Annotated in this window: 65 protein-coding genes, 3 tRNA genes and 3 pseudogenes (2 of these 71 running past the window's edge); 28 read left to right on the top strand and 43 right to left on the bottom strand. The window is 40.3% G+C overall.

Going from position 1 to position 56,616, the window contains the following annotated elements:
- The 3 genes from argJ to CL181_RS19225 form a co-directional block, all read left to right on the top strand.
- A protein-coding gene (gene argJ, locus CL181_RS19235; protein ID WP_097301034.1) for a bifunctional ornithine acetyltransferase/N-acetylglutamate synthase crosses the window boundary here: on the top strand, positions 1–909 show its 3' portion. It extends 267 nt beyond the left edge of the window; 909 of the gene's 1,176 nt are visible here — the last part of the coding sequence; its start codon lies off the left edge, out of view; the stop codon is at positions 907–909.
- A 5-nt stretch (positions 910–914) separates the two neighbouring features.
- Complete coding sequence (locus tag CL181_RS19230) at positions 915–2,036, top strand: hypothetical protein (RefSeq protein ID WP_097300936.1); 1,122 nt, start codon at positions 915–917, stop codon at positions 2,034–2,036.
- A 111-nt stretch (positions 2,037–2,147) separates the two neighbouring features.
- Complete coding sequence (locus CL181_RS19225; RefSeq protein WP_176505342.1) at positions 2,148–2,489, top strand: transposase; 342 nt, start codon at positions 2,148–2,150, stop codon at positions 2,487–2,489.
- 179 nt (positions 2,490–2,668) lie between these two features.
- Here the strand turns inward: CL181_RS19225 and CL181_RS19220 are convergent, their stop codons facing one another.
- Positions 2,669–3,391 (bottom strand): hypothetical protein, encoded by a 723-nt coding sequence (locus CL181_RS19220; protein ID WP_097300934.1) that lies wholly within the window; start codon positions 3,389–3,391, stop codon positions 2,669–2,671.
- A gap of 137 nt (positions 3,392–3,528) precedes the next feature.
- A tRNA-Ile gene (locus CL181_RS19215) sits at positions 3,529–3,602 on the bottom strand.
- Positions 3,603–3,729: 127 nt separating this feature from the next.
- Between CL181_RS19215 and CL181_RS19210 the strand changes: the two genes are divergently transcribed.
- Positions 3,730–3,801: transfer RNA gene (locus tag CL181_RS19210), tRNA-Ala, on the top strand.
- Positions 3,802–3,837: 36 nt separating this feature from the next.
- Here the strand turns inward: CL181_RS19210 and CL181_RS19205 are convergent.
- Entirely contained in the window at positions 3,838–4,638 is an 801-nt protein-coding gene (locus CL181_RS19205; RefSeq protein WP_097300933.1) for a hypothetical protein, read from the bottom strand.
- A 209-nt stretch (positions 4,639–4,847) separates the two neighbouring features.
- Complete coding sequence (queC, locus tag CL181_RS19200) at positions 4,848–5,528, bottom strand: 7-cyano-7-deazaguanine synthase QueC (RefSeq protein WP_097300932.1); 681 nt, start codon at positions 5,526–5,528, stop codon at positions 4,848–4,850.
- Between the two features lie 53 nt (positions 5,529–5,581).
- On the opposite strand from queC, the gene CL181_RS19195 reads away from it, so the two are divergent.
- The 4 genes from CL181_RS19195 to CL181_RS19185 all read left to right on the top strand — a co-directional run bounded on the left by CL181_RS19195 (position 5,582) and on the right by CL181_RS19185 (position 7,381).
- The gene (locus CL181_RS19195; RefSeq protein WP_097300931.1) at positions 5,582–6,046 is read left to right on the top strand and encodes a cytidine/deoxycytidylate deaminase family protein; all 465 of its coding nucleotides are present in this window, start codon (positions 5,582–5,584) and stop codon (positions 6,044–6,046) included.
- 58 nt (positions 6,047–6,104) lie between these two features.
- Complete coding sequence (locus CL181_RS19190; RefSeq protein ID WP_394336516.1) at positions 6,105–6,602, top strand: CDP-2,3-bis-(O-geranylgeranyl)-sn-glycerol synthase; 498 nt, start codon at positions 6,105–6,107, stop codon at positions 6,600–6,602.
- Between the two features lie 139 nt (positions 6,603–6,741).
- Positions 6,742–6,861, top strand: coding sequence for a hypothetical protein (locus CL181_RS21615; RefSeq protein WP_369332924.1), 120 nt, complete (start codon positions 6,742–6,744; stop codon positions 6,859–6,861).
- Positions 6,851–7,381, top strand: a complete 531-nt coding sequence (locus tag CL181_RS19185; RefSeq protein WP_097300930.1) for a YkgJ family cysteine cluster protein — start codon at positions 6,851–6,853, stop codon at positions 7,379–7,381. The genes CL181_RS21615 and CL181_RS19185 overlap by 11 nt, the downstream gene beginning before the upstream one ends.
- Here the strand turns inward: CL181_RS19185 and CL181_RS19180 are convergent.
- Positions 7,378–7,767 (bottom strand): molybdopterin-dependent oxidoreductase, encoded by a 390-nt coding sequence (locus CL181_RS19180; protein ID WP_097300929.1) that lies wholly within the window; start codon positions 7,765–7,767, stop codon positions 7,378–7,380. The genes CL181_RS19185 and CL181_RS19180 overlap by 4 nt on opposite strands.
- 31 nt (positions 7,768–7,798) lie before the next feature.
- On the opposite strand from CL181_RS19180, the gene CL181_RS19175 reads away from it, so the two are divergent.
- Entirely contained in the window at positions 7,799–8,149 is a 351-nt protein-coding gene (locus CL181_RS19175; RefSeq protein WP_097300928.1) for a hypothetical protein, read from the top strand.
- Here CL181_RS19175 and CL181_RS19170 read toward each other — a convergent pair.
- On the bottom strand, positions 8,135–8,350 hold the full coding sequence (locus CL181_RS19170) for a hypothetical protein (RefSeq protein WP_097300927.1): 216 nt from the start codon (positions 8,348–8,350) through the stop codon (positions 8,135–8,137). The two genes, CL181_RS19175 and CL181_RS19170, sit on opposite strands and share 15 nt — an antisense overlap.
- 134 nt (positions 8,351–8,484) lie before the next feature.
- Positions 8,485–9,042 carry a sulfite oxidase-like oxidoreductase gene (locus CL181_RS19165; protein WP_097300926.1) on the bottom strand — a complete coding sequence of 186 codons (558 nt, stop codon included), beginning with the start codon at positions 9,040–9,042 and terminating at the stop codon, positions 8,485–8,487.
- Between the two features lie 259 nt (positions 9,043–9,301).
- Between CL181_RS19165 and rqcH the strand changes: the two genes are divergently transcribed.
- Entirely contained in the window at positions 9,302–11,263 is a 1,962-nt protein-coding gene (gene rqcH, locus CL181_RS19160) for a ribosome rescue protein RqcH (protein WP_097300925.1), read from the top strand.
- A 68-nt stretch (positions 11,264–11,331) separates the two neighbouring features.
- On the opposite strand, the gene CL181_RS19155 is transcribed toward rqcH, so the two are convergent.
- The 7 genes from CL181_RS19155 to CL181_RS20720 all read right to left on the bottom strand — a co-directional run bounded on the left by CL181_RS19155 (position 11,332) and on the right by CL181_RS20720 (position 17,410).
- The gene (locus CL181_RS19155) at positions 11,332–12,189 is read right to left on the bottom strand and encodes a 3-oxoacyl-ACP reductase family protein (protein WP_097300924.1); all 858 of its coding nucleotides are present in this window, start codon (positions 12,187–12,189) and stop codon (positions 11,332–11,334) included.
- A gap of 4 nt (positions 12,190–12,193) precedes the next feature.
- Positions 12,194–13,372: an acetyl-CoA C-acetyltransferase gene (locus CL181_RS19150; protein ID WP_097300923.1), complete on the bottom strand. Its 1,179-nt coding sequence runs from the start codon at positions 13,370–13,372 to the stop codon at positions 12,194–12,196.
- Positions 13,373–13,386: 14 nt separating this feature from the next.
- Positions 13,387–14,127, bottom strand: coding sequence for a 3-oxoacyl-ACP reductase FabG (gene fabG / locus CL181_RS19145; RefSeq protein WP_097300922.1), 741 nt, complete (start codon positions 14,125–14,127; stop codon positions 13,387–13,389).
- Entirely contained in the window at positions 14,124–15,293 is a 1,170-nt protein-coding gene (gene phaC, locus CL181_RS19140; RefSeq protein WP_217993223.1) for a class III poly(R)-hydroxyalkanoic acid synthase subunit PhaC, read from the bottom strand. The genes fabG and phaC overlap by 4 nt, the downstream gene beginning before the upstream one ends.
- A gap of 7 nt (positions 15,294–15,300) precedes the next feature.
- Entirely contained in the window at positions 15,301–15,774 is a 474-nt protein-coding gene (locus tag CL181_RS19135) for a poly(R)-hydroxyalkanoic acid synthase subunit PhaE (RefSeq protein WP_097300921.1), read from the bottom strand.
- A 2-nt stretch (positions 15,775–15,776) separates the two neighbouring features.
- Positions 15,777–16,859 carry a hypothetical protein gene (locus CL181_RS19130; protein ID WP_097300920.1) on the bottom strand — a complete coding sequence of 361 codons (1,083 nt, stop codon included), beginning with the start codon at positions 16,857–16,859 and terminating at the stop codon, positions 15,777–15,779.
- 398 nt (positions 16,860–17,257) lie between these two features.
- Complete coding sequence (locus tag CL181_RS20720; RefSeq protein ID WP_176505341.1) at positions 17,258–17,410, bottom strand: hypothetical protein; 153 nt, start codon at positions 17,408–17,410, stop codon at positions 17,258–17,260.
- 242 nt (positions 17,411–17,652) lie between these two features.
- Here CL181_RS20720 and hisD point away from each other — a divergent pair, with 242 nt between their 5' ends.
- Positions 17,653–18,912, top strand: a complete 1,260-nt coding sequence (gene hisD, locus CL181_RS19125; protein ID WP_097300919.1) for a histidinol dehydrogenase — start codon at positions 17,653–17,655, stop codon at positions 18,910–18,912.
- Positions 18,913–18,972: 60 nt separating this feature from the next.
- Here the strand turns inward: hisD and CL181_RS19120 are convergent, their stop codons facing one another.
- The 4 genes from CL181_RS19120 to mntA form a co-directional block, all read right to left on the bottom strand.
- Entirely contained in the window at positions 18,973–19,449 is a 477-nt protein-coding gene (locus CL181_RS19120; RefSeq protein WP_097300918.1) for a flavodoxin domain-containing protein, read from the bottom strand.
- Between the two features lie 63 nt (positions 19,450–19,512).
- Positions 19,513–21,963: a DUF5814 domain-containing protein gene (locus CL181_RS19115; protein WP_097300917.1), complete on the bottom strand. Its 2,451-nt coding sequence runs from the start codon at positions 21,961–21,963 to the stop codon at positions 19,513–19,515.
- 48 nt (positions 21,964–22,011) lie between these two features.
- A complete protein-coding gene (gene hepT / locus CL181_RS19110; protein WP_097300916.1) occupies positions 22,012–22,296 on the bottom strand; it encodes a type VII toxin-antitoxin system HepT family RNase toxin in 285 nt (94 codons plus the stop codon).
- Complete coding sequence (gene mntA, locus CL181_RS19105; protein ID WP_097300915.1) at positions 22,293–22,709, bottom strand: type VII toxin-antitoxin system MntA family adenylyltransferase antitoxin; 417 nt, start codon at positions 22,707–22,709, stop codon at positions 22,293–22,295. The genes hepT and mntA overlap by 4 nt, the downstream gene beginning before the upstream one ends.
- Positions 22,710–23,039: 330 nt before the next feature.
- Between mntA and CL181_RS19100 the strand changes: the two genes are divergently transcribed.
- Positions 23,040–23,330, top strand: a complete 291-nt coding sequence (locus CL181_RS19100) for a hypothetical protein (protein WP_097300914.1) — start codon at positions 23,040–23,042, stop codon at positions 23,328–23,330.
- 1 nt (position 23,331) lies between these two features.
- On the top strand, positions 23,332–23,517 hold the full coding sequence (locus CL181_RS19095; protein WP_097300913.1) for a hypothetical protein: 186 nt from the start codon (positions 23,332–23,334) through the stop codon (positions 23,515–23,517).
- Positions 23,518–23,529: 12 nt separating this feature from the next.
- Here CL181_RS19095 and CL181_RS20715 read toward each other — a convergent pair whose 3' ends face one another.
- From CL181_RS20715 to CL181_RS19050, 9 genes and pseudogenes are all read right to left on the bottom strand, one after another.
- Positions 23,530–23,706, bottom strand: coding sequence for a hypothetical protein (locus CL181_RS20715; protein ID WP_176505340.1), 177 nt, complete (start codon positions 23,704–23,706; stop codon positions 23,530–23,532).
- Between the two features lie 6 nt (positions 23,707–23,712).
- Positions 23,713–25,110 carry a hypothetical protein gene (locus CL181_RS19085; RefSeq protein ID WP_097300911.1) on the bottom strand — a complete coding sequence of 466 codons (1,398 nt, stop codon included), beginning with the start codon at positions 25,108–25,110 and terminating at the stop codon, positions 23,713–23,715.
- Positions 25,107–26,480 (bottom strand): McrB family protein, encoded by a 1,374-nt coding sequence (locus CL181_RS19080; RefSeq protein WP_097300910.1) that lies wholly within the window; start codon positions 26,478–26,480, stop codon positions 25,107–25,109. The genes CL181_RS19085 and CL181_RS19080 overlap by 4 nt, the downstream gene beginning before the upstream one ends.
- Positions 26,481–27,011: 531 nt before the next feature.
- Complete coding sequence (locus CL181_RS19075) at positions 27,012–27,638, bottom strand: hypothetical protein (protein WP_097300909.1); 627 nt, start codon at positions 27,636–27,638, stop codon at positions 27,012–27,014.
- A gap of 24 nt (positions 27,639–27,662) precedes the next feature.
- Positions 27,663–27,893 (bottom strand): annotated as a pseudogene (locus CL181_RS20710) (hypothetical protein); the annotation flags it as partial.
- Between the two features lie 6 nt (positions 27,894–27,899).
- Entirely contained in the window at positions 27,900–28,307 is a 408-nt protein-coding gene (locus CL181_RS19070) for a type II toxin-antitoxin system VapC family toxin (protein WP_097300908.1), read from the bottom strand.
- Entirely contained in the window at positions 28,304–28,540 is a 237-nt protein-coding gene (locus tag CL181_RS19065) for a hypothetical protein (protein WP_097300907.1), read from the bottom strand. Before CL181_RS19065 ends, CL181_RS19070 begins: the two co-directional genes overlap by 4 nt.
- A 106-nt stretch (positions 28,541–28,646) precedes the next feature.
- Positions 28,647–33,509, bottom strand: a pseudogene (gene polC, locus CL181_RS21335) (DNA polymerase II large subunit); the annotation flags it as partial.
- A gap of 157 nt (positions 33,510–33,666) precedes the next feature.
- Positions 33,667–35,256, bottom strand: a complete 1,590-nt coding sequence (locus tag CL181_RS19050; RefSeq protein ID WP_097300906.1) for a bifunctional N(6)-L-threonylcarbamoyladenine synthase/serine/threonine protein kinase — start codon at positions 35,254–35,256, stop codon at positions 33,667–33,669.
- A 145-nt stretch (positions 35,257–35,401) separates the two neighbouring features.
- Here CL181_RS19050 and eif1A point away from each other — a divergent pair, with 145 nt between their 5' ends.
- From eif1A to CL181_RS19010, 8 genes are all read left to right on the top strand, one after another.
- The gene (gene eif1A / locus CL181_RS19045; protein ID WP_097300905.1) at positions 35,402–35,716 is read left to right on the top strand and encodes a translation initiation factor eIF-1A; all 315 of its coding nucleotides are present in this window, start codon (positions 35,402–35,404) and stop codon (positions 35,714–35,716) included.
- A gap of 9 nt (positions 35,717–35,725) precedes the next feature.
- Positions 35,726–36,538 (top strand): serine protein kinase RIO, encoded by an 813-nt coding sequence (locus tag CL181_RS19040; protein WP_097300904.1) that lies wholly within the window; start codon positions 35,726–35,728, stop codon positions 36,536–36,538.
- Positions 36,522–37,058 carry a pre-rRNA-processing protein PNO1 gene (locus tag CL181_RS19035; RefSeq protein WP_097300903.1) on the top strand — a complete coding sequence of 179 codons (537 nt, stop codon included), beginning with the start codon at positions 36,522–36,524 and terminating at the stop codon, positions 37,056–37,058. The genes CL181_RS19040 and CL181_RS19035 overlap by 17 nt, the downstream gene beginning before the upstream one ends.
- A gap of 78 nt (positions 37,059–37,136) precedes the next feature.
- Positions 37,137–37,511, top strand: coding sequence for an ArsR family transcriptional regulator (locus CL181_RS19030; protein ID WP_097300902.1), 375 nt, complete (start codon positions 37,137–37,139; stop codon positions 37,509–37,511).
- A 138-nt stretch (positions 37,512–37,649) separates the two neighbouring features.
- Positions 37,650–38,249 carry an amino acid kinase gene (locus CL181_RS19025; RefSeq protein WP_097300901.1) on the top strand — a complete coding sequence of 200 codons (600 nt, stop codon included), beginning with the start codon at positions 37,650–37,652 and terminating at the stop codon, positions 38,247–38,249.
- A gap of 50 nt (positions 38,250–38,299) precedes the next feature.
- Positions 38,300–38,473, top strand: coding sequence for an HVO_2753 family zinc finger protein (locus CL181_RS19020; RefSeq protein ID WP_097300900.1), 174 nt, complete (start codon positions 38,300–38,302; stop codon positions 38,471–38,473).
- Between the two features lie 5 nt (positions 38,474–38,478).
- Positions 38,479–38,745, top strand: a complete 267-nt coding sequence (locus tag CL181_RS19015) for an elongation factor 1-beta (RefSeq protein WP_097300899.1) — start codon at positions 38,479–38,481, stop codon at positions 38,743–38,745.
- A gap of 30 nt (positions 38,746–38,775) precedes the next feature.
- A tRNA-Ala gene (locus CL181_RS19010) sits at positions 38,776–38,847 on the top strand.
- Between the two features lie 29 nt (positions 38,848–38,876).
- Here CL181_RS19010 and CL181_RS19005 read toward each other — a convergent pair.
- From CL181_RS19005 to CL181_RS18960, 10 genes and pseudogenes are all read right to left on the bottom strand, one after another.
- Positions 38,877–39,092 carry a hypothetical protein gene (locus CL181_RS19005; RefSeq protein ID WP_097300898.1) on the bottom strand — a complete coding sequence of 72 codons (216 nt, stop codon included), beginning with the start codon at positions 39,090–39,092 and terminating at the stop codon, positions 38,877–38,879.
- 337 nt (positions 39,093–39,429) lie between these two features.
- On the bottom strand, positions 39,430–39,636 hold the full coding sequence (locus tag CL181_RS19000; RefSeq protein WP_097300897.1) for a DUF2283 domain-containing protein: 207 nt from the start codon (positions 39,634–39,636) through the stop codon (positions 39,430–39,432).
- Positions 39,617–39,844, bottom strand: coding sequence for a DUF4258 domain-containing protein (locus tag CL181_RS18995; RefSeq protein WP_217993222.1), 228 nt, complete (start codon positions 39,842–39,844; stop codon positions 39,617–39,619). Before CL181_RS18995 ends, CL181_RS19000 begins: the two co-directional genes overlap by 20 nt.
- A 93-nt stretch (positions 39,845–39,937) precedes the next feature.
- Entirely contained in the window at positions 39,938–40,153 is a 216-nt protein-coding gene (locus CL181_RS18990) for a type II toxin-antitoxin system PemK/MazF family toxin (RefSeq protein ID WP_097300895.1), read from the bottom strand.
- A complete protein-coding gene (locus tag CL181_RS18985; protein ID WP_255251642.1) occupies positions 40,138–40,341 on the bottom strand; it encodes a hypothetical protein in 204 nt (67 codons plus the stop codon). Before CL181_RS18985 ends, CL181_RS18990 begins: the two co-directional genes overlap by 16 nt.
- A gap of 440 nt (positions 40,342–40,781) precedes the next feature.
- The gene (locus tag CL181_RS18980; protein ID WP_097300894.1) at positions 40,782–41,198 is read right to left on the bottom strand and encodes a PIN domain-containing protein; all 417 of its coding nucleotides are present in this window, start codon (positions 41,196–41,198) and stop codon (positions 40,782–40,784) included.
- Positions 41,158–41,484 carry a hypothetical protein gene (locus CL181_RS18975; protein WP_097300893.1) on the bottom strand — a complete coding sequence of 109 codons (327 nt, stop codon included), beginning with the start codon at positions 41,482–41,484 and terminating at the stop codon, positions 41,158–41,160. Before CL181_RS18975 ends, CL181_RS18980 begins: the two co-directional genes overlap by 41 nt.
- Positions 41,475–41,963: a DNA methyltransferase gene (locus CL181_RS18970; protein WP_176505337.1), complete on the bottom strand. Its 489-nt coding sequence runs from the start codon at positions 41,961–41,963 to the stop codon at positions 41,475–41,477. The genes CL181_RS18975 and CL181_RS18970 overlap by 10 nt, the downstream gene beginning before the upstream one ends.
- 38 nt (positions 41,964–42,001) lie before the next feature.
- A pseudogene (locus CL181_RS18965) lies at positions 42,002–42,778 on the bottom strand (nucleotidyl transferase AbiEii/AbiGii toxin family protein); the annotation flags it as partial.
- A gap of 147 nt (positions 42,779–42,925) precedes the next feature.
- Positions 42,926–43,564, bottom strand: coding sequence for a hypothetical protein (locus CL181_RS18960; protein ID WP_097300890.1), 639 nt, complete (start codon positions 43,562–43,564; stop codon positions 42,926–42,928).
- Between the two features lie 502 nt (positions 43,565–44,066).
- Between CL181_RS18960 and CL181_RS18955 the strand changes: the two genes are divergently transcribed.
- The 7 genes from CL181_RS18955 (at position 44,067) to CL181_RS18925 (ending at position 50,599) form a co-directional block, all read left to right on the top strand.
- A complete protein-coding gene (locus tag CL181_RS18955; RefSeq protein WP_097300889.1) occupies positions 44,067–46,391 on the top strand; it encodes a DGQHR domain-containing protein in 2,325 nt (774 codons plus the stop codon).
- Position 46,392: 1 nt separating this feature from the next.
- Entirely contained in the window at positions 46,393–47,244 is an 852-nt protein-coding gene (locus tag CL181_RS18950; protein ID WP_097300888.1) for a Dam family site-specific DNA-(adenine-N6)-methyltransferase, read from the top strand.
- A gap of 326 nt (positions 47,245–47,570) precedes the next feature.
- On the top strand, positions 47,571–47,795 hold the full coding sequence (locus CL181_RS18945; protein ID WP_097300887.1) for a hypothetical protein: 225 nt from the start codon (positions 47,571–47,573) through the stop codon (positions 47,793–47,795).
- Positions 47,796–48,320: a PIN domain-containing protein gene (locus CL181_RS18940; protein WP_097300886.1), complete on the top strand. Its 525-nt coding sequence runs from the start codon at positions 47,796–47,798 to the stop codon at positions 48,318–48,320.
- A gap of 758 nt (positions 48,321–49,078) precedes the next feature.
- Positions 49,079–49,591, top strand: a complete 513-nt coding sequence (locus CL181_RS20970; RefSeq protein WP_097300885.1) for a hypothetical protein — start codon at positions 49,079–49,081, stop codon at positions 49,589–49,591.
- Between the two features lie 430 nt (positions 49,592–50,021).
- Positions 50,022–50,252: a DUF433 domain-containing protein gene (locus tag CL181_RS18930; RefSeq protein ID WP_217993221.1), complete on the top strand. Its 231-nt coding sequence runs from the start codon at positions 50,022–50,024 to the stop codon at positions 50,250–50,252.
- A complete protein-coding gene (locus CL181_RS18925) occupies positions 50,249–50,599 on the top strand; it encodes a DUF5615 family PIN-like protein (RefSeq protein WP_096205860.1) in 351 nt (116 codons plus the stop codon). The genes CL181_RS18930 and CL181_RS18925 overlap by 4 nt, the downstream gene beginning before the upstream one ends.
- Positions 50,600–51,234: 635 nt before the next feature.
- Here CL181_RS18925 and CL181_RS18920 read toward each other — a convergent pair.
- The 6 genes from CL181_RS18920 to CL181_RS18895 form a co-directional block, all read right to left on the bottom strand.
- Positions 51,235–51,597 carry a PIN domain-containing protein gene (locus CL181_RS18920; protein ID WP_097300882.1) on the bottom strand — a complete coding sequence of 121 codons (363 nt, stop codon included), beginning with the start codon at positions 51,595–51,597 and terminating at the stop codon, positions 51,235–51,237.
- Positions 51,594–51,809, bottom strand: a complete 216-nt coding sequence (locus CL181_RS18915) for a hypothetical protein (RefSeq protein WP_097300881.1) — start codon at positions 51,807–51,809, stop codon at positions 51,594–51,596. Before CL181_RS18915 ends, CL181_RS18920 begins: the two co-directional genes overlap by 4 nt.
- A 368-nt stretch (positions 51,810–52,177) precedes the next feature.
- Positions 52,178–52,417: an SHOCT domain-containing protein gene (locus CL181_RS18910; RefSeq protein WP_255251641.1), complete on the bottom strand. Its 240-nt coding sequence runs from the start codon at positions 52,415–52,417 to the stop codon at positions 52,178–52,180.
- A gap of 99 nt (positions 52,418–52,516) precedes the next feature.
- On the bottom strand, positions 52,517–53,365 hold the full coding sequence (locus tag CL181_RS18905) for a sulfide-dependent adenosine diphosphate thiazole synthase (protein WP_097300880.1): 849 nt from the start codon (positions 53,363–53,365) through the stop codon (positions 52,517–52,519).
- 63 nt (positions 53,366–53,428) lie between these two features.
- Positions 53,429–55,984 (bottom strand): valine--tRNA ligase, encoded by a 2,556-nt coding sequence (locus tag CL181_RS18900; RefSeq protein ID WP_097300879.1) that lies wholly within the window; start codon positions 55,982–55,984, stop codon positions 53,429–53,431.
- Positions 55,985–56,134: 150 nt separating this feature from the next.
- Positions 56,135–56,616, bottom strand: the 3' portion of a protein-coding gene (locus tag CL181_RS18895; protein ID WP_097300878.1) for a nucleotidyltransferase domain-containing protein. Its footprint extends 64 nt past the window's final position; only the last 482 of its 546 coding nucleotides appear in the window; the start codon falls outside the window, past its right edge; the stop codon is at positions 56,135–56,137.

The raw sequence follows: 56,616 nt of genomic DNA, 5'->3' as shown, positions 1-56,616 counted from the left end.
GCTGAGATACTTTCAAAAAAATTGAATTGCAAACCTTATGATATAGGAGTAGCCTCAACCGGCGTGATCGGGCGAAATCTTGACAGGGCATGGATCGGAGGGCATCTGGATGAGGTTTATAATCAGCTTTCAGATACTGAAGAATCAGCCAGAGCTGCCGCAAGAGCCATCATGACAACTGATCTTTCCATGAAAGAGATAGCCATAGAGCTAGATAATGGTGTGAGGATCGGGGGTATCGCGAAAGGTTCAGGGATGATCGAACCGAATATGGGTACGATGCTTGCTTTTATATTTACTGATGCCGCTTTATCTAAAGTTACTCTTGATGCCTGCCTTAGAAAGGCAGTTGATAAGAGTTTTAACATGCTGGTGGTTGATGGTGATACGAGCACAAATGATATGGCGCTGTTAACTGCAACGGGATTTAATGAATGCGAAGAAGATGTTTTCCAGGAAGGGCTTGACCATGTGTGTATCAGCCTTGCAAAAATGATAGCAAAAGACGGAGAGGGAGCAAGCAGGTTGATCGAGGTAAGAGTTACGGGAGCAAAAAGCGCAAAAGATGCACGTAAGGCCGCTAAGGCGATAGTGCGCTCACCGCTTGTGAAAACTGCGATATTCGGCAAAGATCCCAACTGGGGAAGGGTAGTCGCAGCCGCCGGATATTCAGGCGCCGATATCGACCAGGATAAGATATCGCTTAAGTTTTCTGATACTAAAAATGAGGTTGTGCTTGTTGATTCAGGAAAAATCGTAGAGGGAAAGCTCGATGAGCTAAAGGGAATTATGGAAAGCAAGGAAATCATCATTGAAGTGGATATTGGTATTGGGAATTTCGGCGCGATTGCCTGGGGCTGCGATCTGACCTATGATTATATAAAGATCAATGCGATGTATACGACTTAAACCATATGTTCAATGAAAACTGGGATTTCTTTATATCCATAGTAACTAAACAAGAGGATATAGATGAGATAGAAAGGAATGAATTGCTAAGAAATTGGGGATATCTTAGGAAATTTCTTGGAGAAGAATGGTTTAAAAAAGAAGAGAATAAGTCACATCCTTTAATGGATTATTTTTATAATAATGCCCCATGGTGTTTAAAATGGGTAGGAGAATTAGGTTTAGCTATTGAATCTCTGAATAAAAAAGAAAATTTTGATCAAATTAAAAAAAGGCTTTTTTTAAGTAATGATTTCGAAGAAACATATTCTGAACTTCGAATCGGATATTCGTTACTTAACTCAGGCTTTTCTTTTGAATTCTTGAAACCAAGTAAAATAAAGAAAAAGAAAACACCAGATATCGTGATAAATATGGATAACAGAGAAATTTTTTTGGAAATCACTACAAAAAATAATCCCGAAGATCCTTTAAAATCCTTACAAAATTTCCAGAAAATTAGCTGGTTTTTTTTATCAAAAGATTATACAATTACTAATAATTTATTATTCTATTTCGACATTCTTAGACCATTATCAACTCCTAGAACACACCAAATAATAAAAATATGTGGAGATTTATTGGAAAAAGCCAAAAAGAGTGGGTTTGAAGAGTATCATGAACCCAATATTATTGATATTTATATTTGTAAGAATGAAAATGTTGATAAAGTTCCTAAAGAAAAACGAGTAATGCAAGGCAGGACATCGGAATTTGATGAGTTTTCTAGAATCAAAGGTACAATTAAAAGCAAAGAAGCACAACTAATATCTGAAAATCCCAATGTATTACTGATATTTGATTCTTTTTTATGGCATTTAGATAATAAAGAACTTTTTTACGCAAATTTCATAAATAGCTTGGAGGAGACTGTAAATCAATTTACTAATATTAGTGCCGTGATAATCTATATTGAAAAATATTACCATCCAGATATTGAGTCGTCTGTAATAAAAGGAAGAAATTATTTGATAATACAGGAATACGATGCAAAGCTATTAAAATTAATAAATAAGTTGATAATATTAAATGAGTTTGCCAACCATCCTTTATTACCGCACGAAATAGAGAAATTGAAACAAATTTGAAAAATTTAGAATTTATATTAATGTTTACTCAAACTGTCTTTATCTGAAACCCTTCGAACATCTTTCTCATAACCACCAGGTTCTGGATCGAGCCAAAACCTGACGTGGCTATTGTCTTGCCGTCCATGTCTCAAAATAAATTACTGTCGCATCGCAGATTGGATAAATGAAGACAACTTTATCCGATTTACAAAATATCTTTTGAGATTGCATGGAAAAGTGGTGCTGATAGTAGATAGGGCAACACATCATGTAAAATCAAATAAGGTAAAGATGTTCGTTAAGAAATGTAAAGGCAACATCATCATATGGCCAATACCAAAGAGATTGCCTGAACTTAGTTCAATGGAGCAAGGCTGGAAGAGTTCCAGAGAAAACATCACCTACAGGCTCTTTGAGAACCAGAAAAAAATTAGGTTATGCAGTAAAGAAACACATAATAAAAGAATTTAAAATTAATTTTGCTAAATTTTGGAGCTAATTACTATAGCTTGGTATGGAAATATGCAATTTACTGTATCCAACATAGGATTGATCTGAGAACATTGCAATTGGGAGATAAAGACCAGGTAGCAGCGCTCAAGACAAAGGCGTGAGATGCTATCATAAAAAATGCTATAATATTTCCTTATTTACTTTAAATTATAAAAATATATTTTTTGTGTTCTGTTTCTATACAATTTTTCATCTATTTTTGTTTGATTGATGCAGAGTGTTTGTTTTGTCAGTAATTTATCTAATTCAACCAGTAGTGCTTCATATTGTTCATCATACGAATGATTTTTTGCTTGTTCATTGAGCTTATCTTCTGTTTCCTGGAGCTTTTTGGTTATATCAGTGTATACATCAATATTACATTCTAATGCATATATGTAGGCATATTCATCAGCATATTTTTCTCTGATTATGGAGGATTGGAAGCTGTCATTAAGGAATCCTACTTTTTTTGAATGGTCAACATGACCTATTTCATGATATAAAGTAAAATTAAATGAATAATAATCGTTAAATTCATCTAAATAGGCAAGATAAATATCAGCATGATCTAATTGATTTGAGAAAAAAGATCTATTAGAACATCCCACGCTTTCCATATAACCATTATTTTTTTGGGGACACATTGAATTCAAAATGTCTGATGGTACAACATTAATAGATTTAATGTATCTGGAAATGCTGAGATCAGTATTATTCAAGGCTGTGAATATCAAAGGAGCAGTATATTCATCGGCATTTATTGTAATTGAATGAATTTTTTCACCCTCATCTGGTGTTAGCGAAACACAACCTAAAGCACTGATAAATGATATAATGAGAATAAAAAAAATAATTTGATTATTAACTTCCCTATTCATAGTGTTACCATTGTGTTAAAAGATAATTAATCTTAATCGCTAATTCAAGTGCTATCAAACCCTGAGAAAACGCACAAAATCTGACTTTGAAGAATCCTGGGTATGGTACGGTTTTTGTTCCCTTTCTCTAAAAATGATGGGCCCGTTGCGATTTGAACGCAAGACCTCTCGGTTATCAGCCGAGCGCTCCACCTGGCTAAGCTACGGGCCCGAGACTACCGCCCATATTACGCCATCCAATTTAAACCTTATCTTTGTGAAACAAATATCGAGCCGCCAGAACTCAAAACTAATCGATACCTTTATCATTTATTAAGCACTATGCAACTCACCTTCTAGGGCCGGTAGCTCAGGGGTAGATCGCTCCCTTGGCATGGGAGAGGCCTCGGGTTCAATTCCCGACCGGTCCATATTTTGTAAAAAGGTAGTTATTCTACGCATGATTTTCATTCCCGGATGATATTGTCTGTCACCAATTCAAATGTTCCATTTACACCATTGACATCCACTGTGTATATTCCCGCTTTCAGTCCATAAACGTCAAGCGAAATCACTTCCTGGAAGGGTACAATAACCTCTGTGCAAAATGTATCCGCAGGTCGAACTGTTTTAATGCTGATTGAAAAAGTGTTATCCTTTTTTTCTTTCGTGATTTCGTCTATCTTTGTGCAGCCATCAGGCAGATAGCCTCTGGCATTGACTTTTATCTGAACAGGAAATGATTCAAGAACCATTATTTCAATACTCTCAACAGTGGCATTGCCATAATTAAATTTGCCAGTGTTATTATTCCCCTTGTTCGTAGAATCTGATTCATCGCCCGATAATAATGTTTCTGTTGTTTTTAATTGTCCGTTTTCCATCCAATCGAACTGGACCGATACGTTTACATCTGTTTTTGGTATGGTCTTCTCTCTTAAATATTCCGAATCAAATTCCATTACATTCCCTTTGTTCGCAAGTAAGTCCCCTCCGACCGGAACATTCTTCCTGACGATTTTATTGTGAGCAGCGTCTGCAAATATTATTGTGGCAGTCAAATTCTTAGCAATCAGACTCCCGTCATTCCAGAATGTCCCGTGTACCTTTATGCTTTCCATTTCTGCATTATTTTCTACTGTCTCCTTCGAAATACCGACTTCTCTAACAATATGTACATATTTACTTTTTTGCAGAGGAGCAAACCATACCAGTACAATTATTGCAAAGACTGCAAATGCGATGAAAAATATTGTTTTTTTCTTCATTTTTCTCCTCCATGGATTAATCTGACATAATTACTGTAATGCTGATTTTGAACATTATAAATAATTGGTTATGACCTTGAGTGTATATCGTTGGGAAGATGTTCATCGCTATTTTCCGTAAGAAGTTATTGGCTACAGAAATCCTTTAGAAGTTATGGCTACAAAAATATCAAATTTACCCCAGCAGGTCAGTGGACATTAACATTAGCCTATGCTCCTAATCTTTCAAGTAAAGGGTCTTTTGTACCGGAAATTTCAAAAGCACGTTTTCTCCTGAGACAGGATTCGCAAGTTCCGCATGGTTTTTCCGACCCATTGTAACATGACCATGACCATTCAAGAGGCGCTCCTATTTCAAGACCGCGCTTTACGATATCAGATTTATTCATGGATATTAAAGGGGCATAGACCGAAGTTTTGGTGAGGGTTCCCAATTCTAACATCTTATTGAAACGCTTAACAAATTCGATTGTATTATCCGGAAACGTTGCAGCTTCTTCGACATCAAAACCCGTGACAATTGTGTCATATTTAAAATTCTCGGCAAGTGCTGCTCCTATTGAAAGAAAAACAACATTGCGTGCCGGTACCCAGACATTTTCCGCTGATTTTTTCGTAATTTCCTTATCATCGAGTTCATGCTCTGATATTTCCGGCAAAGCGCTCCCTCCTGTCAGTGCGCCCCGGAACGTCCTGTACCATGGAAGTTCTATAACAATGTGCCCTGCTTTATATCGCTCACAAATCGTCTTTGCAAATGAGATCTCTCTCTCCCGTGCTTTCTGGCCATAATCAAAAGTCACACACAGGATTTCATCACTTATATCATATGCTTCTTTGAAGGCGACTGTGGAATCAAGACCAGATGAAAGTAAAACTATGGATTTCATATTGAACAATTGATTCTTTAAGCAGTAAATATTTATCGTTTGGTGGTTATTAATTGCCGATGCGACCCACACTGGATGAATATTTCATGGAAATAGCAACGATTGTTGCAAAACGCTCCACATGCCTCAGGAACCAGGTAGGGGCGGTAATAGTGAAAGATAAGAGGATACTTTCCACAGGTTATAATGGCGCACCAAGGAACCTTGAACACTGTCTTGATATAGGATGCATCAGACAGCAAAACAATATTGCGTCGGGGACGCGTCATGAACTGTGCCGCGCCGTCCATGCGGAACAGAATGCCATTATCCAGGCTGCGCTTCATGGTGTCAGCATAGAGAACGCTATTGTTTATTGTACTCACCAGCCATGCATCCTGTGTGCAAAGATGCTGATCAATTCAAGAATTGAAAAAGTGGTATTCGGGACCGTATATCCTGATAAGGAATCCCTGGTTTTTTTTGATAAAGCTGGTGTTAAGGTTGAGCAATTTACACCCATAACCCATGAGCAGTGAGGCTATGTTTGAAATTTTTGTAACTATTTTCGGGTTGATCCTGAAAGCTTCATGGTTGATGCTTCCTGCTTACATGGCAAATCCGACTGCTGTTGTTTTCGGAGGCGGGACACCCATTGATCTGGGGAAGAACTGGAAAGACGGCAGAAGAATATTCGGTGACGGCAAGACCTTTCGCGGCCTTATCGGGGGAACAATTTGCGGCGTTATCACAGGTCTTATCCAGATGCAGGTCACGCCACTGCACAATCTTGGGACGTTCACTTATATATCGATATTCACGCTTTCTTTTGGCGCTCTTCTTGGTGATATGACAAAAAGCTTTTTTAAAAGAAGGCTTGGGTATGAACGCGGCGCAAAATTTCCCATTGTTGACCAGCTTGATTTTGTGGCAGGCGCCTGGATATTAACATATGCCTTTGACCCGGTGTGGTTTTCAGATAACTTCCTTGCAGAGCCGTGGATAATGGTCACTGTTGTTTTTTTCACACCGCTTCTGCATCGGTTGACCAATATTATCGGATATTATGCCAGATTAAAAAAGGAGCCATGGTAATGACATCACTTACAGATTCCCTGAAAGAATGCGGGGCAATTAAATCCGGGGATTTTACCCTTTCCTCGGGAAAGAAGCCAAGGAATACGGGACAAAAGGGCAGATTGTAGGAGATTTTATAAAAAACAGCACTGCACTCATGGTCGAAGATGTTGCCACTACAGGAGGTTCTGTTTTGAAAGCGATCAAACTCCTAAAAGATGAAGGTGTTGAATTAATACCACTTGTGAGGATCGGCGAGTTGTTGCATGGAAACTGACATCAGTAAGATAAAGAAGATATCAAAACAAAAAGAAAAAGAGAACTGGGAATTCCGGTCGTTTTTGAAAAATTGCGATATAACGGATGAAAAAATAGATTCAATTGTTCATAGATTATATCGTGATATAGTCTCAGAAATAGATTGTCAAAAATGTGCCAATTGCTGTATAGAAATGGTACCAACCCTGGATAATGAAGATATTGATAAATTCTCAAAAGGTTCAGGGATTCCTGTTGCTGAATTGAAAAGCAAGTATCTTATAAAAAATCACGAATCAAACGATTATACTTTTGATAAGATGCCATGCCCTTTCCTCAAAAATAATTCGTGTTCATGCTATGCCTATCGGCCTAAAGATTGTGTGGCTTATCCTCATTTGCATAAGAATGATTTCACTTCAAGATTAATAAATGTAATTGTAAATTGTTCAATCTGCCCGATCGTATTCAATGTTTTTGAAGGTTTGAAATATAAGATTCTGGATTATGATCAGGAGGAAAAAGAAGATTTTTATTAATACGAATACCTTTCCTCTTTCCACGGGTCTGCGCTGTCGCTGTATCCCCTCTGTTCCCAGAAGCCCAGCTCCTTTTTTTCCGTAAATACAACTTTTCTCACCCATTTGGCGCTCTTGTAAGCGTATTTTTTCGGGACGACAAGCCGGAGCGGCCCGCCGTGCAATACTTCAAGGGGCTTTCCCTCAAAATTGTATGCAAGAATGACATCAGGCTCCATGAGTTCCATAAGTGCAAGGCTGGTTGTATAACCACCATCAGCCTCAATTGTAGCGAACCGGGCATTGCTTTTTGGTCTTACAAGTTTTGCCAGGTCACTGAATCGAATGCCCTCCCATTTATTATCAAACCTGCTCCATCCTGTCACAGTTTCATTTGCTCGCAACATCTTTATATTCGGACTACAATAACTTGCAGGAATGAAGGGCTTTGAAGTAATAATCGTTCCATCGTTTCAAAAAGAAATCGAAAGTATAAAAGAAAAAAGACAATTGGAACTGATTTGCAAATCAATAGAAAAGATAGAAAGAATGGGCAAAAATGCAATCAAGCTACTTCATGTGAGAGACAAATACGTTTTAGGCGAAATTAAATTCATGCGTCCACCTTACAGGCTTTACGTGATTTTCAATCAAGAAAATGAAAAATTTTACATTGTCAGATGGGAACACAAGGAAAAGCAGCAAAAAGTAATAAATCAGCTTATTGGAAAACTGGAATATGCATTTGAAGGTGGAATAAAGAATATAATGGAATTATTCAGCCATTGACTTTATTCTCTGTGCTATTTGTTTTTTAAAATCTTCAGTTTTTATCGGTACAACACTGCCTTTTTCTATTGATATAATTTCTGGAATATATCTTGCAAGTAGAAATTCATCATAAATTCTGTTTGCCACTTCACTAGCTATGCTCTTTGAGATGTCTTTTACTCTTTTCTCATCAAAGCTAAAATAAATTTCCTGTTGCATACTTATATTACCTATTTTGAAACTTAAATAGTTTTACTACCATCCACCGTTTATATTTTTGTATTTATGCATTCAGATCGCCAGCCAAAAGACGCGCCGCATATCTTCAACCGGGCATCCCAGGAATTGTTTAATTAATACGAATACCTTTCCTCTTTCCACGGGTCTGCGCTGTCGCTGTATCCCCTCTGTTCCCAGAAGCCCAACTCCTTTTTTTCCGTAAATACAACTTTTCTCACCCATTTGGCGCTCTTGTAAGCGTATTTTTTCGGGACGACAAGCCGGAGCGGCCCGCCGTGCAATGCTTCAAGGGGCTTTCCCTCAAAATTGTATGCAAGAATGACATCAGGCTCCATGAGTTCCGAAAGTGCAAGGCTGGTTGTATATCCACCGTCAGCCTCTATCGTAGCGAACCGGACATTGCTTTTTGGTCTTACGAGTTTTGCCAGGTCACTGAATCGAACCCCCTCCCATTTATTTTCAAACCTGCTCCATCCTGTCACACAATGAAAGTCGCTTACATCCACCGTTTTTTCAAGCGCAAGTAATTCATCGTATGTCAGCCTGACGGGATTTTCAACAAGCCCTTCAACACGGAAATCCCAGGTCTTGCTATCGAATTCCGGTACTTTTCCGAAATGAAGGACAGGGAAATCTGTTGTCAGGCGTTGGTGTGGGGGAAGACGGGGCATAAATTTTACTCCGGATGATTTTGATATATGGAGATATGTTAAGTGATATTATTTGAAATTACCGATTTTTTGAGACGGTTTAAATCAACACAAAAAGCTCTCGATATATTTGAGAAAATCGGACTAAAGAATGAAGCCCAAAAAGCAAAAGCTCAGATAGAGAAAATGCACCTGTAGTCATTGCCCCAACAAACATCAAAAATCCGCAGATTTTTGATGACAAACTTAAATTAACATCCCCTTCATATAGCCCCCTTACATGAAACAGGAAATGTCAAGCGTGGACGTTGCAGCGCTGGTAAGGGAATTGCATCCCCGTCTTCTTGATGCCAAGATCACAAAGATATACCAGCATTCACCGGATGAGATCAGGGTTGGGCTACATATTTTCAAAGAAGGAAGGACTAATCTTGTCATAGAGGCAGGAAAACGCTTTCATCTCACGAAAAATCCTGAGGTTGCCCCGAAATTCCCGCAGTCATTCCCGATGCTTCTTCGAAAACACCTGACAGGGGGCAGGATAACAGATGTTTCACAGTATGATTTTGACAGGATAATCGAGATGCATATCCAGCGCGGCGAGGATAAGACCATCCTTATCATAGAACTATTTTCAAGGGGGAATATCGTTTTATTGAACTCTGAAAAGCAGATAATACTGCCATTAAAATCCATAAGCTTCAGGGACAGGAAAGTCCGGGGAGGCGAGCCTTATGAGTTGCCGCAGGCACAGATCAGTCCCATTACTGCCACGCAGGATCAGCTAAAAGAAATGTTCGCACATTCTGATGCAGACATCGTCAGAACTGTGGCAACAAAAATGAATATTGGGGGCCAGTATGCAGAAGAGCTTTGCATCCGCGCCGGAATTGAGAAAAATACACCAGCGAAGGATATAAAGGATCTGTCTTCATTGCAAAATGCGCTACAGGATGTTTTTAAACCGCTAAGCACGGAACTGAAACCACAAATAACCCTGAAAGATGGGATAAAAATAGACGTGCTTCCTTTCCCTATTTCCCTTTACGAGAAAAATGAGAAGATATCTTTTAGCACTTTCAATGAGGCGCTTGATGAATATTTCAGCAGCGAGGCAAAAAAGAAAAATGAAGCCGTCAAAGTTGTAAAAGCAGCAAAGGAAGAAAAAACGAGTTCATACGAATACCGCCTCCAGAAACAGATCCTTGCGCTAGCAAAATTCAGGGAAGATGAGCAAAAGCTTGTTCATAAAGGAGAATTGATCTATTCGCATTACCAGACATGCGATGGGATCTTAAAGGTCATCAATAATGCCAGGGAGAAAGGATATTCATGGGACGATATCAAGAACATATTGAAAACATCAGAGATGCCTGAAGCAAAAGTGATCAAATCCATTAATCCCGGAAAAGGCCTGATCAATGTGCTGCTGGATAATGAGGAAGTAGAGCTCGATGTACGTCTCACGGTAACACAGAATTCCCAGGTCTATTATGACAGGTCAAAAAAATTATCGGGAAAGATAAAAGGTGCGCTTGCTGCGATAGAAGATACAAAGAAATTGACAGGGAAAAAAGAAGCTCCGAAAATAAGTAAGAAAATCCAGAAACCAAAACAAAAGTGGTTTGAGCAATTCCGGTGGTTTTTCTCATCTGATGGATTCCTTGTTATCGGGGGAAGGGATGCCCAGAGTAACGAGGATATCGTGAAAAAATACCTCCAGAAAAAAGATATTTTCTTCCATGCCCATGTATCAGGTTCTCCTGCTGTTGTAATCAAAACAGAAGGAAAAGAGGTGCCTGAAACCACGCTTCTTGAAGCTGCGCAGTTCACTGTTTCATATTCAGGCATCTGGAAATCAGGGCAGGTAAGCGGGGACGCTTACTGGGTGTTACCTGAGCAGGTCTCAAAAACCCCTGAATCAGGTGAATATGTGGCAAAAGGCGCTTTTGTGATAAGGGGAAAGCGAAATTACTTCAAGGATGTAATACTGGGCGCGGCGCTTGGTCTTGAGCTTGGTGAAGAGAAAAGGCTGATCGGAGGACCATTGAGTGCTGTAAAGAAAACAGCTCAGTTCATCCTGGAGGTTGAACCGGGTGAGTTCAACCAGAACGACATTTCAAAGAAGATATACCGTTTGCTGAATGAAAAATTCGAGGATAAAAAGCTCATAAAAACGATAGCTTCGCCGGACAGGATAGCGATGTTTTTACCGCCTGGGAGCTCACGGGTAAAAGAATGAGTTATCAGCGACAAAGTGGGCGAAACGACGGAATAATTCACTTCTGTCCGCCGCCCGAAAATCCATTTTCAGATATAGAGTCCTCCATTTATGTCAATAACCTGTCCTGTGATATAATCCCCTTCCTGAGATGCAAGAAAAGCAACGGTTCCTGCGACTTCGGAAGCTTTACCAAGCCTGCCGAGAGGAATTTTTGCGAGAATCTTATCCATTACATCACCAGGGACACCTTTTACCATATCGGTTTCAATAAATCCGGGTGCAATTGCATTCACGGTGACCCCCTTCCCTGCAAATTCCTTTGCAAGCGCCTTTGTGAGGCCAATCATTCCTGCTTTTGATGCAGTATAATTTGCCTGCCCGAAATTGCCCATTCTTCCGACGACTGAAGAAATATTTATAACCCTGCCATACTTTCTCTCAAGCATTCCTTCTATGAAAGCCTTGGTGCAATAGAAAGATCCATCCAGATTCACATGCATAACATCATCCCACATGTCAGAAGTCATTTTTACAAAAGATTTATCCCTTACTATTCCGGCATTATTGATCAGGATGTCCAGTTTCCCGAATTGTTTTATGACCTCTTCCTGCATCTTTTTTACCTGCTCAAAATTACTGACATTTGCCTGGCATATATAAGAGTGCTTTTCAATGGCATCCAGTTGTCTTGAGAACTCTTTTGCATGTTCTTTATTATCCATCTTGTGTATCTGTGAGGCAATTTTTTCAAGCTTGCCTGCCATGCCCATCATGTCAATGAGCTTTGAAACCGTCTCAGCATGCTCTTTCGTATTCTGGTAATTAATTACCACGTCTGCTCCTTCTTCCGCGAGGCGTAAAGAGATAGCTTTTCCGATACCTCTTGAGCCTCCGGTAACAAGGGCAACCTTACCGTCCAATCTGCCTTTCTTCCTGCAACCCATAATTTCACCTCTTTACAACAACGGCTATACCCTGCCCTCCTCCTATACAGAGGGTTGCAAGGCCATATGTGCCATTCCTTCTCTTTAATTCATGGAGAAGTGTAACAAGTATCCTTGCGCCGCTTGCCCCTATGGGATGTCCCAGGGCTATGGCGCCGCCGTTCACGTTAACCTTTTCAGGATCAAGACCAAGTTCCCTGTTGACCGCAATGCTTTGCGCCGCAAATGCTTCATTTGCCTCAATAAGGTCAAGCTGGCTCACGGAAAGATTCGCCCGCTGCAAAGCTTTTTTACTTGCATTGATCGGGCCTGTGCCCATAATATCGGGAGCCACCCCTGATAAACCATAGCTTTTGATGGTTGCAAGGGGAACAATTCCTTTTTCTTTTGCTTTCTCTTCGGACATTAAAAGCAAAGCAGCCGCACCATCATTAATCCCCGAAGAATTGCCTGCTGTCACAGTACCGTCCTTTTTAAATGCGCTTTTCAGTTTAGCAAGCGATTCTTTGGTTGTCCCGAACCTCGGGAATTCATCAGTATCAAAAAGAACAGGTTCGCCTTTTGGAACAGGGACTGGCACAGAAACGATCTCATCCCTGAATTTCCCGGCTTTTATGGCAGCCTCCGCTTTATTCTGGCTCTTTGCTGACAGATCATCCTGTTCATCCCTGGAAATTCCGAATTTTGCCGCTACATTCTCTGCTGTAACGCCCATATGATAATTATTGAAAATATCCCAGAGACCGTCATGAACCATCAGGTCCACAAGTTCGTCATTGCCCATTTTGGCTCCCCAGCGGGCCTTTCTTAAGGCATAAGGAGTGTTTGACATTGACTCCATGCCGCCTGCCAGTACAACATCAGCATCACCAAGCATTATAGCCTGTGCGCCAAGGACAACTGATTTTAAGCCTGAGCCGCATACTTTATTTACGCTGAATGAGGATACTTCGACCGGGATACCTGCGCTAATCGCTGCCTGGCGTGCAACATTCTGGCCATGCCCTGCAGAAAGTACATTTCCCATTATGACTTCATTAACTTCGGTTCCTGCTATATTTCCCCGCTTTAATGCTTCCTTCAATACCACAGAACCAAGTTGTGCCGGATTAAAATCTTTAAGACTTCCACCGAATTTTCCTATTGCGGTACGGGTCGCAGCAGCAATTACTACATTCTTCATAGTTGCCACCCGGATTACAGGAGGAGTCCGCCATCAACAGAAAGTACCGCGCCATTAACGAAATTTGCTTCATCCGAAGCAAGATATAACAGTGCATACGCGATATCATCAGGCCTGCCAAGCCTTTTTACCGGTGTTTTTTCCTTCATCATCTCAAGTATTTTTTCAGGTACGGTTGCTGTCATCGGAGTATATATAAATCCCGGAGCAACCGCATTGACCCTTATTCCTTTCCTTCCCAGTTCCTTGGCAAGAGTTTTTGTCAATCCGATCAGCCCTGCTTTGGCTGCTGAATAATTTGACTGGCCGATATTACCGTACAATCCTACAATTGAAGATACGTTGATGATCTCGCCAGTTCCATGTTTTGTCATTGCTTCTACAACTGCCTGGATGCAGTTAAAAGGCCCCTTCAGGTCTATAGTAATAACTTTGTCCCATTGGTCTTCAGTCATTTTAGAAATCAATGCATCCTGGATAATTCCTGCATTATTGATCAGGATATCGATCTTTCCATATCTTTCCAGTGTATCCTTTACAACTTCTTTTGACTGTTCCCTGTCGGATACATCAAGCTTTGCAAAGAATGCATCACTTCCGTTATTCCTTATTAATTCTGCTGTTTCCTGGCCTGCTTTTTCATTCACATCCGCCACTACGACTTTAGCGCCTTCTTTTCCAAACAATATTGCAGTCTCACGGCCAATACCGCTTCCTGATCCTGTTATTATTACGACCTTGTTTTCAACTCTCATTTCTTGATCTCCTTCGATTTGCGATTACTTTTCTTACTTTTGCTTTTCTTTACATCGGTTTTATTTTGATCTCTATCTGCATCTGTACTTTTGGGAGTTTCATCTTTACTGGTAATAGACCTTGGTTTTAACCATTGTGCAATTTTCGGGCAAACCTCATTCTGGGATTTTGAGCCAACGAACATACCGATATGACCTGTGGGGAAAACCATAGATTCTTTATCAGTACTCGATACAGCCTCTGTCAAGGGCTGGCTTGATTCATTTGGAACAAGATGATCAAATTGTGCCATAATATTAAGCAAGGGCATGGAAATTTTCTTCAAATTGATCCTCTTTCCTCCGATTTCCATTTTGTTTTTAATCAGGAGGTTTTTCTGGTAACAGTCTTTCATGAACTGCCTGTAAGCTTCACCTGCCTGGCCCGGGCTGTCAAATATCCATTTTTCCATGCGTAGAAAATTTTCTACGGTTTTCTTGTCATCGATCCGTTCTAAAAATCCCACATATTTATCGATCATAAGCCTGAAAGGATCAAGAAGAAGGAATCCCATGTTCAGGAAATCTCCGGGAACTATACCATAATAGTCCACTATTTTGTCCACGTCCATTTCTTTTGCCCAGATATTGAGCAGGGATTTATCGGTATCAAAGTTGATAGGTGCAACAAAACTTATCAGGTTTTTTACCTTTTCTGGGTGAAGTGAGGCATACATTGCGGATAAAGTTCCGCCCACACATACGCCTAATAAGGAAATTTTATCTGCTCCCGATTCTCTCCTGACATAATCCACAGCATTATTCAGATAGCCATTCACATAATCATCTATCGTGAGATATTTGTCCATCCCTGAGGGGTATCCCCAGTCAATTGCATAAACGTCAAAGCCCTTATCCAGGAGGTTCTTTATTACGCTCTTATCAGGCGAAAGATCAAGGATATAATATCGGTTTACAAGAGCGTATATCATAAGAACAGGAACCTGACAGGGATTTTCCACTGCTGGTTTATAGTGAAAAAGTTTCATTTTATCTTCACTATATACTATCTCATGAGGGGTTGTTCCCACTGAAATTTCAGTTAACTCTGAAATTACTTCACAACTTTTTGTAAATTTTATAAAAGGTTCTTCAATTAAATTAAGTCCATTCATTGTTTGAATCATAAAATAATCATTTTTCCTGTGATAATTCATTGATTTTCCGGGTCAATTCTCTTACTGTTTTTTTAAGAGAATACAGCTCCCTGTTCACTTCATCAATATCGGTACTTGTGGGTAGATTCATAGGTTTTAGTAAATTTTCCTCAAGCATTTCCCGATTGTATTTTTGAGCGTCGATCAAAAGTGAGGTGATTTTACCCATATCCCGGGCAAAATGACCTGTTCCCAGGAATTCTTTAAAGGTATCGCTGTAGGTCTCTATCCATATGTTATATATTTCTTTATTTTTCTCTGGACTGATCTCGTACCCTATATTTGCGGTTTTGTCATGCATCCTGTTCATTGCTTCAAGGGAGATATTCGAAAAATCAGAAATAGAGTCCATCCACACATTATAAAAATTCATAAAGAGAGGGAAAAACTTCATCATTTTTTCTGTTTTCTCTCTTGATGGGCCAACAGCAGGTATTTCGCCAATGTTCATGTTTAAACCTTGGGTCGTGCAGCGCGTGTATACGAATCCATCCACATTTTTGACATTTTTATGGACGCATTGGCATAGAGCTTACATGCATCCCTGATAGGTTCTATCATCTCTTTGACAGGAGATACCATGGGCATCCTATCAAAGACATCTTCGATAGCCTTTTCATGCATCTTTACCCATAGATTGAAAAATTCTTTGCAAGCTTCGGGGTCATTTGTGATCTTAGAATGGTCCTTGAATTTTTCATGCATTCCTTCCATGGCCGAAATCCATGATTTATATAGATTCAGGCTGACATTGCTGCTCTCTATGAAATTCTCGAACGCTTCTTTAGATGAGATCGCAGACCGCGGGTCAAACATTTTATAGTTTTCTTTATAAGTATTTGCCCACATATCAAAAAATTCCTTATAAGCCTCAGGGCTTGCATTGCCTTTTGAAATCTTTTCTATATTCCGGGAAAGCTTCTGCATGGATTCGACCCACGGACTATACAATTTATTAAAAGAATCCCTCCACATTGTTGACATTTTCAACAGGGTTTCCGAATAAAAATCGGGTATGCCGGTATAATTTACAAATATCTCTTTCTGGTATTTAACTGCGGGTTGTTCTATAAAATCATTCGACATTTTGTCATAGGACTTCATCCACATTTCAAAACACTCTTTGAATTTTGCAGGGTCAGCCCCATTTTTAAGTAGTTCAGAGGTCTTTTTCGTATTTTCTTCTGATTCTTCTATCCATGACCTGTAAAGTTTATTTGATTCACCGGATATTTTTATGAAGTTTTCAAGTGTTTCTTTGGGCGCAGGGATCGAAACAGGATAAAATTTCCCAAACGAATTCTCGTATGTTTTCATCCACTCATCATAAAATTCCTTATAATTTTTCGGCGCCGAATTTAAGGAGATCTCTTTTGTCTTATCAGACATTTCTCCCATTAATTCAACCCATGGTTTTAAAATTTTTGAGTGGGATTCGTCCCACATTTTTGAGACATCGCCATAGGTATCTGACCACATTTTATATGCATCTTTATTTACTTCAAATTCTGGGCTATTATCATGTTTCTTGACCATAACTACTCACTTCTCATTGTTTTGTTCATAATTCCGCGATCTGTGACCGCCACACTGATGCAATTTAATTCAAACCTGTAACATCATCCCGTTTTTTTTATTACAGGTCGATAACTGCATTATACTTATGATAGTAATCATATAAAAAGTTATCTCAGTTTGTTAATGCTTATAAAATAGATTGATTCAATTGAATTAACATGAATGCATAGCCTGTCTTTTTATAAAGCAGGCCAGTATACTGTATTATATTAACACTATACAAATATTTAGATCCAGAACGATCAATTATTTATAAACGTGAAATTTATTTCGCCCCAAATCCGCCGCGAAGGAATCTCAGAAGGTCTTCTTCATCGTCATTTTCCTGATATTTATATGTTTCTTCTTCATCCATTTTAAATTTCCAACCCCAAAAGATTATCCTCAATAGTAAAAGCACCCCTGCCACAGTCCACACATGAAACCATCGCAATTCCCTTAATGAAATCTGCGCTTCTTAACGGTATTGGCTGTTTACAATTAGGGCATACATATTGTTTTTCGATCATAACTACTCACATCTCATTGTTTTATTCATAATTCTGCGATAATGTGACGTAGTGCCACATTATTAATATAAATATCAACCCGCAATTACTTCCCGTTTTTCAATTACAGGGAGATAACAGGAATATCATAATGAGCATAATGATATAAAAAGTTATCGCTGCTCACAGTACATATTGAACGTATTGTTACCTGACGACTTCACACAAACATTTATCTCTCTACACCCTGAAATCAGTATGTAATGTTATTAAATTCCATTAGTATGCTCACAAATATTGAAATTGAAAGCCTTCTAAAGCGCCAGGATGAGTTACAGGAAGTAATGCCTTCTGTAACACTCATTCTGAACGATATAAAAGAGAATGGCGATACTGCTCTATTAAAATATACAATGCAATTTGATAAAGCAGCCTTAAAAGATATCGAAGTTTCCCATAAGGAAATACATGAAGCAGTTTTTTCACTTGACAAAAAGCTCCTGACACATCTTAAAAAAGCAGCGTCAAACATTCGTGCGTTCCATGATGCCCAGGCCACAAAGGACTGGATAAAGGAATTTGCACCCGGGATCAGGCTGGGACAGCGTATTTCACCTCTTGGGTCCGTAGGCGCTTATGTCCCTGGCGGAAGGGCATCTTATCCAAGTACTGCTCTTATGACAGTTATCCCTGCAAAAGTCGCAGGCGTAAGGCAGGTTATTGTATGCACTCCCCCGAACCCGGATGGAACAGTAAACCCACTGACACTGGCAGCCGCACATATCGCAGGCGCAGACCGTGTTTTTCGCGCAGGAGGCGTACAGGCAATAGCTGCTATGGCTTATGGGACAAAGACCATTCCAAAAGTAGATAAAATAGTTGGGCCTGGCAATGTATATGTCACAGCAGCCAAAATGGCCTGCGGAACTGCTATTGATTTTCCTGCGGGCCCAAGTGAAGTGCTGATAATTGCAGATGGATCGGCAAGAGCTGATTTCATAGCTTCTGATATGATAGCCCAGGCAGAGCATGACCCGAACGCTGTTTGCGTGCTTGTAACCCCATCAGAAAACCTGGCAAAACAAGTAATGCAGGAGATAGAGATCCAGATAAAAAATGTGGCACGTGCAGAAATTATCAAGACCTCGCTTGAGAATGCAGCCATACTCACTGGAACACTTGATGAATGCATTGATTTTTCAAATAAGTTTGCGCCTGAGCATCTTGAAATAATGACCGAGGAAGATATTCTTGGCAGGATCAGGCATGCAGGTTCGATTTTTGTCGGTTCTTATGCGCCTGTATCTGCTGGTGATTATGCATCAGGCACGAACCATGTCCTTCCAACAGCAGGATATGCACGGATGTTCTCAGGTTTGAATATTGACCATTTCGTAACGAAATCAAGCGTGCAGATCATTGAAAAGAAAGGTCTTGAGGGAATGAACGATACAATTATTGGGCTTGCCGAAGCTGAAGGGCTTTTTGCTCATGCAAATGCGGTAAGGATACGCAAGAGCTAAGGTTAAAACCCATCATATCGCTGGAAACTAAAGTTAAAAGAATTATTTTTTCCATTCCTGTTACGCAACAATATATGTGGGTTTTTGTGTTTTTTTTACCGCATCTGCAAGTTTTTCTCCCATCTCAATAGCGTTTGCTTTATCAGATTCTCCCGGCATACCTTTAACCGCCAGACCCGGTTTGATCCACCCGGGATTGAATACAGCCACCAGTTTTTCCATTGATGCAAGCGCAGCAGCCTGTTTACCCTGTCCTGTTGTAAAAAGTAATACAGGTTTGCCGCTCATTTTCTCTTTTACAGAAGAGAGTCCTTCAAAGAGATTTTTAATTTCTCCGTCCATATACTCAGAAGCAGAATGTGAGCCAAATGCGTAGCCATTAGCTGAAGCCACATCATCCGGTCTGATGTCTTTTGCCCTCTTCATTTCAAATGATACGCCGTCCACTTTTTTAATTCCCTCCGCGATTATCTGTGCAAGTTTTTCGGTACTGCCTGTTGAAGATGCATAAGTTATTAGAATTTTTTTGTCAACCACACTATCATCTCTTGTTATGATTTTGTCCTGAGTTATATTATAGGAACTATAAACGCTTTTTCTTTACCCTTCCATCCTTTCCCTTAACTCCCTTGCCATCTTGCTAATCTCCTTTTTCCCGAAAATCCCGCCTATCAATTCCACAGCCTCAAGGTTCCTTGCAGCCTGGTCAAGATAATTGAGGACATCGCCTGTGTATGCATAAACCCCGTACTGCTTCTCCAGTTCCTTAATAACCTCGTCAGGGGCGCGACCCCCGGCACATAATTCTATGACCCTTGCTGAGAATTTTCGCTCGGCGCAGCCGCAGTACGGTGAATCCTTACATATGCATGACATGAATTCCCGGGCAAAATCAAGCATGGTGCGGCGCAGGTTCTCTTTGAGTTTTGAAAAACCATCTGCCGAAAAAATGATATCAAGCCCTGCGCCGAAAACTCTTGTCGGGATATCTGTCCCGAGTGCATCCGATAATTGCGATGCATACCTGAAATAGACAGAATCCAGGGTTTCAAGGCCTGTAACAATATCTAGTGGCTTAATTCCTTTAAAAATTGCATTCTTTATCAAGAATGTCTGTTCCACGCTCAGGAAATGTGATGCGACAATAAATCCAAGTTTTGTGGGACGGTATTCACCATCTTTTTTCTCGATAAAACCATGTTCCTTCAGTTTATCCAGAAGGAACTCCAGGTTTCCTTTACCAAGCAGCATTTCATTTAATTTAGTGATGTCAGAAAGAGAATGCGCTACCACGATATTGGAAAGAGTCTCCTCAAGCTGTTCATCATCCCCGTAATCCACGCCAAAATGTTCAAGTACGCCGCGAAGCAGCCTGAAAGCGACTTCATCTTCCGAATCTCCCTTTCCGAACCTTCTTTCCGGGTCAGCAAGAAGCACAACGATGCCAAGGTCATGGTAATCCGGTCTTCCTGCGCGTCCCAGCATCTGCTGGAACTCACGCACGGTCAGCCATTCGATACCCATGGCAAGTGACTCAAATATGACCTGCGATGCGGGAAAATCCACACCTGCCGCAAGCGCCGCTGTTGTCACGACCACAGGCAGCTCTCCTTTCCCGAATTGCGTTTCCACTTTATTTCGTTCAGGATAGGATAGACCCGCATGGTACGGAAGCGCTTTTATTGAAAGCCCTTCTGCAAGCATATGGCAGTTACGCCGCGAATTGGTAAATACGATAGTCTGTCCCCGGAAACCCTTAGAGGATCTCTTATCAAATTCCTGCCTGGCAAGCCGTTCGATCATTCGCTTTTTTTCGTATTCGGGCGCGAATATCAGGTGCCTCTCTATCGGGACAGGCCTCTCTTCGAACTCTATTAATCCTGCGTTCAGTTTTTCCGAAAGCCAGCCAGGGTTGCCAACTGTTGCCGAGAGATAAACGTACTGGGCATCGGATGCAATGAATTTCAGGCGGGCAATAAGACCATCGAGCCTGTGCCCCCTTTCTTTATCCTCAAGCGTATGCACCTCGTCAATAACGACAGTTCCTATGTTGCCAAGCGTATGCGCATTTCCTGATCTCAGAATGAAATCAATTCCTTCATAAGTGCCTACGATGATATCAGATGAGAGGGTAGTGCGGATACCTTTAATTCCTTTGGTTATGCGGCTTGTTCCCACGCGCAGTGACGTGGTTGCAATCGAAGAATACCGGCGCGTGAATTGTTCATATTTCTGGTTGGCCAGAGCAACAAGGGGAACAAGGAACAGCATCCTGCCTTTCTTGTTCAAGATGTTGGAAAGTCCGGCAAGCTCACCGATAAGCGTTTTTCCTGTTGCTGTAGCCGAAATGATCAGCTGGTTCTTTCTTTCAAGAAGACCTGCTTCAATAGAAAGCGCCTGGACTGGCATGAGTTCTTCCATCTGTTTTAACAGGAGCTTTTTAAGTTCATCGTGCAGCGGCAGGTCCTTCACCTTTATCGTTTTATCAACTTTACATGCTGCCATGGTGTCAAATCTGGTCAATCCCGAATCCAGTTTCCCGGGGCTTAGCATTGCAAGCACCCTGTCAAGGTTCTTTGTTTTGAGCAGGATCTGGATGAGACGTTCCTGGCCAAGGCTTCCGAGTTTGATGGATTTTGCTTCCTTTATCAGTTCTTTTTTCGCACAATACTCGCACACCGATTCGTTGTGAAACCGGATGGAATTATCGCCCATTGTGGTATACTTGCCAGCCAGCAGGCAGAGGCGGCATGTTGCCGTATAACCATAATCGAGCTGGAAAGCCGTCAAAAGTTCCTTAAATTCTGCTTCAGATTTTTCATTTCCTTCGGCGATCAGGATTTTATCAGCAAGCCGCAAGAGTTCAATTACTTCTTCGGGCGCCCTGAAATCATCCTTTTCTCCCTGCCTGATTCTGAATTTTCCTACGCGCGCTCCACGCGGTGTTTTTTTCAAAGTAAGGATACCATAGAACGCAGGCTCAGTTGCATTATCTTTTATTGGCAAAACGATTATTTTGGAATCCTGCGGGTGGATGATAACAGAGAGCATTTGTGTTTCTGAATACTCGCCAGATATTAAAAATATGGATAAACTTATTTAAAGTCGTGAGTTCAATATAGCAAAATTTTTTGGCAAAATTCCTTGCTCCCCAAGGATTAAAAATACCTCCTGGTAAGATTCCGGCCGTTTCAGTTTTTCTCGTGAGATTATCATTTCACCAATGTCGATCGTACATTCTAATGCGACCTCTAAATATCTCTCAATTGCTCCCTTAAGGGTGTGATCTGTCTGCAGTTCTTCTATTTGATGATGTTGATAGCCTTTTAATATGGTCACATATTCCCTGAGGTGTTCAAGTTTAGATGCAATTTCGTCATTCATGCAAAACCAACCTCAGCAATCCGTTTCAAAGTTTCTTCCGTGTGCCTTTTTATGTAATATTTTTCATCCAGATACATGGAAAGGATCTTTGTTTCAAACTTTACTCTCTGTGTTTCACCGGATTTTAAAATAATTCCATCTTTAATAATATTATATGCCAGAAGCAAAGGCGCTTCGTTTAAAACAATCAGGTCTATTTTGTTTTTATTAATTAAAACGGCTATTTCACCCATCAATCTTAATTCCAACTCGAAGCGGTCTTTTTTGGATAAATTTTCATCCAGCAGGACTCCAATATCAACATCGCTCAACCTGCCTGCATCGCCCCTGACAGTTGAACCGAAAATGTAAGCAAGTATTACGCTATCTTTGCTGCTGAAATATTCTTTTAATTCTTTTTCATATAGTATCATGAATACTTTGTAATTTGTTTTTGATAATATATGTTCTTCGCTTATGTGACGTATCTTTAGATGGAAGTATAACAGATGCAGACGTCGTCAGTGTTTGTATTGTATGTTAATTATTAAAATCCTCGGCGCCGGGCAGGAGCGGCGGGCTGCCCTGAAAGCCAGACGCAGGCGCACCGGGGTATCCGAAAGTGTGTGCCTGCTGAGTGCGTTTTGTAAAGATGTTCCTTGGGGCGCGTGAATCAATGTTTTTGAAGCGATACAAGAATTCACTTTCGCCCCGCTTTCCGAACGTTTTTAACCAAGGATTATATCTTAGCCCTGTGATAAACTATGCCAGACTGGAAAAATATCAAGTTATTATATGGCGATAATACACTTGACCATATTGCACGACATAGAGTGAGTTTATCCGAAGTGCATAACGTTTTTGATGGATTTTTCATTCCGTACAGGATAAACGTGAATGGAGCCTTGAGGTATTTTGTTCTTGGTGAATCGTATGGCAGGGTGCTGGTGGTAATCTTGGAACCCTCTGGAACCAATGAAATGCTATTAATAACGGCTTTTGATGCGCCAGATAGCAAGAAGAAGTTATATAGAGGAAAGTTAAAAAGTGAATAAGATGAGAAGATACATAGCCAAAGATGAAGAGGATCTTATAAAACAAATTGAAAGTGACCCGGAACTTGATAAAGAATTAGAACGGGAAAAGCTCGTAAAAGGTCATGTGGTCGAGATAAGATATATAGGCAAGGCTCACAAAAAAGCAGGTGCGGCAAGGAAAAAATCGGCTGCATCACATGTGTAATACTACCCAAATTCACTTTAAAATTTCATCTTTGGTAATTAAATCATGCGCAGTATCGGCGGTCTGCCCTGAAAGCCGGATGCAGGCGCGCCATGGATGTTCTGTGCCTGCGCCTGTTTGTGTACGCGGGGGCAGGGGATGGAACACGGATTGCGCGGATGACGCGGATACGCGCGGATTTTTTCTCACAAACTTCTAATTATTCAATATTAAATTTGTGTTTGGTTCCAAGTTTGATATTTCTTTAATCATTAAACTTTTTAAATCATTAATTTTGGATTTATTTAATGGAACTCCAAGCAACCCAATTTTATTTATAACTTTATTATGCTGATTAGTATAATTTAAAAATTGAAAATCTACTTGATAAGAAGGATAGCATAAAATTCCGATTTTATTCTTATTTAGATCGAATGAGCAGTATGATAAGATCTGATGGATATCATGTCTGTGTTCTTCTTTTAGAAAATCGCTAATACTGGTAGTATTATACAAGTGAGACTTATATTTAGCATCAATAAAAATCATTAAATCATCTTTGATTAGCATTGCGTCTGGTTCTAAATGTTCTAAAGACCAAAGCGGTGAAAAATGGGATGATTTTTTTAATCGATAATTAGTTAATAAATGACCCCCAATTTCAGAAGAAATATTTTTGAAAATATATTGAACATACTTTTCAAAAACATCTGAAAAATCAACTCTCCAAGCTTTATTTATTTGTATATTATTTTGAAGAATTTTATTAGCTTGAATTTTAACATGCTTCACAATAATTGGGTCAGAATTTTTAATTTTGATTATTTTTGTTTCAATTGCATTAAAATTCTTTAATTTATTGTCTAAATAACTAATTAATGAATCTACAGATAGGCGAATTTTTTGGGGAGTATTTACTGAATTAATTTCATTTTTTGCGAATTCATACACATATTTTATTTCAAAATATTCAAGATGAAACTTGGATAAAATATTTTCTTTGCAAGGAAATTTAAGTTTATACGTCGGATCAAATTCGCGCTTTAAATAATTATTCCAATTAATCTGAGATTTTGGAAAATCATAGGTTTTTTCATTGGTTTGGAATTTTTTCCAGTTAGTTTTTACCAATTCATTCAATAATTTCAAGTATTTGACAGCTTCAAAATATAATGGCGGACTAAGGTTTCTGCCGGAAACGAGAGGAATAGTATCTTTAAATTCCGGTTCGATTTTCTTACTAATTAAATCTATTATTTCGATATAATCTGTAAATCTGTCTTTGCGAGCTAAAAATCTTGGAGATACAACAAAATCACCGATTTGTTTTCCCGTATCTGGTGATCTTAATGGAATAGTTCCAACAAATTTGTCGGATCTAAAGGATAATGTTGTATTTGCATCGCTACCAGAGATTATCGGAGTGACGTTTAGAAAAGCGAAATTAACTCGGTTATAATCAACAAATTTTTGTAATGCTTGCCCAATATATCTTTTATCAGAACCTTTGAACTTGTTATGAAGGTAACGACCAGAAATGTTTGTTGAACTTTCGGTTAAACAAGTCATTTCAAAAAATATATCTTTACTAAATATATCTTCACTAAATTTCATTTAAATAGCGTATCCTTGATTCTATCCGAAAAGTATTCGTTGAAATCTTCTTTAGCTTTTAACATAATTCCTTCTAAAAGATATTCTCTAATCAGAGGAAATAATTCATAGCGAATTCTTTGAGTCATTTCTTCTTTTGAATTTGCTATAAAATAAGCATGCCCTGGTTGTAAATTCAGTTCTTCACTACTTGCATACCAATAAAATATTTCTTGAAATGTTAAGAAATCATCTTTGAAAAATGCCTTCGTTTCAAGTATTCTGGGTTTTAATGTATACCATGCAAAACGTCTTCGTAAAGCGAAATCAACAACCGCAAGACTCCTATCAGCGGTATTCATCGTACCAATAACATAAAAGTTTTTGGGAATTTTTTTAACAGAGAAACCATTACAAATTTCAATATTTACAGAATTATCATCCATTTGATATTCAAATAAATAGAAAATTGGACCCAAAATGTTTGATAAATTTGCCCTATTTAGTTCATCAATAATAAGTAGAACATTCTTAAAAGGATTACTAATTGCAAATTGAAGAGCTTGTAAGAAAATCCCTTTTTGTTCTTGGTAGTTTAGGTTTGACTGATTTAGATTTGGTTTGATACCATAAATAAAATCTGAATAATTCGTTTCTGCATGGAATTGCGTGAAAAATATTTCTGCATTTAATTTTTCTCCGATTTTTTTTCCCAACATTGTTTTACCCGTACCAGGAGCGCCCTCTAGGACAACGTATTTTCTTGATAGTATTAAATTCAAAACGTCTTTTTCGTCATCAGGAGATTCCTCCTTCTTAACAGCTGAAATTGCTGTGGTTTTAGCTTTTCTATGTTCATTATTTGATGGCCATTTCCTTAATTCGGCATATCCTGCAACAAAAGCCGAAATAATTTTTTTGCCTTCAACACTTGTTGGATCCTCTACAATTTCACAAGCAGGTAATACCTTAGAGTATGTTTTTAATGTATTTTTCAAATGAGGTAATTTAGCCAAGAATGATCGTGGCAATCCATTTTCAATATCAATAAATGATGTTTTGCAATATCCCTTTGAACTAATTAATGAGAAAAATAATCTTCTTACTCCTGGGAAACTAGCTAACTCATAATCATTTTTGAATCCCAGTGAACCAATACCCAAACAAACTAACCATGGTTTATCATCTTTATCTGGTAAAATAGTAAGAGAAAAATCATGGTATGGTCCCGAATTATCTTCATCTGGAGAAATAAAACCAAAATAGGCTCCGCCTTGACTTAAAGCATCATTCCCGGTATTGTTTCTTTCAACATAATCTTTCTCATTATTTGCACCAAATTTTAATGCTTCTTCTTTTATGAATGTTCTTATTTCATCAATTTTTGACATAGTCTTTTGTGTATAGTTCACATAAGTATAAATATCTCTCGTCTTATATCTTTTAAAGTTACATAAAATCAGAAATCCTCTTCTTCTTCACGTATTGCTATTAAACAGCTACTCTATATTCGATACTAGAGTCTCTACTCAACGGAGAATCCCTTTTACTAATTCAACACCTCCACCTCAGCTTACTTAAAATCAACAACGACAGGCTGTGTGAAAAGTAGTAAAAAGTCATGTTTGTTTGAAAAACAGGCCTTATTAAGCCTTTAAATCGAAAATAAGCTTCCAATTTTGCAAAATTTTGAGTTTTTACACAATCTGACGAATTAGTACGAACTTGTAATAACTCTGGTCGTATGAGTTCGTTGTTAAATTCTCCAGAATATAGATAGTTCGCAAAGTAATATGACGAAGCAATGGGTTTTGCTGAAGCGCCACAAATTAAATTAATTGGATTTAGAAATGATACATTTTATGATTAAATCAATGCTCTATTGTTTCATCACTTCCTTTTTTTCTCAAAAAAAAGATTACTTATACTGTCTGGAAAAATTGAACTGCAAAATCACAAAAGTCTATGATTGTTTGTTTGTCTAAATCAAACTCTTTGCGATTTCCCAAATAATTTCTTGAACTCGGTGTAATTTGTTCTCCAGCTTCTAATTCCTCAACCGTTACACATTTAATATGTTTTTTTGATACAAGAATTATATAGGCATTTCTATAAGGATAATCTTTAGGCAAATCTTTCAGACTGAATTCTTCGCTTGCTCTAAATTTCACTTCAACAAAATATACGTCTCCGTTCTTTGGATTTTGAACCACAAAATCAGGCATTCTTCGTATTTCATTTGCTACGTCTGTTCTAACTCCCTTCAATAGTTCCATAATTCCCGGTATGGTATTTTCCATTCCATACCTGAAAACAGAATATCCTAAAGCCAAAAATAATTCTTGTACTAATGTTTCAGCAATTCTGCCTTTAATCATTCCGTATCGATAATTATAATCGCGATCAGTTAAGCCTCCATTATCTGCTCTTACATCGTTTTCTTTGGGATAATAGGATTTATCATTGGTTTTTTGTTTTTCAGCATAACATTTTGAACAAAGTCCACCATTGAATTTAGTAAATTCACCACATTTAATACATTCTGGCATTTTACAACTCCTTTTTTCTATTACTCACATAAAATCCGCCAGCCCCTTCTGCTTCACCTTATCGCTCTCAAACAGCGACTTCATCTCGATCTCAAGCAGCTCAAGCCTCTGCTTCGTATAATGCTGCACATTATACTCATCCGCAATTCGCAGGCTCGTCTCAAGATACTTCCTTACCGAGCCCTCATGCACCGTCAGCACGATATTCCCGCCACACCTGGGGCATGTCCCCTGCAGAGGCGGGCGCCTGTATTTGTATCTTCAGCCATTCACAACCTCAACCGACCTTATTTTTAAAAAATCCTTATCAAAAGTTGCTATCTTTCTGATTTTCCTTATCTCCATACAGGCAAGATTTGAAGCATCCACAAAACTCAAACCAGTATTCTCTTGATTCGAAAAAATCTCCCATGACCTTTCAAACACATCGCTTGCTTTCATTATTTCGATTTCCTTTGCCTCAAGCAGGACATTTCCCACTTCCTTTGCAGCATCCATACTTTTACGGAGTGCAAGCACTGTTGTGACTTCCGAGAACACGAATTCCGATATTACCCCGATTCCGTAATCCCCTGCACTAAGTTTTTGAAAGATATTTGAAGCCTTTTTGTGATTTATATCATCCGCATTCTTATAAGCGATGATCGCGCTGGAATCAAGGAATATCAAGCTTGCTCCTGTTTATATAAGACTTCATCTATCTCTTCACTCAGGTTCCGATATTGGTGTCCAAAATGCTCCGGTTTGATCTCAATGATGCTTCTCTTCTTATTCTTTGGAAGCCCTAACCATTCGCTGATTGCCTTTGTTACTGCTTCCCCGATGGAGATGCCCTCTTGCGCAGCTTTTGTTTTTAATTTTTTATAAACAAAAGGATCAATATTCCGTATCGTAGTATCCATATGTAACACATGTGTTACTATAGAATATATATTTATTGCATATCTTGAGGTTTTGCGAAGCGTCGAAAATTAATTCGGTTGTATTTATAAATTTCTGGAATGATATTCACATAAAATCCGCAAGTCCCTTCTGCTTCACCTTATCGCTCTCAAACAGCGACCTCATCTCTATCTCAAGCAGCTCAAGCCTCTGCTTCGTGTAATGCCGCACATTATACTCATCCGCGATGCGCAAGCTCGTCTCAAGATATTTTCGTACCGAGCCCTCATGCACCGTAAGCACGATATTCCCTCCGCACCTGGGGCATGTCCCCTGCAGGGGCGGGCGCCTGTATTTGGCATTGCATTTAGTGCATCTTACTTTCTGTTTCGAGAAGGAGCGCAGGTTCCCGATAAGGTCGGGCAGGAAATGAGAATTTATAACTCTTTCTGCGACATCAGTCGGGTCTACTGCTTTTATTTTCCTGGCAAGCCCAAGCTGTGCCTCCATTTTTTCGATCATCGTCCCCAGGGTCTTGTAAGCGCTGTTCCTCGGGCCTGCTGCTATATTTGCAGTATCATGGGTGAAACCGAAGCCCTCATACTGCCCTGGAGTGCCAAGCCGTCCGCTAACAGTATCCATGATCTTGACAAGGTCTTTGGCATTTGCGAACTTGAGCGTTGCCTCATAGAACGCAAGAGGATACTGGAAAAGCACATCCACATTATGCGCCTCCTTATCCACCTCATTCGGATCAATGCGCGAAGTCAGAACAAGAGGCGCATCCATCTGTCCGCCGCGCCTGTCGGGTAAGTATGAACGGGAGAAGTTCAGGAGGCCGTCCATCAAGAGCATCACGCAGTCTTCGTCACCGTCGCACTGAAATGTGGTAATTCCTGAGCAAATGAGGGTGTGATGGGTATCGACAGTCAGATTATACACATATTTATCATTAGACTTAATCTCTTTTTTTTCTACAACTTTATCAATGAACACATCTTCATCAAAATTGGTTCTTGTCTGACCTTCTTTAGCCAGCCATTTTTTGAGCAAATCTTGCGCATACTTTTGTTTTTCACCAAGGAAGCCTATGTCTTCAATGAATTTTCTTGCCTGACTTCCATAGATTCTTATTTTATACGAATGGATCAATTTCGGTTTTCCGTAGAATTTTAGAATGAGGTCACTTTTTACTTCCCGTTCTTCCTCATAAATTGAGTGCTTGATCCCGGAAAACATCAGGAGAAAAGACATCCCATCAATTAGCCATTTATTTACTGAAGTTACATTGACCTCTAAAGTGCTTTGCAGGGAACACGAGCCATCTCCTGTGAAATAACCTCCCAAAAATGCGCTTATTTTTTCCTCTGGCAGGGCATACACAAAGTCTGGAACCCTTTTTGTTTTGGCATCTTTGCCGATCTTCAGTTCTTCAAAAAGTTCAAGGACAAATCTTGAGCATATCGTTACATGATTTCCTGAAATACTGGGAGACAAACCAAAAACAGCATTTATTTTTTCTTCTAAGATGCATCGGGCCCATTCTTTAGTAGCGGTTATAGATACCTGATGACAATTATTTTGATTCTTTTTAATAAACCCTTCTGCTAAATAAAATCCTAACAGTGATAAGAAATCTTCGTTCACCGTTATGCTGGGCTTTATAGAAGCCTTGTCTCTTTTGCTCCCCAATAAATAATTGCCTGCATCGATCACTCCATGATTGAATCTATTGATTATCTCTAATGGATATGATTTCCTGTAAATGTAATTAGTAAATGTCTTATAACTCATTCCAAGATTATTGCTTATCTGCGAAAATTGTACGTCATCCTCGAAAACATCACAATCTGTTCTTATCATTACGTCCTGCGCGTCTGTTATCGAGAGCAGGTCAATATTCTCTTTACCTTCGATAAGAGGTCTTTTGATGTTCCAGGGGATCAATAATTCGTCTACATCCGGCGCCCTCACTTTTTCTCCTGAACTATCCGGGAAAGTATGATCCTTTGTCACCACTATCTTTCTGCCGCTTTTGGTTTTTATTTCGATCAGCTTTTCAGGGGCAATATGTTTTGAAACATGTGTTATATCTGCCAATTCGAACTTTTTCATTTTTATGTTAAAAGCAAATGTTCTCAGGCCGTTTATTTTCCTGTATTCAGTTCCAAAATTATCTGTTTCGATATCTTCGATAAGGTTGCTTTCAACAAGTTCGCGGATCGTTAAAAGTTCAAAACCCTCTCCTCTTTGAACCAATAATTTTTCATCTCCCTGGAAGCAGTTACGTCTCTTAGCAGCATGGAAGAACGGATGCCCATAACCAACAGACGCTGTAGTAAAGCCCACAAGACGGGCAAGAACTCCAGCCGAGGTGTGGGGAGCAAGACCTATCACCAATTTCCCGATCAGATCATCGATTCTTTCGATATTATAATAAGATTCAACTTTATAATATCTCGTTAAAAGGTCATCAATGAATCTCGCGGTTTTCAGAAGGTATTCAGCGCAATCCTTTGAAACAACAATATCCTGCACTTTAAGTTCGAGGATCTGGTTCTCATCAACAAGCGGATTTCCATATGTGTCATTAATATAACCAAGTTCTTTAAATTTCAAAACCGAAACACCGAGTTCTCCGGGTTTAATGTGTGTTAGAGGCATATCCGAGAGGTCATACCTCACAGTCCCGTCCTTGAACATCACGACATCATGCTTTGCCCTGAGCACCCCTTTTTCCAGTGGTTCAGGCGTCTTATTCTTTGAAGTAAGGCCAAGAACACCTTTTGGTTTGTAAACATCCCTTTCCCCAACATTATCAAGTGCTTTCTGGTATTCTGATATGAAATCAATATCCATTTCAGTGACAGAGGTAGTTTCTTTTTTGCATTTAGGACATGGCGGATTGGTATTAGTCCCCATAAACGGCGTCTTTATTTCAATTCCACATGACTCACATTTAAAAAGCGGATGGGTGAACTTTCCGCATGTGCACTTGTTCTTGAAAGTCCTGTTCTTACATGCCGGGCATATGCGGCTTCCAATCTGGACGTTTATTGTCCCGACTTTTCCTTTCTGGTATGTAAGTCCTGTCTGGAACTCGCTGTTCCTGAATTCATTATTCTTCTCTTTGTCCTCTTCATCATCCACGAAATCTTTCACATCTACAAGTGAGCGCCTCTTGCCTCCAGCTCCCCCGATGGGAAAAAGCACATGCGGCGCAGGTTTCATTTCGCGCTTATCAGATTTCTCAGGACGTCCCATCCGTGCCCCGATCCTGATAGGAGCACGGGCTCTGATAGTTATCCCGCTTGCTTTTGAGACCGTATCCAGGATATTGGATTCAGTATTTATCCAGTTCTTTTTAAGAGTCGTATCAAGCCCAAGACATCTCATCAGGGGAAGCGGTTCATCAATGAAAACCACCTTCTCACGGACTATATGAGGGACAAGCAGGACTTCAAGGATGGTTTTTATTTTGTCATCATTCGGAAATGTTAGTTTGTCAGAATATTTTCCATTTATCCTGATATATTCAGCAAGCCGGGAAAACTCATCAATTGAAATATCATGCCAGAGGTATGTATATTTAGGATGCAGCGGCACTTTATAAGTATCTGATAAAAAAAGCGCTTTTTCGGCATTGGGATTTTTCAGGTCGCCAGGTTCCTTTATTGATGTTTTTGCAGCAAGCTCCTGGAGCCACCATTCATAACAATAGGATGATGGCACAAGAGGATGGTTATTCTCAAGAAAATCCCCGAAATTGATCAGTATCTCCCCGATATCAAGGATTTGCTGCACGGATGGCCGTATTTTTTTTGCTTCCTCTTCAGTCTTGATACTCAGTACATCCCCATTGAACAGGCGCACGGTAGGACCATCAATGGTATCTACAGGGGCTATACCTGCGGCTTTTCCGGGGCGCTCGACTTTTATCTGGGTGCCAGCTGCAATAAAATCATCCATCAATGCCATCGTGGCTGGACTGATACCTGCGGCTGCAAAACTCGTGTTCCTGCCCCTGCCGTACCTTAGCCTGAAGCCGCCTGGTCTTGAAGGATATGAAAAAACGGGCCGGCCCGCGATCAGATCCTGCAGGTACTTATCCTTAGGCTTAAGCTGAGCCGATGCATCATCGGTTTTTACAGTGACCACGAATTTATCAAGCCAGTCCCAGCCTTCAAGTTTGAGCTTATCAACGTGCTTTTTCACTTTTGGTGCCTTGAGAGCAATGCCTTCAGCAATAACAAGTGCCATGCCGCCCCTGATCCTGTTCGTCTCTATACGCGCAAGGTCACGCCGTCCTTCAACTTCGGCTTCCTCCGTGGGTTCACCATCAATGCATATCGGGCAGTTCCTGACTATGAGGCGGATCTCATCATCTGACGGAAGATACTGTAAATTCGCTACGCGCCTGTATGCCGTGATCTCTTCAACATATCGCTCAACTTCCTCGGGCCGCGGGACAAAACGTGCGATTCCCAGGTTCGCGCGCACATAATCGGCAGCAAGCACCGACAACGCCTGCGCGGTGCCGCCAGCGCTCCTTATCGGGCCTGCATAATATATCCTGATATAATCGGTACCGTCGTCGTTTTTTGCCAGGTCGATCTTGGCAATGCCCTCGATAGGCGCAGCCACTACGCCTTCTGTCAGGACTGCCATTGCAACCCTCACAGCAGCTTCTATGGCATCCCTGTTCGATTCAAAGGTTTTGATCTCACCCTTGGCAACAGCAATTGCCACCTGGAGTGCTGCTTCCTCACGCGACATCGTGGTTTCAAGTTCCCTGAGCTTTTTTGCGACGCCCTCGATAGAAAGAAGTTTTTCGACCCTGTCTGCAAGGTCCTTTGCTATTGGTATTTCGATGCCTGGAGTCGGGTCGGCGCCGTTAACCCGTGCGCGATTGGCCAGCTCGATAGCGCGGTTAAGCTCTGTTTCCAGAGTACTAAAATAAGCAAGCATTGCTGCGCTTGCGGCGAATTTCATTTATAGTGTCTCCCTGAAAAAATCAAGCTGTTTGATGAACATTGCATGCTGATTTCAGGCTGGAATAAGATAAAGATTGTTGTTGTGACCGTGATACCGACAGAGGCAAGATCCTGCGGCTAGTTCCAAAAGAAAATCTCAATTTGCATTTCAATCACGCGTATCTCCCCCTTCCCTCAATATCCCTCACTCTGCTCAGAACCTCATCCGCACCCGCAAAAGTCCGTGCATATCCCTTTTTAAAAGCCTCAATAAGCTCTTCATGGAACTCATGTGTGCTCTCAAATGTCTGGAAAAGCACATGCACATCAACCCCCCGTGCTTCCACAGTTTTATCAAGATAAGCCAGCCCGAAATCGATCAGATAGAGTTTATCATCCCTGAATAAAATATTGGAAGTTGTAAGGTCGCCATGAATTATTCCATATGTGTGCAGGCGCCCTATCAGTTCTCCTGTCTGTTCGCTCAGCGAAGGCGTAATTACTTTTTTCAGGGCTATCCCGTCTATGTATTCCATTTTTATTTCAAAATCAGAAATGTCCCTGATGATGGGTGTTGGAACACCGCACCGCCGCGCCTCTGAAATAAGTCTTGCTTCATTTCGTGTTCTTTCCCTGCGTAAGGTTTCATCTATATCCCTGAGGCGGTAGCGTTTCGATATCCTTGTCTTGGCGATCGTATTCCCGGAAAGTGTGATCACAGCTTCGGCGCCGCTTGCGATTTTTCCCTGCTGGCCAGGCTTTTCTTCTTTGAAAACATCAACGGCGTTCGGATTCCACCCCACCACTGCTTCATCTGGCCTGAAGCTGGGATTGACCTTAGATTCCGCGATCGATGTCCTGTATCCCGATTTATACATCAGGAGACCAAGATAAGCGATCATTGCGCCGTTATCGCCCATGAACCTCTTTTCCGGCACATAAAAATCAATATTCCTGTCCTCACACATGATAGTGAGCATCTCACGAAGGCGTGAATTCGCCCCCACGCCGCCTGCAAGCAGGACTTCACATTTTCCTGTATGTGCAACAGCACGTTCCGTTACTTCCACAAGCATTGCAAAAGCAGTTTCCTGGAATGAACGGCAAACATCAGGCAGAGGGTATTTTTTGGCTGATTCCTGGGCAGCTGTTGTCAATCCCGAGAATGAGAAATCCATGCCTTTTACAGTATACGGCAGCTGGATATACTGTGAAGCCTTCTTTGCAAGTTCTTCTACTTTTGGTCCTCCGGGATGCGCCAACCCGACCGATCTTGCGAACTTGTCAAGGGCGTTACCGATTCCGATATCAAGCGTCTCCCCGAATACTCTGTAATGGCTTTTCCTGTATGCAAGCACCTGTGAGTTCGCGCCACTCACGTATAATGTCACCGGGTCTAAAGCTTGCGTTTTCCATCTCCCTACCTCAATATGCGCAATGCAGTGGTTCACCCCGATCAGTGGAACATCAAGCGATAATGCAAGTGCTCTTGCCGCTGTTGCAACTGTACGAAGACAAGGCCCAAGTCCGGGGCCCTGGGAAAATGCCACTGCATCTACTTTTCGTCCTCCTTTTTCCATGGTTTCACTTACCACTTTTGTAATATGATCTGCATGATGCTGCGCAGCTTCACGGGGATGGATGCCACCAGCAGCGGGGCGATATGTGGCCGTAGTTTCTACAATAACATCTTTTTCATCAACAATTGCTGCGCTCAGGTTCCATGCCGTCCCTTCAATTCCAAGAATAGAGATTTCAGACATTTTTATAAGACTTCATTAAATTAGTTTCTAAAATAAGTATCGGATAATTTTAAATATTTTTTATATATTATTTTTATTTATTATATTGTCAGTAACCTTTACATACAGCCAAGACAATAAAGTGTATGAATGAAGAGGTGTTAAACTGAATAGGCGAGACAATAACAGCCAGCAACCAGAAGAATTTACAAGAGTTCGGGTGCCGCAAAAAAAAGCGGGCGAAGTGCTGGGCACTGTTGAAAGTCTGTTGGGGGCTAATAAACTGCGCGTAAGGTGTATGGATGGCGTAGTAAGGATCACCCGCATTCCCGGAAAAATGAAAAAAAGTACCTGGATAAGGGAAGGGGATGTTGTTATAGTTGTGCCATGGTCTTTCCAGACCGAAAAAGCTGATATAATCTGGAAATACAGCGGACCACAGGTAAACTGGCTTGAGAGAAAGGGATTTTTGAAAAGTTAAATTAAGCCTATGGCCAGTGATAAGAAGCTTTCCCGCATGGATGAGAAAGTCGATGAATTCCGCATGCGGTTAAAAGATTCCGATCTGAAACAAGTATTTGACGATGTTTTTGACACAGCCACATTGATGGCTCTCTATGACCTTTCAAAAAAAGGTTATATTGATGCGCTTGGAGGTTGTTTCAGTACAGGGAAAGAAGCAAATCTTTTCCATGCCATAGCAAAAAAAGATGATATCTCCGAAGTCGCAGTAAAGATTTACATGATATCCACTGCTAATTTTAATTCCATGAAAGACTACATTCTGGGAGACCCCAGGTTCCAGGGGATCAGGCATGCCAGGAAAGATATCATTCTTGCATGGACGAAAAAAGAATTCAAAAACCTGAAACGTGCAGAAGAGGCCGGGGTAAGGGTGCCAAAACCCTATATCACACAGAGGAACATATTGTTAATGGAATTTATTGGGAACGATGGTGTTCCGATGCCTCAACTGAAAGATGTTAAACTGACAACAGAGGAAGCATCGCATATTTTTAACTTGCTGGTCGATTATATGAACAGGTTGTATTCAAAGGCAAAGCTTGTCCATGCAGACCTTAGTGAATACAATATATTGGTCGACATGAATAAAATGGAACCGGTAATAATTGATATGGGACAGTCTGTCCTGACCAGTCATTTCAATGCAGAAACTTACCTGCGGCGCGATGTTGCAAACATTGCTCGCTTTTTCGGAAAATTAAATATTCCTGTAAATGAAGATGATATTATTTCAATTATAAAGAAAAATAAAGAGGAAGACAATGACAGAGCATATTAAAATACCACTTGAAAGAATAGCGGTCCTTGTTGGCCCGAAAGGCCAGACTAAAGAACTCATTGAAAAAAAATCAACCGCAACATTAAATATTGATAGTGAAAGCGGGGATGTGGAAATTGCAAACCCGACTGACCCTCTTATGGGAATGCGCGCAAAGGAAGTCGTACAGGCTATAGCAAGGGGTTTTAGCCCTGAAAAGGCTTTGAAATTGTTTGACCATGACCTACTTATGTTTGAAACAATAGACCTTTCAAATATCGCAAGGACAGAAAAAGACCTCATGAGGATAAGGGGTAGACTAATCGGGAAGGATGGCAAAACAAGGGAGATATTTGAGACCCTGACTAACGCATATATCTCCGTTTATGGGAAAACAATAAGCTTGATCGGGTATCCGGAGCAGAATACCGTAGCAAGAACGGGTATCAATATGCTTCTTGAAGGGTCAGCCCATGGCCCTGTTTATTCGTTCCTTGAGAAGAAAAAGAGCGATTTGAAGAGAGCAGAATTGGGATTGTAGGATTTCAAACATCTGTTATTATTTTTCATATCGAAAGATTAAAATAATATCGGAACATAATATATTTCTGGAGTAAATATGAAAGCCCTTAAGATTAAACAGCTTGATGAAAAAGACGAAGAGATCGCAGATATACTTATTTCCCTTGGAATGAGCCGAAATGTCGCAATGAGCCTTACCTATCTTCAGAATATGAATTCTGCAACCTCGGTAGATCTCGAAAGAGTAGCCAGGTTACGCCAGCCCGAAGTCAGTATTGCCATGAGGCAGTTAAAAGAACGCGACTGGATAGATGAACGGGAAGAGAAGACGCCTGGAAAAGGAAGACCATACAAGATATATTCGCTCAAAGTTGGTTTTAAGGATATTGTTACCCAGCTTGAAAAACAGCAGAAAAAAGCTGTTGATGAGGCAAAGGCAAACCTTGAGCGATTGAAGGAATTGGGGAAATAGTAAGTCTAATTGCTGATTGCAGGTTGCTTTATATCAAATTTAGCTTAGCAACCTGCACAGTTATTTTTTTAAATTTTATATAACTATAAATCATAGCATCGGTTACATTAATGCGAGAATGAATCTGATCATAAAATCATGATAATACTAAAACTCGGCGGAAGCCTGATCCATAGCGCAAAAAGAATTATAAAAGACCTGATTGAATACACCAGTTCAACCGGGGAAACTATTCTCATCGTCCCGGGTGGCTCAATATTCGCGGACACCGTGCGCAAGGTCAATCCATCGCAAGAAGCTGCGCACTGGATGGCAATACTTGCTATGGAGCAATATGGATATTATCTGGCTGATGGAACGGATGCAAAACGAATCGACAACCTGAAAATTCCAGGAAGCGGCACTTACGTTCTACTTCCATACAACCTCCTTAAGAGCAATGATGAACTTTCCCACACATGGGATGTGACCTCAGATACAATTGCTGCATGGGTCGCGTTCAAGCTCAGGGCAAGATATATCAAGGTCACAGATGTTGATGGTATTTACCTGAAAGGTGCACTTCAAAATGAACTCAAAGCAGAGGAACTCATTGGTATCAAGACCTGTGTGGATGCGGAACTTCCGGATTTTCTCATGAAGAATAACATGAATTGCGAGATCATTAATGGAAACTGTCCGGGAAGGGTGGTAAATGCATTAAAAGGCAATATTACAGGAACTCTTATTAAAGGATAAATTTAATAGCTTTAGGATGTGTATTGAAGTCCCAACATAAGGAGAATATTATGCCAAGAAAAGAAAAAGCAACAATTTGTGTTTCATGCGGAGTTAATCTTATTGAACGTGGTTATGCACGATTTCCATGCCCGCAATGCGGTAATGAGATCGGAAGATGCACAGCTTGCAGGCACCAGAGCAATTCATATAAATGCCCTGTATGCGGATTTGAAGGGCCGTGAGTATAATGGGAGAAGTAGCAGCAAAAATAAGAGTAATGCCTTCGGGCATGGATGTTGATCTTAATACGCTCAAAGACGCCCTGACAAAAGCTGTCCCAAAAGGAGCGCGAATTCACGGATTCTCAGAAGAACCTGTCGCATTCGGCTTGAAAGCCTTAATGGTAGTTGTAAAAGTCGGCGATATCGAAGGCGGAACTGAGAAAGTCGAAGAAGTATTCAGCAAAGTCAACGGTGTAGAAAGCGTTTCAGTTGAAGAACTGGGCAGGATGTAGAAAAAGAATAAACCCATTTCTCTATTTTTCGGGCCTGTAGATCAGGGGTAGATCGTTGCGTTCGCAACGCAAAGGCCGCGGGTTCGAATCCCGCCGGGTCCATTACACCTCTCGTAAGAGTCCTATACCTTTTACCATTCTAATCCCTCTCTCTTGAAGATGATTTCCCCGTTTTTTATTTCCCTGAAAATTGATCTGGTTTTCAAGTCTTGAAGTTCTTCCTTGTATTTTATCATCAGTGATACAGGATTGCCGAATTTATTTTGAGAAATATTTGTCAGATCTGTCAGTTTATCATCTAATTTTGACTTTTCTCCTTTGCAGACTATAAAAATATCTTCTATCATATTTGTTCAGTGAATATAGATTTGCTTTACCGATTCGCTTTCTGTCGAGCAATCCATTGTCCATGAGAGATTTTACGTTCCTGTGAACGCTTGCCTGCGGTATTCCCGCTATCCTTTCAAGTTCACTTTCTGTGAATCCCTTTTCAGGATATGTGAAGAATGCCCTTCACCGGGCTGTGTGCAGCGCAAAATGAGGTTGCAGAGAATGTATGGAGAGTTGCCTGTGTAGTTCCAAACAACCGTTGCGCCAGTTGACGTCGCATCCAAGTATGGCAGGCGTGCCATACGTGTGTACCTGGTAATTTGGAAAAAACACCTTAGGCTGGATATGCCTCAATTATGCTTCTACCTTCAAAGCCTCAGAAACAATATTTGATATCCTTAAATCTTCTTTTGGAAGTAAAATCTCTATACCTATTGCTTTTCCATTTTTATCAATATCGACGATGACATTGTCTGCTAATGGCTCAGATTTATCCACTTTACCCTTTTTAAAGCGAATGTACATTGCATTTACTTCAGAGTCAAATTCTACTGAAACCATATCTATTTAATCTCACTTCATCTACTTTCAATACTGTTACTATAACTATTTCATCCTTCTGCTCTTCAAAAATTACAACCAAATAATGATCATCAAGTTTTCTGCAAGCTGCTTTTCGTCCAAACTTGACATCGACGACTTCAAGAGGCTCTTGAATGACTTGCTCAATAAGTTCAAGATCGATATACCGCTCTTTTATTCTCTTCAATGCATGCTCTGATACCCGAATAATGCTTTTCACCATCTGCAAAAACTTACTTTATCCTCGTATGCCGAATGGCCTTTTAAATATTTCCAAGATTTAGGGGCTTCTTTGGTTGAGAGAGCCTTCATCAAAGTCCTTATTATCAATCCGAATACCATATTCATCATTTATCCATTGGCTGGTTATTTGACATAAAATTACGTCTTTCCCTGTCAACTCTGCAATGACCAGGGCCGGGCGTCTTTTTGATTGTGATAGATCTGAAAATGGAAAAGGAACGACAACTACATCCCCTTTTACAAATCTTGCCATGCATTATCCTCTTCTTCCCTCAACCAATCTTTTTTCAGGGAAGATTCACTGGCAATTGCTGTTTCCAGTTTCTCCTTCAATGCCTTTGTTTTGAGAAAATAGATAAAATCCAGTATTTCATTGAAAAGAGGCTCTGGAATATGTTCCATTTCACGCATTATTAATTCTTTTTTTGCCAGATTTGCCATGGTATTATATTTCTATATCATTATTCTGTTATAATTGTTATGCTGCAATTCCCGCAGTGTGCAGTCCTGCAGTATCTTTTCCCGCAGTACATTTTTTTCAACATCGAACTCATGCGAACTTAAACGAACTCGCCGCAAGAGTTCGTTTTGAGTTCGTTTCGGTTAGTTGTTTTTTGTCACAAGTTCGGCAGATAATTATAATATCTGCCCCCACGCCGACCGAGAAGTTTGCATTCCACAAGCATCGTGTCCGAATCCATCATCTGGTCAAGTACAGGCTCACCGGGCGCAGTGTAGCGCAAAATGAGGTTGCACGGGATGTATGGCGACCAGTTGCCCCTGAAATTTCCAACGTGTTTAGCCCGGTCGCCGCGGTCGAGGAATCTCCAGACGATTGTGATTTCGGGAGGGGAGAGGGAGGGGGCGAATTCAGATATCTTCTAAGAAAAAGAGCTCAATATCAAAGGCTTTTTTTTGAGTTCTTTACTTATTTCGTCTTCCTCTTTAAACAGTGCAGGATAACCCATATTTTTCGAAACGGCTATTGTGAAACAATCCGAAAGTGAAATTGCACGTTCACACTTATATTTTCCAGCGATCATTTGAATCTCTCTGCTCTCGATAACTTCAGCCCCGTCTAAAACCATATCAAGCTTCCTTTTTGCTTCTTGAGACCCTTTCTGCCTGCATAAAACATAAAATATCTCAGAAACTACGGTTTCACTTATGTATATCGAAATTCGGCCTTCAACTATTTTTTCTTTGAATTTTTTACCGAGTGTTGTTTCTATGAAATATTCTATCCAGACGCCGGTATCAACTACGACTCCGGGATAATCGCTCAAATCTTTTTTCATCCAGTAATTTCAACTCCTCCAGATCTTTATAAGCCTGTTCTTTCTCAATGCACCCAAAAAGAGGTAATAGGCTTTTTTTATTTTTTTGTTTTCCCCTTGTAAGTAAATATTTTATAGTCTCATCATAGGAGACTCTTTTTTTCTCTTTGGGTCGGATTTCTGCCATAAATTTCATTAAAAGTTCTTTTGTATCGTCTTTTATATGTATAACAGTCATATCTAACACTTTGGATTTTATATTATCTAAAGTTTTCGAATGATTTAATGTACTGCCGCCTACCACCATTTCATACTCTCCTTAAATTTCGTCGTCCTCTCCCCCGCATCTGGTTTCCTGAGCACGTACAGGTGCTCATGCCTTATCAGGTAAAAATCGTACTTCTTCCCGAACCACTTCTCCCGTGTGCTTTTCATCTTCCACTGCATCTTGATGATATCCTCCCTGAGAATGAAACCCGCCTCAAGGAAACTCATCAGCACCCGTGGCGTTATTAGGATAAAATGCTTGTTCCTGCGTGAATCACCCATGAGGGTGGCGCAGTGCTTTCCCGGACTGAGGACGCGCATGCACTCCCCTGCGACCTTACCCATCTTTGCGGCGAATTCAGCAATGTTATGAACGCTTGACAGGTCGCCCTCATGGTCATGGCAATAGGGGATGATGCTGGCATAAGGAGGATGCGTGGCGATGAGGTCGATGGATTCAGGCTCGACCAGGTCAAGTGAGCGCGCATCCCCAACATACGTTTTAATCAGGCGCCACATAATCAGCATCCAGCGGCGCATAAGAAAAATCCCGTTTCTTACCCTATATTCTTTATGATCCTCTTCAGGAAAAACTGGAACTCGCTGAGAAAGGAGTAGAAATCCGTCTCATCTATCTCTGACAAAAGCAAGTCCCGCTCTTTGCCCCAATCAAAGATCTTTCCTGATTGTAAGAGGGCATTTTTCTCTTTGAGATTGAACCGGTACTTGTCATAGAGCTCAATTGCAAAGTTCGTCTTGCTGACTATGCACTCCCCCACACCCTCCAATTTGATCCCTAAGCGCCTGCAAATAAAATAAACATCCAGGAAATCCCTTGCCTTCGTTCCCTCCCTTGTAAGAAGTGCCCTGACTTTTTCGCTCAGTATCTCGCGAATGTCGTAAATGCTGAAAGTTATCTTTCTGGTATAGTCTGCATATTCAGTGAACAGCGCCTCAAGCTCCTCGTGCTCGCCTGTAAGCAACCCGCTCAGTTCTGCTTCCCCGGGAGGAAAGCACATGCTTTCGACAAAGTCGATCTGCACTTTAAGGAAGCTGCGGCGCTTGAGTACTTCAGCCATGTACCAGATTTTGAATGTGCATGTTTTGTTGCTCCCGCCGAACTCGATATAATCGGGATTGCTTTTTTCACATTTAAAATCCAACCCTCTTTTTTTGGCAATTTCCTCAAAAATTTCACCTATATTGTCAATTACTCTGGATAAGTAAGCCCGGATAGCCTTCTGCGACATTCCTTCGAACACGCCCTGGTCTTTCCATGTGAAGTCTATGTCCTCGGAGAATCTCAGATAGCCGAAATACGACTTTATGAGGCAAGTGCCCCCCTTTGAAGAGTACGTTTACAGTGAAAAACCTGTCACCTGAGAGGTCGAGTAATATCTGGTGGAGGATAAGGTCCTTCTCGATCAAATCCTTCCTCTTGATGTCGAGGATCCTGGCAACTTCATTTACAAAATCAGCCCTCACCCGATCACTCTCCCCACTATTTCAGTCACTGTTTTCGGATACTTCTTTGCGTAGTTCATCAATTTCTCTTTTGAACCCTGCTTAGCCCATTCGGATATATCAAGGACTATCTTGTCGTTGGGGACTCCGTTATACCTCCAAATGTATATGAAGTCAAGAACAGTCTTCTCAGGGTCTGAATATCTGATCATCTCATCTTTTTTATTTATTCCAAAGCCAACCATCGAAGGCGATAGCCTGGTGAACTTGAATTTGTAGCCAGCTATGTTTATTGGTTTTGCCCTGAACAGCGCATCATTGATAACATCCTCCACTGCAAAATATTCATGGGTCATATTATTAAGTTTCAGTGCGGTGTGCAGCCCAAAATACCAGTTTCTCACATTCTTTAATTCCAGCCCCTTTGCTACGAGTTCCAGATGGCTGTATTTGCTCCTTCCAAGCTTCATTTCATCAAGGGTATTTATATAGAATATTCCTCTGAATATCCTTGTCAGATAGCCCTGTGCAATGAAATATCGGATCACTGTGGTATAGTCCAATTTCATTGATTTGCAGTATAGTTCCAACTCATTTGACGTGACAAACTCTTTATTTTCTATACGAAGTTTTTTGAGCAGGATACTCATTCTCATTTATATCACAATATTACATATAGTATGATATTATGATATATATCACTATGTATGATCAAGCCTCGAATATCTTGAAGTCGCCGGGAACTTTGCATCTGCCGGCATGATCCTTGATAAGCTCGGTGCAGAAATGAGTGAAAGTCTAAACGAGCATCCAGCGGCGCGTAAGAAAAGTCCAGCCTGTTTCGCGCCACAATGACCGCATCCGTGTTTATGCCCACGCCCACAGCGCGCCGTCCAAGAAGTTTGCATTCTACAAGCTTTGTGCCTGAACCCACCATCCCGAGTCGCGCCTCGGGAGGGGGAGCGGATTGCGAGATCTTCCAGTTGGGGCGGAGCTTTATATTTATTTCCCCAAATAACTACTTTTTGATATTAACAACCAAAATATATTAAAAAATATTGTGATACAACAGAAATATATAATAATTATGCTTATTAGTATCTCGGTACTAAAAAAATACAAATCCCAAAAATTAGGTATTAGAGAAGGTGAGTTAAATTGAAAAAAAATGAGGTGAATAATGAGACGATAAATTTAGATGGACTTGTTTCAGGAAAAGATTTAATTCAAGCTTTTAAAAAGAATAATGTTAAATATATCTATAAAACAATTGTTCCACAGGACATTCAGCCGTTCTTAGATGAAGGGTGGGCAAAAATCGGACGCGGCAGCAAGAAATCTCTTAGATTAAGAAAATTAAAAGATATCCCTGTAGGGTTTGAAGATGAAGTATGGTGTATTTTTTATAAAATGGGATTCGATGAAATGAATAAGGATCATGATTTTTCTATATCAAGAAAAGGATCGACTCTTACTAAACAAATTGATGTATTCGCAAGGGATGAACAATGTATTTGTATTATTGAATGTAAATCTGCGGAAAAACCTCACACTAAGCGATCTTTAGATAAAGATATTGATCAGATAGCAGGTATACGCCACGATTTAGAATTATCAATTTTCTCACATTATAAGAATCTAGGATATGAGAATAAATTCAAATTAGTATGGATTCTTGCACTTAAAAATATTGATATAAGTGAAAATGACCAAGAACGTGCAAATTCAGCAAATATCAGAGTGATGGACGAGTCAATGATTGAATATTATTTAGACCTTTCAAACCATTTTGGTCGTTCATCAAAATATCAATTTCTATCAGATATGTTTCCGGGTAGAGATATTCCTGATCTGATTGAACCCATCCCTGCAATTAAGGGTAAGATGGCTAAGACCGATTTTTATTCTTTTGTGATTGAACCGGAAAAATTATTAAAAATTGCTTATATAGCTCACAGGGGTAAATCAAATGAAGAGTCCCTCAGAACCTATCAAAGGATGGCAAAAAAGAACCGATTAGAAAAAATAGCTGATTACATTAGAAAAAAAGAGGGGATCTTTCCTACAAATATCGTAATAAATATTCAAACAGATAGACCTTTAAGATTTGAACCTGCCTCTGAAATGGCTGGAAAAAATGCAATACTTGGGACTCTTTATATACCCAACAAATACAAGACAGCTTGGATTATTGATGGACAACATAGATTATTTGCGTATTCTAATTTAGAAGAAGCAAAGACGGCTACCCTGCCTGTATTAGCATTTGAAAATCTAGAGCCCAATATTCAAGCAAAACTATTTATCGATATTAATGGTGAACAAGTTAAAGTTTCAAAAAATCTACTTAGTGATCTTTGGGCAACAATCCATTGGAATTCTGAAAATCCGGGCGAACAGCTAAAAGCTTTAACTTCGCGATTAGTAAAGGATTTAAATGAAAATTCGGATTCACCTTTAAGAGATAGGATAATAAATATTGAAGGAAGGAAAACTAAATTAAGGAATATAACACCGACCGCTTTAATTGAAGAGATCTATAAAAGAAACCTTATAGGCAGCATTGGCTCTAGAAGTGCAAAAGTTATCACTCCCGGGCCTTTGTTTGTGGATGATTTAGAAAAAACACTAGTTAATTCAAGAAAGATTATATCCGGCTATCTCTCCAATTATATTAATTTTAATGAATCTCTAAGCAAACAATGGGATGTTGGAAGTGGAGAGGGTGGCTATATTTGTACAAATAGTGGTCTTATCGCTTTACTTCGTATTCTTTATGCAGTTTTAAATCATATAGAACATGTCGATCATCAGGATATTCAAAAAATGAAGCCCTCTGAAGTAATTGAAGAAATCTGGAAATATCAAAAGCCAGTTTGCCAATATTTAGGTACTGCATCCCCAAAAATCATTCAAGATTTTCGTAGCAATTATGGAGAAGCAGGCTTTAGAGCATGTACATTTGAATTGATGGGAGAAATAAATAAAGTTCATAAGAACTTTGAACCTCAAGGTCTTCAACAGTGGATCCAAAGTAAAAGCAATTTAAATAATCCCCGTGCTTATGAAATGATTTCTAATATTGAAACAGAGATTATGAACCATGTCACTTTTCGCTTAAAAGATGAATTTGGCAAAGATATAGAACAATGGTGGCATAAAGGGGTCCCTGAAAAAATAAGAGTGCCATCTATGCAAAGAGCGCAAAATGCAGGTGAATATCGTCATCCTGAGAAGTTCGTAGATCTAATAGATTGGCAAGAGATTATCTCCCACAATTTAGATTTATTCGGAGAAATTTTTACAATTAATGCAAAACAAAATGATGGCAAAAAGAAAAAATTGGCGTGGTTAGTAGAATTAAATGAAATCAGAAAAATTGTTGCGCACCCACCTAGAGGGGGCATAAGTAATTCACAACTTGATTACTTAACAAGTGTATATGACGAATTGATACCAAGGTTGAAAAAGGGTGTAGAATAATTTGGAAGAAATTGATGCGGAATCAAGTCGTCAAAAGACTAAACCGTTTCTACGCTGGGCAGGCGGAAAGATTCGGACAGCTAATTTTTTAGAAGAACATCTACCCCAAAGTTTTACAAATGGTAACAGGTATTATGAGCCCTTCTTAGGAGCTGGAAGTTTATTTTTTCGTATGAACACTTCGAAAGCAACTTTATCAGATAATAACAAAGATCTAATAGAATGTTATAAAGCTATTAAAAAACGCCCGGATTTAATTGCAAGGTATCTTAAACAACATCTATCGAACAATTGTAAAGATTATTATTATAAAATGAGAGAAAAATATAATGTTTCTAATCCATCAATCACAAAAGCTGCTCTTTTTATTTATTTAAATAAAACGAGTTTCAATGGAATTTGGAGGGTTAATAAAGAAGGTTTTTACAATGTCCCATATGGATACAAAGAGCCCCCTTCACTACCTACAAAAGATGATTTATTAAATTTGTCAAATATATTATCTAAAGCAAAAATAATTCATAAGAATTATAAAGAAGCAGTTAAGGATGCGAAAGAAGGAGATTTCATCTATTTTGATCCCCCATATCCTCCATTAAACGGAACATCTTATTTCACACATTATACAAAAGAAGGCTTTGATAAAAAAAATCATGCTGAATTAGCTTCCGTAGCCAAAATGCTAAATAGAAAGGGATGTTATATTATGATTTCTAATGCCGATGTTCCATATATTAGATATTTATATAAAGATGATTTTTATATTCACGAACTTGAAGTTGTACGATTAATAAGGGCTGATGGAAAGAGATACAAAGTTCAAGAACTTGTAATTACAAACTATGAGGTCTGAATTAGACTCATATATGAATGATACATCTTGTTGTTTAAAACAGCTATTTATATTTATTTTTGATTAAATAAAGGGGAAAAAACAAATATCATGAGTGTCAACAACATGTTGTAAAATTCCCCACTTTCGCGTATCGACTCGATTACCTCCAGGCGCGTCACAGAGGACGTAGCCCTGGGGCGGCTATGGGGACGTGGGGGGCGCGCCGCCTTTGGGATTTCATGAAAGCGGCGGTTTGAACCATTAAAAACCTATTTCCAGTAAAAATTATTTAATTACCATAAGAATTATACCCTCCAATGCTTATAATATAACAGTGATTTGAAATGGAAGATGTTATTGGCTATGAGTTAACCAAAAAGGGTTTAACAATACACCACAGCCTGTTAGAAAGAGCCGGATTGGAATCTGATCTGGATGTATTTGCGAAAGACCATACAATTATCATTAAATCCAGGTCAATGACCGATAGGGTTCGGGGAATCGTTAAGAAAACGCCTCTGACCGTCGAAAAACTGGATGAATTGTATCATACTTCTAAAGGTGTATAGTTGCTTCTCTCCAATTTTGTCGGCGATGAACGCATATTTATTGATGCGAACATCTTCATATATAATGCGCTGGATGATCCAATTTATGCGGACTCCTGCACTGATTTCCTGAGGAAAGTCGAAACCAATAAGATAAAGGCAGTGATCACTCCTCACCTGATGGATGAAGTCTTATTCAAGATACTCATAGCGCAAGCGTCGCAGCACCTTGAAAAATTCACTCTGCCAAATCTGAAAAAGGAAATGAAAAAATCCAGTTTTTCGTCAAAGGTCTATAAACCAGTAAGAGAATACAGTGATTATCTGACAGAACTCACTTACAGCGGTTTGAAGATATTGATCGTTGATGCAGGAGTTATATCGAAATCAATAGACCTTGGATCGCGATATGGCTTGCTGACTACAGATGCGATACATCTTTCCACAATAATGCAATATGGGATAAACAATATCGCAACAAATGATTCCGATTTTGAACGAGTGGATTCCATAACCTTGTATAAGCCAGAAAAATCAAAAGCCTGATTGAATAATATCAATCTATGATTCTGGGCAGGTTATTTTGGACTAAACCCTTGGCGCGTATCGACTCTGATGAATTCCAGCGCGCTTATTCTTGCTGGATTTTCGGCGCGTAACAGCGGACGTAACCCGGACGGCTATGGGGACATGGGGAGCGCGCCGCCCTTGGGATTTCATGAAAGCTGAGGTTCGAATCCAGTCAATCCTGTAATCCTGTCGAAATGTACACTTGTTCTGTTTTTTTTTCAAATCGACTGCATCGGGAACCTATTGCGCCGAGAAATTAATATTTATATTCTCATAAATATCCGGCGCCCGTCTAAGGAGAATCAACCACAGAGGACACGGAGAGCACAGAGAATTGTGGTTTTTTCTCTGTGCCCTCTGAGAACTCTGTGGTTTTTTAATTTCGATTTATAGCAGTTATTCGGCGTCGTGAGTTTAATATTCATAAAGTGATAAACACTGGCGCCTTACACCGCAAAGTTTGCAAAGCTGGGGCTTCTTTAGATACTCGGCGCGCACCGAACGGATCCGATTCCCGCGCGTCACAGCGGACGTAGCCCCGGGGCGGCTATGGGGACAGGGGGAGCGCGCCGCCCTTGGGATTTCATGAATATCTGGGTTCATCAGCGATCTATGATTGCCAGAGCGTGTCATTATAACGGAAGCATCGGCGCTCATCATATCTGTTGATTCCCGGCGCGTCACAGCGGACGTAATCCCGGGGCAGCTATGGGGACAGGGGGAGCGCGCCGCCCTTGGAATTTCATGAAAGCGGCGGTTCGAATCCTGTCAATCCTGTCCATCCTGTCGAAATAAGCTCTTGTTCTGGTTTTGATTCATCTCGGCTGCATCGGAAAAATGTCTGCGCCCGAAAAAATTATATTAAAATTTGCATAAATATGCAGCGCTTTTCACCGCAAAGTTCGCAAATAACGCAAAGCGTGAGTGCTTATTATTCCAAATATTCGCGCCGCAATGGGATTTCACATCTGCGTTCATCAGCGTTAATCCGCGGTTTCAAATTGCCAAGATGCGTTATTTTGACTGAAACCCCGGCGCGCATCGACTCATTGACCCCCGGCGCGTCACAATCGGACGTAACCACGGGGCGGCTATGGGGACATGGGGAGTGCGCTGCTTGGGGATTTCATGAAAGCTGCGGTTCGAATCCTGTTGATCCTGTTATCCTGTCGAAATGTGCTCTTGCCCTGGTTGTGGTTCATGTCGGCTGCATCGGGAACCTATCGCGCCAAGAAATTAAGATTTAAATTTTAATAAATACCCTGCGCCCGTGTAAGGAGAATAACCACGGAGGACACGGTGAGTACAGAGAGTTGTGGTTTTTTCTCTGTGCCCTCTGAGGACTCTGTGGTTTTTTAATTTCGATTTATGGCAGTTATTCGGCGTCGTGAGTTTAATATTCATAAAGTGATAAATACGGGCTCCTTATACCGCGAGTTTGCAAAGCTGGAGCTTCTTTAGATACTCGGCGCGCACCGAACGGATCGATTCCCGCGCGTCACAGCGGACGTAACCACGGGGCGGCTATGAGGACAAGGGGAGGGCGCAGCATGGTAATTTTATCATAGCTTAATTGTTTCAGAATTGAAATATCTGAGAAACCCCTTGCATTAAAGCCAAACCATGTCAAAATAATCACACAAAACTATAATAGATTTGAATTCAACTATTATGAATATGGAAGAAAGAATAGTAGTAAATCCTAAAATAATGGTTGGAAAACCTATTATTAGAGGTACCAGGATTCCTGTAGATGCCATACTTAATAGACTGGCGGATGGGATGACCATAAGCGATATCCTGGAAGAATATCCGAATATTACAGAAGAAGATATCAAGGCAGCATTGATTTATGTTTCACATGTCATAGCAGGAGAACAAATTATACCGATGGTGGAAGTTGCTTGAAAGTCAAATTTCTGGTAGATGAGTGCACAGGCAAGAGACTTTCAAATCTATTGAATGTTGCAGGATATGATACTATTTTTGTGGGTGATTGGAAACCGTCTGCACCTGATGATGAAGTTCTGGACAAAGCAAACATAGAAGGAAGAGTTTTGATTACCGACGATAAGGATTTTGGTGAACTTGTTTTCAGATTAGAAAAACCATCAAGCGGAGTAATATTGATTAGGACTTCCACCACAAATAGTGCTATAAGGATGCATTTACTTGAAACATTGTTGAAATCGACCAACGTCTATAAAAAATTTATTGTTTTGAAAGATAAGGTTTTTAAGATAAGGGACGCCTGAAAGTACATATACTTCTCCTGGAAATCTGTGGTTTGGGCGCGTTATTTTAACTAAAATCTCGGCGCCCATCACTCGCTTGCTTCCCGGCGCATCACAGCGGACGTAACCCGGGGCGGCTATGGGGACATGGGGAGTGCGCTGCTTGGGGATTTCATGAAAGCTGTGGTTCGAATCCTGTTGATCCTGTTATCCTGTCGAATGTGCTCTTGCTCTGTTTTTTATTCAGGTCGGCTGCATCGGGAACCTATCGCGCCGAGAAATTAATATTTAAATTTTAATAAATATCCTGCGCCCGTGTAAGGAGAATAACCACGGAGGACACGGTGAGTACAGAGAGTTGTGGTTTTTACTCTGTGCCCTCTGAGGACTCTGTGGTTTTTTAATTTCGATTTATAGCAGTTACCCGGCGCCGTGTGTTTAATATTCCAAAATTGATAATACGGGCTCCTTATACCGCAAAGTTTGCAAAGCTGAGGCTTCTTTATATGCTCGGCGCGCACTGACTCTATTGATTCCCGGCGCGTAACAGCGGACGTAGCCCCAGGGCAGCTATGGGGACAGGGGGAGCACGCCGCGTAATGATTTTAACTGATTTTTATTGTCAGATCTTTAGTCGTATAAACTAAAACCTTATCTTATTGTTTAAAATGCCCATCATTGCTCCAAATTGAGCAACTCAAAGCCATAGCAAGAGCTAAGAACGGCGAGTCCGTTATATCTATATTCCTTAAAATATCCTCAGCAATAGCCATCTTTTCGTTGTATTTATCTTTTGATAAAAGGTGAATATGTTTCTGCAATAACAAAAGAAGGGCATCAAAATCCCCTCTGTCCAGTTTGGATTTATTTAATAGGAGTTCCTTATGCTTTGTTATTTCGTTGAAAATGTATTCAGGAGCATAAAGTTCAAATAAATCGCTCAGGATTATATCTCTTGTTTTTGATTTTTTTATTAAGGCAGAAAATATGATATTTGAATCCAAAACTAATTTCATCATTCAGCCCGTATCATATTGTAGAGAGAGCGTTTAGTTATATGATCAATTTCGTCTACATCTTCATCCTGCAACTCGCTTTTTTCGGCAAGCAGATTTCCAATTTTAATATCTGTTAGCCTATTTATGACAGCTGCCTCTACCCATTTTAACCCTTCTTTATTATTTATTATCCAGCTTAGATCATCAGGGAGTTTCAAAATAACATTTACCATTTTTCACCGTATGCAGATTTATATTTAATACTATATTTGTTTAGAAGTCTTTAAATCTTTTCATTTATGACTGAAACCTCGGCGCTCATTATATCTGTTGATTCCCGCGCGTCACACCGGACGTACCCAGTGGCAGGCTATGGGGCATTGAAAAATTGATATATTTGTGAGATTTAAAACACAAATTCTGCAATGAAAAGGGTTCATGTATGACAATGTAAAAATATAAAGAAAAACAACGAACTAATACGAACACGTACGAACTCCGATTGCGTGAGTTCGTATCAGTTCGTTCAGTTAGTTGTTTATTTGTTCATATAAGAACGCAGAGCGCTTTTTATGACAAATATTAGCGCTGTAATGCGATTTCATATCAGGTCTTTCTTTTTCTCTTCGAATTCTTCCTTGCTTATCTCTCCTCTTGCGTACCTTTTCTTCAGGACTTCAAGCGCTGATTCAGGGCCTCCTCTCATTCCGGCGCCCTGCCACAGGTATTTAATGAGCAATACGAGTCCTACGAGAATCAATATCCAGAATATGAGTCCAACTATCAACATACCTCCACCCATCATTCCATAACCCCAATTATCCATCATGTTAAATGCCATAATTTTACCTCCATTAAATTATTGGATGTGGCAGTATAAAAAGATAATCGTAAGAGGAAAAAACAAAGAAAAATGTTTGGGCTTTCGCCCAAATTATATTTATTCGGTCACAAGGACATCAGGCGCACGGTTGCTGATCTTTATTTCCTTTCCCATGCCCTTTACCCTTACGCCCCTGATTTTATCATACGCAAGCTCTGCTGCTTTCTTTCCTGCAAGGAGCATTCCGCCAAATATCGGTCCCATGCGCGGAGCGCCGTATGTTGAGGTTGCTGACATTCCTGCCACGATAAGACCAGGATATATCTCATGAGTGAGTTCCACCGTCTTTTTCTCTGCTTCATCCACCCAGAGTGAACCGCAGCCCGGAGGTTTAGGGATGCCTGATCTCTGTTCGCTTAAGCGTTTTACAAGGAACGAATCATGCCCTGTTGCATCAATTACTACTTTTGACCTGATCGCGATCGGGTCCATACATGTAATGAATTTAGGCATTTGTTGTACCGGATACCACTGGATGACCACGCCATCAACATGATCTTCTTTGAGTACCAGGTCTTCAACATTCGTAGAGTTGAGCAATTTCACACCTGCATTACATGCACTTACCAGCATCTTTGAGACCATCTCAAATGAATCGCAAACAAAAAGTCCATTTCCAGCGTCTTTTAGATTTACACCGCACTCTTCAAGCAGTTTGTTCGCGGGGGCACCGACAGTATTTTTTGGCAATAGAAAGCCGCCCTGCCACATACCTCCGCCGCCATAGATGTTCCTCTCGATCATAACAGTCTTAAGACCTTTTTCTGCACAGTACTTTGCGGCCGTGACACCGCATGGTCCTGAGCCCACGACAACAACATCGCTGTCAAGAATATTCTCTATGAAATCATCCATGAATTCATTAACTATCGTTTTTGTAACATGTATCTCGCTGATATTTGTCATATTTTCACCCTAGTGGTAATAGGGCATCTGCTGACTATAAACTTTTCTGATAACGCATAATTATTAACGTATAACTACGATCGTAGAAGTTCCAACTTCAAGGACGTCCACTGCTTTCCCCTTCAAAAGCCTTTCTTTTTCAAGAGTAAAATATGATGCATCAAGAGTTATTTCCTCACCATCTACCTGTAGTGTAATATTTCCAGACCCTGCAAGATTCATGTCAGCATTTACAAGCGCTTCTGCAATTGATTTTGCCCTGTTCCTGTAGGCTTTGCCAAGGACCTTCATATTCGGTTTTATCGCCTTTGGCACAAGCTCGAAATCCGGAGTTCCTTGTTTGAGTTTTATCGCGGAATTGGCAGCGCCGGCGATATCAGATGCATCAGGTATGCTGGAATATATCTCAATTTCTTTAAGCGGGGCATTTAATGGCATACCATGTTCTGCTTTATAACGCCTTATCGCAGAAGTCATCTCTTTTATCAATTCACCTCTTGCTTCAGCATCGGGATCGATAAGCTCTTCAAAAACTATTGGCCACGGCGATAGATGCACACTTTCCTTTTTTATGTGTGAATAAATCTCTTCGGAAAAATAAGGCAAAAATGGTGCAAGAAGCCGTGAAATGGTCTCAATTGCAACATGAAGCGTATACTGAGCAGCCTGTTTTCCCTCCCCTTCTCCATAAAGCCTTGATTTTGCAAGCTCAATATAATTATCAGCAAGCACATCCCATGCAAATCCTCTTATTGCTTTAAAAGTCTCATCGAACTGGTATGCATCCATCTTTTCCGTGGTTTCTTTAACAAGCCTGTTCAATTTGCTAAGAAGCCACAGGTCTATAGGCGTAAGGTTTGCAGGCTTTTCTGAAATATGCGGTAATGAGAACCTCACGATGCTCCATAGTTTCTGCAAAAAGCGCGAGCCTGCTACAACATCTTTCCATGAGAAAATAATGTCCGAACCCGTCGTTCCGCCAATAGCTGCCCACTGCCTGAAGGCATCTGCGCCATGCTTCTTGATAACTTCTTCAGGTATAACGAAGTTATTGCGGGATTTACTCATCTTGTGGCCGTCTTCACCCAGCACCATGCCATTTAGCAGGATAGTATCCCATGGCCTTTTATTAAGCAGCGCTTTAGCCCTTAATATTGTATAAAAAGACCATGTACGGATAATATCATACCCCTGCGGGCGAAGCTGTGCAGGCAGAAGGAGCGGATGGTCGCTGAGCCAGCCGGATACATGAAGGGCAGAAATTGAGGAATCCATCCATGTATCAAGGACATCCACTTCTCCCTTAAATTCCTTTGACCCGCATTCACAGGCTTCAGGAGGTTGCGCCTGTGTAGGGTCAAGAGGCAGCCATTCCTCTTTTGCTACTTTTGTCTTCCCGCATCTGGAACAATACCATGCCGGTATCGGAGTTGCAAAAATCCTCTGTCTTGATATGCACCAGTCCCATTCCATTGTACCTGTCCAGTTCTCAAGCCTGACTTTCATGTAATCGGGAATCCAGGTGACCTCGTTTGCGGTATTCAGGATATCATCATGTATTATTTTCACGAACCACTGCCTTTCGGACAGTATTTCTATCGCTGTCTTGCAGCGCCAGCACAACCCCACATTCTGTGGAAGTTCTTCCTGTTTGTATAATATCCCGCCCTTTTCCATGTCTTCAATTATGGCTTTCTTGCATTCCGATGTGCTCATTCCAGCATATTTCCCGGCAAGTTCAGTCATCTTTCCCGTTTTGTCGATCGCTTTTCGAAGCGGAAGCTTATGTTCGACCCACCACCTAACGTCCTGCTTGTCACCGAAAGTGCATATCATGACAACGCCTGTACCAAACGAGGGATCGACGCTCTTATCAGAAATAACTATTACATTATGTCCGAAAACAGGCACTTTTACTTCTGTGTTCACAAATTCCCGGTACCTTTCATCATCAGGATTAACAGCAACGGCAACGCATGCAGCCAGGAGTTCAGGCCGTGTTGTTGCTATTTTCAGCTTATCAAAATTAAGATAATTCAGGAGCGTGGTCCGGGAATCGTATTCGACTTCAGCAAAAGCAATGGCAGTTTCACAGCGCGGACACCAGTTCACAGGATGGTTCTGCTGGTATATCATGCCGCTTTTGTACATCTGAACAAAGGATCGCTGGGTTTTTCCGAAATAAGCAGGCTCCATCGTTATATATTCGTTGCTCCAGTCTATGGAAAACCCGAGACGCCGCAGGCTCTTCCTCATGCGCCCGATATTAGTTTCGGTCAGTTCCACACACATGCGCCTGAATTCTTCCCTTGAAACCTGGCTTTTAGTGATGCCGTGTTTTTCTTCGACTTTTACTTCAGTGGGAAGACCGTGGCAGTCCCAGCCTTCGGGGAACATCACATTAAAACCGCGCATTCTTTTGTAGCGGGCAACAAAATCGATATAACACCAGTTAAGAGCATTGCCGATATGGAAATTCCCGGTTGGATAAGGAGGCGGTGTGTCGATTATGAACCGGGGTTTTGTCGAGTCCCAGTCAAAATAGTACATGGAATCCTGCCATGTATCCAGCCATTTTTCTTCAATAGTGTTATAATCGTATTCTTTCGGAAGTTCCATGTTCCGCTTTGATTAATTGCATGATTAATAGAATTATCGGTTTTAGGCTTTTTTTCCTTCCTTAATAAACTTCTTTTTCAAATGCATTCCTTGCTTCTTCAAGCGTAAGTTCAGCGCGGTCGATATAATCCAGCGCAAGCTCATCAGTCCTCATATTACCACAACCTCTCCCATTTTATAATCCGGTTTAAGATCCCAGAAATATCTTTTGTTATCAAGAAATATCTTTTTAGACCCCATTTTTTTGAGTTTTTTTCTCAAGTTTTTCATTTTATTTTCTATGAAATCATCTACATCATAAAGGATTATTCCATCTGTAACCATATCCAGAAGGATGGAAGGATTGTTTTTAACTTCAGAAGGTGTAAGTGGAACAGGGCTGATAAGTGTACCGAGTTTATTATCTTTTAGTTCCTGGTACTCCTCAGAAGCTTTCAGGTCTTTCTCAATCGCATTAAAAACCTCAAACCGCCCTTCGCTTCCGAATTTTTCAGTAACTATCAGAATATCGATGTCGCTGCCCTCTTCCGCTTCCCCTCTTGCAGCGCTGCCAAAGAGGAGGACTGAAATGAGGGCATTCTGTAAGGTTTCTTCTAATTTATCTGTAATAAGGCTGGCGTAATTGAGGTAGA

The organism is Candidatus Methanoperedens sp. BLZ2, from assembly GCF_002487355.1.
GTDB lineage: Archaea > Halobacteriota > Methanosarcinia > Methanosarcinales > Methanoperedenaceae > Methanoperedens.
This window is presented reverse-complemented; position numbering and strand designations above follow the sequence as displayed.

What these genes read in the sequence shown, in the direction of transcription:
- CL181_RS19230 (WP_097300936.1), top strand. Translation starts at nt 915, where the DNA reads ATGTTCAATGAAAACTGGGATTTCTTTATATCCATAGTAACTAAACAA.
- CL181_RS19220 (WP_097300934.1), bottom strand. Translation starts at nt 3,391, where the DNA reads ATGAATAGGGAAGTTAATAATCAAATTATTTTTTTTATTCTCATTATA.
- CL181_RS19205 (WP_097300933.1), bottom strand. Translation starts at nt 4,638, where the DNA reads ATGAAGAAAAAAACAATATTTTTCATCGCATTTGCAGTCTTTGCAATA.
- queC (WP_097300932.1), bottom strand. Translation starts at nt 5,528, where the DNA reads ATGAAATCCATAGTTTTACTTTCATCTGGTCTTGATTCCACAGTCGCC.
- CL181_RS19190 (WP_394336516.1), top strand. Translation starts at nt 6,105, where the DNA reads ATGCTTCCTGCTTACATGGCAAATCCGACTGCTGTTGTTTTCGGAGGC.
- CL181_RS21615 (WP_369332924.1), top strand. Translation starts at nt 6,742, where the DNA reads ATGGTCGAAGATGTTGCCACTACAGGAGGTTCTGTTTTGAAAGCGATC.
- CL181_RS19185 (WP_097300930.1), top strand. Translation starts at nt 6,851, where the DNA reads ATGGAAACTGACATCAGTAAGATAAAGAAGATATCAAAACAAAAAGAA.
- CL181_RS19180 (WP_097300929.1), bottom strand. Translation starts at nt 7,767, where the DNA reads ATGTTGCGAGCAAATGAAACTGTGACAGGATGGAGCAGGTTTGATAAT.
- CL181_RS19175 (WP_097300928.1), top strand. Translation starts at nt 7,799, where the DNA reads ATGAAGGGCTTTGAAGTAATAATCGTTCCATCGTTTCAAAAAGAAATC.
- CL181_RS19170 (WP_097300927.1), bottom strand. Translation starts at nt 8,350, where the DNA reads ATGCAACAGGAAATTTATTTTAGCTTTGATGAGAAAAGAGTAAAAGAC.
- CL181_RS19165 (WP_097300926.1), bottom strand. Translation starts at nt 9,042, where the DNA reads ATGCCCCGTCTTCCCCCACACCAACGCCTGACAACAGATTTCCCTGTC.
- rqcH (WP_097300925.1), top strand. Translation starts at nt 9,302, where the DNA reads ATGAAACAGGAAATGTCAAGCGTGGACGTTGCAGCGCTGGTAAGGGAA.
- CL181_RS19155 (WP_097300924.1), bottom strand. Translation starts at nt 12,189, where the DNA reads ATGGGTTGCAGGAAGAAAGGCAGATTGGACGGTAAGGTTGCCCTTGTT.
- CL181_RS19150 (WP_097300923.1), bottom strand. Translation starts at nt 13,372, where the DNA reads ATGAAGAATGTAGTAATTGCTGCTGCGACCCGTACCGCAATAGGAAAA.
- fabG (WP_097300922.1), bottom strand. Translation starts at nt 14,127, where the DNA reads ATGAGAGTTGAAAACAAGGTCGTAATAATAACAGGATCAGGAAGCGGT.
- phaC (WP_217993223.1), bottom strand. Translation starts at nt 15,293, where the DNA reads ATGATTCAAACAATGAATGGACTTAATTTAATTGAAGAACCTTTTATA.
- CL181_RS19135 (WP_097300921.1), bottom strand. Translation starts at nt 15,774, where the DNA reads ATGAACATTGGCGAAATACCTGCTGTTGGCCCATCAAGAGAGAAAACA.
- CL181_RS19130 (WP_097300920.1), bottom strand. Translation starts at nt 16,859, where the DNA reads ATGGTCAAGAAACATGATAATAGCCCAGAATTTGAAGTAAATAAAGAT.
- CL181_RS20720 (WP_176505341.1), bottom strand. Translation starts at nt 17,410, where the DNA reads ATGATCGAAAAACAATATGTATGCCCTAATTGTAAACAGCCAATACCG.
- hisD (WP_097300919.1), top strand. Translation starts at nt 17,653, where the DNA reads ATGTTATTAAATTCCATTAGTATGCTCACAAATATTGAAATTGAAAGC.
- CL181_RS19115 (WP_097300917.1), bottom strand. Translation starts at nt 21,963, where the DNA reads ATGCTCTCTGTTATCATCCACCCGCAGGATTCCAAAATAATCGTTTTG.
- hepT (WP_097300916.1), bottom strand. Translation starts at nt 22,296, where the DNA reads ATGAATGACGAAATTGCATCTAAACTTGAACACCTCAGGGAATATGTG.
- mntA (WP_097300915.1), bottom strand. Translation starts at nt 22,709, where the DNA reads ATGATACTATATGAAAAAGAATTAAAAGAATATTTCAGCAGCAAAGAT.
- CL181_RS19100 (WP_097300914.1), top strand. Translation starts at nt 23,040, where the DNA reads ATGCCAGACTGGAAAAATATCAAGTTATTATATGGCGATAATACACTT.
- CL181_RS19095 (WP_097300913.1), top strand. Translation starts at nt 23,332, where the DNA reads ATGAGAAGATACATAGCCAAAGATGAAGAGGATCTTATAAAACAAATT.
- CL181_RS19085 (WP_097300911.1), bottom strand. Translation starts at nt 25,110, where the DNA reads ATGAAATTTAGTGAAGATATATTTAGTAAAGATATATTTTTTGAAATG.
- CL181_RS19080 (WP_097300910.1), bottom strand. Translation starts at nt 26,480, where the DNA reads ATGTCAAAAATTGATGAAATAAGAACATTCATAAAAGAAGAAGCATTA.
- CL181_RS19075 (WP_097300909.1), bottom strand. Translation starts at nt 27,638, where the DNA reads ATGCCAGAATGTATTAAATGTGGTGAATTTACTAAATTCAATGGTGGA.
- CL181_RS19065 (WP_097300907.1), bottom strand. Translation starts at nt 28,540, where the DNA reads ATGGATACTACGATACGGAATATTGATCCTTTTGTTTATAAAAAATTA.
- CL181_RS19050 (WP_097300906.1), bottom strand. Translation starts at nt 35,256, where the DNA reads ATGTCTGAAATCTCTATTCTTGGAATTGAAGGGACGGCATGGAACCTG.
- CL181_RS19040 (WP_097300904.1), top strand. Translation starts at nt 35,726, where the DNA reads ATGGCCAGTGATAAGAAGCTTTCCCGCATGGATGAGAAAGTCGATGAA.
- CL181_RS19035 (WP_097300903.1), top strand. Translation starts at nt 36,522, where the DNA reads ATGACAGAGCATATTAAAATACCACTTGAAAGAATAGCGGTCCTTGTT.
- CL181_RS19030 (WP_097300902.1), top strand. Translation starts at nt 37,137, where the DNA reads ATGAAAGCCCTTAAGATTAAACAGCTTGATGAAAAAGACGAAGAGATC.
- CL181_RS19025 (WP_097300901.1), top strand. Translation starts at nt 37,650, where the DNA reads ATGATAATACTAAAACTCGGCGGAAGCCTGATCCATAGCGCAAAAAGA.
- CL181_RS19020 (WP_097300900.1), top strand. Translation starts at nt 38,300, where the DNA reads ATGCCAAGAAAAGAAAAAGCAACAATTTGTGTTTCATGCGGAGTTAAT.
- CL181_RS19015 (WP_097300899.1), top strand. Translation starts at nt 38,479, where the DNA reads ATGGGAGAAGTAGCAGCAAAAATAAGAGTAATGCCTTCGGGCATGGAT.
- CL181_RS19005 (WP_097300898.1), bottom strand. Translation starts at nt 39,092, where the DNA reads ATGATAGAAGATATTTTTATAGTCTGCAAAGGAGAAAAGTCAAAATTA.
- CL181_RS19000 (WP_097300897.1), bottom strand. Translation starts at nt 39,636, where the DNA reads ATGGTTTCAGTAGAATTTGACTCTGAAGTAAATGCAATGTACATTCGC.
- CL181_RS18990 (WP_097300895.1), bottom strand. Translation starts at nt 40,153, where the DNA reads ATGGCAAGATTTGTAAAAGGGGATGTAGTTGTCGTTCCTTTTCCATTT.
- CL181_RS18985 (WP_255251642.1), bottom strand. Translation starts at nt 40,341, where the DNA reads ATGGCAAATCTGGCAAAAAAAGAATTAATAATGCGTGAAATGGAACAT.
- CL181_RS18980 (WP_097300894.1), bottom strand. Translation starts at nt 41,198, where the DNA reads ATGAAAAAAGATTTGAGCGATTATCCCGGAGTCGTAGTTGATACCGGC.
- CL181_RS18975 (WP_097300893.1), bottom strand. Translation starts at nt 41,484, where the DNA reads ATGGTGGTAGGCGGCAGTACATTAAATCATTCGAAAACTTTAGATAAT.
- CL181_RS18970 (WP_176505337.1), bottom strand. Translation starts at nt 41,963, where the DNA reads ATGTGGCGCCTGATTAAAACGTATGTTGGGGATGCGCGCTCACTTGAC.
- CL181_RS18960 (WP_097300890.1), bottom strand. Translation starts at nt 43,564, where the DNA reads ATGAGAATGAGTATCCTGCTCAAAAAACTTCGTATAGAAAATAAAGAG.
- CL181_RS18945 (WP_097300887.1), top strand. Translation starts at nt 47,571, where the DNA reads ATGGAAGATGTTATTGGCTATGAGTTAACCAAAAAGGGTTTAACAATA.
- CL181_RS18930 (WP_217993221.1), top strand. Translation starts at nt 50,022, where the DNA reads ATGGAAGAAAGAATAGTAGTAAATCCTAAAATAATGGTTGGAAAACCT.
- CL181_RS18920 (WP_097300882.1), bottom strand. Translation starts at nt 51,597, where the DNA reads ATGATGAAATTAGTTTTGGATTCAAATATCATATTTTCTGCCTTAATA.
- CL181_RS18915 (WP_097300881.1), bottom strand. Translation starts at nt 51,809, where the DNA reads ATGGTAAATGTTATTTTGAAACTCCCTGATGATCTAAGCTGGATAATA.
- CL181_RS18910 (WP_255251641.1), bottom strand. Translation starts at nt 52,417, where the DNA reads ATGGCATTTAACATGATGGATAATTGGGGTTATGGAATGATGGGTGGA.
- CL181_RS18905 (WP_097300880.1), bottom strand. Translation starts at nt 53,365, where the DNA reads ATGACAAATATCAGCGAGATACATGTTACAAAAACGATAGTTAATGAA.
- CL181_RS18900 (WP_097300879.1), bottom strand. Translation starts at nt 55,984, where the DNA reads ATGGAACTTCCGAAAGAATACGATTATAACACTATTGAAGAAAAATGG.